Source organism: Mycobacterium kyorinense, from assembly GCF_001672775.1.
Lineage (GTDB): Bacteria > Actinomycetota > Actinomycetes > Mycobacteriales > Mycobacteriaceae > Mycobacterium > Mycobacterium kyorinense_A.
The window spans coordinates 1-55181 of sequence record NZ_LZKJ01000059.1; the positions used below are offsets into that span (position 1 = coordinate 1).

General features: G+C 66.7%; 59 protein-coding genes and 3 tRNA genes (1 of these 62 running past the window's edge). 27 read left to right on the plus strand and 35 right to left on the minus strand.

What is annotated here, in order from left to right:
• Positions 1-141: 141 nt before the first annotated feature.
• The 6 genes from A5707_RS05630 to A5707_RS05655 all read left to right on the plus strand — a co-directional run bounded on the left by A5707_RS05630 (position 142) and on the right by A5707_RS05655 (position 6486).
• On the plus strand, positions 142-1488 hold the full coding sequence (locus A5707_RS05630) for an ABC1 kinase family protein (protein ID WP_065013534.1): 1347 nt from the start codon (positions 142-144) through the stop codon (positions 1486-1488).
• Positions 1488-2393 carry an alpha/beta fold hydrolase gene (locus tag A5707_RS05635; protein ID WP_065013535.1) on the plus strand — a complete coding sequence of 302 codons (906 nt, stop codon included), beginning with the start codon at positions 1488-1490 and terminating at the stop codon, positions 2391-2393. The genes A5707_RS05630 and A5707_RS05635 overlap by 1 nt, the downstream gene beginning before the upstream one ends.
• Before the next feature lie 135 nt (positions 2394-2528).
• Positions 2529-3392, plus strand: coding sequence for a cyclopropane mycolic acid synthase MmaA2 (gene mmaA2, locus A5707_RS05640; protein ID WP_065013536.1), 864 nt, complete (start codon positions 2529-2531; stop codon positions 3390-3392).
• Positions 3393-3491: 99 nt separating this feature from the next.
• Positions 3492-4385, plus strand: a complete 894-nt coding sequence (gene mmaA4 / locus A5707_RS05645) for a hydroxymycolate synthase MmaA4 (protein ID WP_065013537.1) — start codon at positions 3492-3494, stop codon at positions 4383-4385.
• Positions 4386-4569: 184 nt separating this feature from the next.
• The gene (locus A5707_RS05650; RefSeq protein WP_065013616.1) at positions 4570-5268 is read left to right on the plus strand and encodes a YciI family protein; all 699 of its coding nucleotides are present in this window, start codon (positions 4570-4572) and stop codon (positions 5266-5268) included.
• A gap of 3 nt (positions 5269-5271) precedes the next feature.
• The gene (locus tag A5707_RS05655; RefSeq protein WP_065013538.1) at positions 5272-6486 is read left to right on the plus strand and encodes an RNA polymerase sigma factor; all 1215 of its coding nucleotides are present in this window, start codon (positions 5272-5274) and stop codon (positions 6484-6486) included.
• A 74-nt stretch (positions 6487-6560) separates the two neighbouring features.
• On the opposite strand, the gene rplA is transcribed toward A5707_RS05655, so the two are convergent.
• The 12 genes from rplA to A5707_RS05715 all read right to left on the minus strand — a co-directional run bounded on the left by rplA (position 6561) and on the right by A5707_RS05715 (position 11446).
• Positions 6561-7268, minus strand: coding sequence for a 50S ribosomal protein L1 (rplA, locus tag A5707_RS05660; RefSeq protein WP_065013539.1), 708 nt, complete (start codon positions 7266-7268; stop codon positions 6561-6563).
• Positions 7269-7340: 72 nt separating this feature from the next.
• Positions 7341-7769 (minus strand): 50S ribosomal protein L11, encoded by a 429-nt coding sequence (gene rplK / locus A5707_RS05665; RefSeq protein ID WP_065013540.1) that lies wholly within the window; start codon positions 7767-7769, stop codon positions 7341-7343.
• A gap of 23 nt (positions 7770-7792) precedes the next feature.
• A complete protein-coding gene (nusG, locus tag A5707_RS05670) occupies positions 7793-8548 on the minus strand; it encodes a transcription termination/antitermination protein NusG (protein WP_065013541.1) in 756 nt (251 codons plus the stop codon).
• A 39-nt stretch (positions 8549-8587) separates the two neighbouring features.
• Positions 8588-8971: a preprotein translocase subunit SecE gene (gene secE, locus A5707_RS05675; protein ID WP_065013542.1), complete on the minus strand. Its 384-nt coding sequence runs from the start codon at positions 8969-8971 to the stop codon at positions 8588-8590.
• Between the two features lie 73 nt (positions 8972-9044).
• A tRNA-Trp gene (locus A5707_RS05680) sits at positions 9045-9117 on the minus strand.
• Positions 9118-9257: 140 nt separating this feature from the next.
• On the minus strand, positions 9258-9758 hold the full coding sequence (gene hadC, locus A5707_RS05685; RefSeq protein ID WP_065013543.1) for a (3R)-hydroxyacyl-ACP dehydratase subunit HadC: 501 nt from the start codon (positions 9756-9758) through the stop codon (positions 9258-9260).
• 2 nt (positions 9759-9760) lie between these two features.
• On the minus strand, positions 9761-10189 hold the full coding sequence (hadB, locus tag A5707_RS05690; RefSeq protein ID WP_065013544.1) for a (3R)-hydroxyacyl-ACP dehydratase subunit HadB: 429 nt from the start codon (positions 10187-10189) through the stop codon (positions 9761-9763).
• Complete coding sequence (hadA, locus tag A5707_RS05695; RefSeq protein ID WP_065013545.1) at positions 10176-10652, minus strand: (3R)-hydroxyacyl-ACP dehydratase subunit HadA; 477 nt, start codon at positions 10650-10652, stop codon at positions 10176-10178. Before hadA ends, hadB begins: the two co-directional genes overlap by 14 nt.
• 49 nt (positions 10653-10701) lie before the next feature.
• Positions 10702-10869, minus strand: a complete 168-nt coding sequence (gene rpmG, locus A5707_RS05700; RefSeq protein ID WP_003898538.1) for a 50S ribosomal protein L33 — start codon at positions 10867-10869, stop codon at positions 10702-10704.
• Between the two features lie 36 nt (positions 10870-10905).
• Positions 10906-10979 (minus strand) — tRNA-Met (locus tag A5707_RS05705).
• A 35-nt stretch (positions 10980-11014) separates the two neighbouring features.
• Positions 11015-11087, minus strand: a tRNA-Thr gene (locus A5707_RS05710).
• 140 nt (positions 11088-11227) lie between these two features.
• On the minus strand, positions 11228-11446 hold the full coding sequence (locus A5707_RS05715; protein ID WP_065013546.1) for a type II toxin-antitoxin system VapB family antitoxin: 219 nt from the start codon (positions 11444-11446) through the stop codon (positions 11228-11230).
• A gap of 168 nt (positions 11447-11614) precedes the next feature.
• Between A5707_RS05715 and A5707_RS05720 the strand changes: the two genes are divergently transcribed.
• The 5 genes from A5707_RS05720 (at position 11615) to A5707_RS05740 (ending at position 16854) form a co-directional block, all read left to right on the plus strand.
• A complete protein-coding gene (locus A5707_RS05720; protein WP_232000640.1) occupies positions 11615-12265 on the plus strand; it encodes an MBL fold metallo-hydrolase in 651 nt (216 codons plus the stop codon).
• Positions 12266-12333: 68 nt separating this feature from the next.
• The gene (locus tag A5707_RS05725; protein WP_065013548.1) at positions 12334-13158 is read left to right on the plus strand and encodes a hypothetical protein; all 825 of its coding nucleotides are present in this window, start codon (positions 12334-12336) and stop codon (positions 13156-13158) included.
• Between the two features lie 27 nt (positions 13159-13185).
• A complete protein-coding gene (locus A5707_RS05730) occupies positions 13186-13881 on the plus strand; it encodes a crotonase/enoyl-CoA hydratase family protein (RefSeq protein ID WP_065013549.1) in 696 nt (231 codons plus the stop codon).
• A 49-nt stretch (positions 13882-13930) separates the two neighbouring features.
• Complete coding sequence (locus A5707_RS05735) at positions 13931-16375, plus strand: molybdopterin oxidoreductase family protein (RefSeq protein WP_065013617.1); 2445 nt, start codon at positions 13931-13933, stop codon at positions 16373-16375.
• Positions 16375-16854, plus strand: a complete 480-nt coding sequence (locus tag A5707_RS05740; RefSeq protein WP_065013550.1) for a hypothetical protein — start codon at positions 16375-16377, stop codon at positions 16852-16854. Before A5707_RS05735 ends, A5707_RS05740 begins: the two co-directional genes overlap by 1 nt.
• Positions 16855-16927: 73 nt before the next feature.
• On the opposite strand, the gene A5707_RS05745 is transcribed toward A5707_RS05740, so the two are convergent.
• From A5707_RS05745 to cynS, 3 genes are read right to left on the minus strand one after another with little or no spacing between them, the layout of a single operon-like run.
• A complete protein-coding gene (locus A5707_RS05745; RefSeq protein ID WP_065013551.1) occupies positions 16928-17941 on the minus strand; it encodes a patatin-like phospholipase family protein in 1014 nt (337 codons plus the stop codon).
• A gap of 9 nt (positions 17942-17950) precedes the next feature.
• Positions 17951-18955 carry a patatin-like phospholipase family protein gene (locus tag A5707_RS05750; protein ID WP_065013552.1) on the minus strand — a complete coding sequence of 335 codons (1005 nt, stop codon included), beginning with the start codon at positions 18953-18955 and terminating at the stop codon, positions 17951-17953.
• Positions 18952-19410 (minus strand): cyanase, encoded by a 459-nt coding sequence (gene cynS, locus A5707_RS05755; RefSeq protein ID WP_065013553.1) that lies wholly within the window; start codon positions 19408-19410, stop codon positions 18952-18954. The genes A5707_RS05750 and cynS overlap by 4 nt, the downstream gene beginning before the upstream one ends.
• A gap of 124 nt (positions 19411-19534) precedes the next feature.
• Between cynS and A5707_RS05760 the strand changes: the two genes are divergently transcribed.
• The gene (locus tag A5707_RS05760) at positions 19535-20032 is read left to right on the plus strand and encodes a protein disulfide oxidoreductase (protein WP_065013554.1); all 498 of its coding nucleotides are present in this window, start codon (positions 19535-19537) and stop codon (positions 20030-20032) included.
• On the plus strand, positions 20029-20898 hold the full coding sequence (locus A5707_RS05765; protein WP_065013555.1) for a cytochrome c biogenesis CcdA family protein: 870 nt from the start codon (positions 20029-20031) through the stop codon (positions 20896-20898). The genes A5707_RS05760 and A5707_RS05765 overlap by 4 nt, the downstream gene beginning before the upstream one ends.
• On the opposite strand, the gene A5707_RS05770 is transcribed toward A5707_RS05765, so the two are convergent.
• The 6 genes from A5707_RS05770 to A5707_RS05795 all read right to left on the minus strand — a co-directional run bounded on the left by A5707_RS05770 (position 20882) and on the right by A5707_RS05795 (position 24473).
• Positions 20882-21811 carry a M56 family metallopeptidase gene (locus A5707_RS05770; RefSeq protein ID WP_065013556.1) on the minus strand — a complete coding sequence of 310 codons (930 nt, stop codon included), beginning with the start codon at positions 21809-21811 and terminating at the stop codon, positions 20882-20884. The genes A5707_RS05765 and A5707_RS05770 overlap by 17 nt on opposite strands.
• Positions 21808-22182 carry a BlaI/MecI/CopY family transcriptional regulator gene (locus A5707_RS05775; protein WP_065013557.1) on the minus strand — a complete coding sequence of 125 codons (375 nt, stop codon included), beginning with the start codon at positions 22180-22182 and terminating at the stop codon, positions 21808-21810. Before A5707_RS05775 ends, A5707_RS05770 begins: the two co-directional genes overlap by 4 nt.
• A gap of 5 nt (positions 22183-22187) precedes the next feature.
• Entirely contained in the window at positions 22188-22946 is a 759-nt protein-coding gene (locus A5707_RS05780; protein WP_065013558.1) for a class I SAM-dependent methyltransferase, read from the minus strand.
• Between the two features lie 22 nt (positions 22947-22968).
• Positions 22969-23526, minus strand: coding sequence for a hypothetical protein (locus tag A5707_RS05785; RefSeq protein ID WP_156657596.1), 558 nt, complete (start codon positions 23524-23526; stop codon positions 22969-22971).
• Between the two features lie 70 nt (positions 23527-23596).
• Positions 23597-24112, minus strand: a complete 516-nt coding sequence (locus A5707_RS05790) for a nitroreductase family protein (protein WP_065013560.1) — start codon at positions 24110-24112, stop codon at positions 23597-23599.
• 25 nt (positions 24113-24137) lie between these two features.
• Positions 24138-24473, minus strand: coding sequence for a hypothetical protein (locus tag A5707_RS05795; RefSeq protein ID WP_082969270.1), 336 nt, complete (start codon positions 24471-24473; stop codon positions 24138-24140).
• An 87-nt stretch (positions 24474-24560) separates the two neighbouring features.
• Here A5707_RS05795 and recC point away from each other — a divergent pair, with 87 nt between their 5' ends.
• From recC to recD, 3 genes are read left to right on the plus strand one after another with little or no spacing between them, the layout of a single operon-like run.
• Positions 24561-27839 (plus strand): exodeoxyribonuclease V subunit gamma, encoded by a 3279-nt coding sequence (gene recC, locus A5707_RS05800; protein ID WP_065013561.1) that lies wholly within the window; start codon positions 24561-24563, stop codon positions 27837-27839.
• Positions 27839-31096 (plus strand): exodeoxyribonuclease V subunit beta, encoded by a 3258-nt coding sequence (recB, locus tag A5707_RS05805; protein ID WP_065013562.1) that lies wholly within the window; start codon positions 27839-27841, stop codon positions 31094-31096. The genes recC and recB overlap by 1 nt, the downstream gene beginning before the upstream one ends.
• Positions 31093-32811, plus strand: coding sequence for an exodeoxyribonuclease V subunit alpha (gene recD / locus A5707_RS05810; RefSeq protein ID WP_065013563.1), 1719 nt, complete (start codon positions 31093-31095; stop codon positions 32809-32811). Before recB ends, recD begins: the two co-directional genes overlap by 4 nt.
• Positions 32812-33472: 661 nt before the next feature.
• On the opposite strand, the gene A5707_RS24730 is transcribed toward recD, so the two are convergent.
• Complete coding sequence (locus A5707_RS24730; RefSeq protein WP_269455138.1) at positions 33473-33604, minus strand: hypothetical protein; 132 nt, start codon at positions 33602-33604, stop codon at positions 33473-33475.
• A gap of 25 nt (positions 33605-33629) precedes the next feature.
• Between A5707_RS24730 and A5707_RS05815 the strand changes: the two genes are divergently transcribed.
• Both A5707_RS05815 and A5707_RS05820 read left to right on the plus strand, forming a co-directional pair.
• Positions 33630-34010 carry a hypothetical protein gene (locus A5707_RS05815; protein WP_082969271.1) on the plus strand — a complete coding sequence of 127 codons (381 nt, stop codon included), beginning with the start codon at positions 33630-33632 and terminating at the stop codon, positions 34008-34010.
• 30 nt (positions 34011-34040) lie between these two features.
• Complete coding sequence (locus tag A5707_RS05820; protein ID WP_065013565.1) at positions 34041-34838, plus strand: SDR family NAD(P)-dependent oxidoreductase; 798 nt, start codon at positions 34041-34043, stop codon at positions 34836-34838.
• 135 nt (positions 34839-34973) lie between these two features.
• On the opposite strand, the gene A5707_RS05825 is transcribed toward A5707_RS05820, so the two are convergent.
• Complete coding sequence (locus tag A5707_RS05825) at positions 34974-35918, minus strand: class I SAM-dependent methyltransferase (protein ID WP_065013566.1); 945 nt, start codon at positions 35916-35918, stop codon at positions 34974-34976.
• A gap of 9 nt (positions 35919-35927) precedes the next feature.
• A complete protein-coding gene (locus A5707_RS05830; protein WP_082969272.1) occupies positions 35928-37256 on the minus strand; it encodes a serine hydrolase domain-containing protein in 1329 nt (442 codons plus the stop codon).
• Between A5707_RS05830 and A5707_RS05835 the strand changes: the two genes are divergently transcribed.
• Complete coding sequence (locus A5707_RS05835) at positions 37255-38022, plus strand: TVP38/TMEM64 family protein (RefSeq protein ID WP_082969273.1); 768 nt, start codon at positions 37255-37257, stop codon at positions 38020-38022. The genes A5707_RS05830 and A5707_RS05835 overlap by 2 nt on opposite strands.
• Here the strand turns inward: A5707_RS05835 and A5707_RS05840 are convergent.
• The 3 genes from A5707_RS05840 to A5707_RS05850 form a co-directional block, all read right to left on the minus strand.
• Positions 37961-39640, minus strand: coding sequence for a patatin-like phospholipase family protein (locus tag A5707_RS05840; RefSeq protein ID WP_065013567.1), 1680 nt, complete (start codon positions 39638-39640; stop codon positions 37961-37963). The genes A5707_RS05835 and A5707_RS05840 overlap by 62 nt on opposite strands.
• Positions 39641-39929: 289 nt before the next feature.
• The gene (locus A5707_RS05845) at positions 39930-40343 is read right to left on the minus strand and encodes a PIN domain-containing protein (RefSeq protein ID WP_065013568.1); all 414 of its coding nucleotides are present in this window, start codon (positions 40341-40343) and stop codon (positions 39930-39932) included.
• Positions 40344-40346: 3 nt separating this feature from the next.
• The gene (locus A5707_RS05850) at positions 40347-40589 is read right to left on the minus strand and encodes a type II toxin-antitoxin system Phd/YefM family antitoxin (protein ID WP_065013569.1); all 243 of its coding nucleotides are present in this window, start codon (positions 40587-40589) and stop codon (positions 40347-40349) included.
• Positions 40590-40648: 59 nt separating this feature from the next.
• Between A5707_RS05850 and A5707_RS05855 the strand changes: the two genes are divergently transcribed.
• Positions 40649-41800, plus strand: a complete 1152-nt coding sequence (locus A5707_RS05855) for an FIST signal transduction protein (protein WP_065013570.1) — start codon at positions 40649-40651, stop codon at positions 41798-41800.
• A 10-nt stretch (positions 41801-41810) separates the two neighbouring features.
• On the opposite strand, the gene lpdA is transcribed toward A5707_RS05855, so the two are convergent.
• Genes lpdA through pdhA form a run of 5 tightly spaced genes read right to left on the minus strand, consistent with a single transcriptional unit; the run spans position 41811 to position 46598 of the window.
• Positions 41811-43166: a dihydrolipoyl dehydrogenase gene (gene lpdA, locus A5707_RS05860; RefSeq protein ID WP_065013571.1), complete on the minus strand. Its 1356-nt coding sequence runs from the start codon at positions 43164-43166 to the stop codon at positions 41811-41813.
• On the minus strand, positions 43163-44317 hold the full coding sequence (locus A5707_RS05865) for a dihydrolipoamide acetyltransferase family protein (RefSeq protein ID WP_065013572.1): 1155 nt from the start codon (positions 44315-44317) through the stop codon (positions 43163-43165). The genes lpdA and A5707_RS05865 overlap by 4 nt, the downstream gene beginning before the upstream one ends.
• A complete protein-coding gene (locus tag A5707_RS23690; protein ID WP_156657599.1) occupies positions 44317-44466 on the minus strand; it encodes a hypothetical protein in 150 nt (49 codons plus the stop codon). The genes A5707_RS05865 and A5707_RS23690 overlap by 1 nt, the downstream gene beginning before the upstream one ends.
• Before the next feature lie 18 nt (positions 44467-44484).
• A complete protein-coding gene (locus A5707_RS05870; protein ID WP_065013573.1) occupies positions 44485-45477 on the minus strand; it encodes an alpha-ketoacid dehydrogenase subunit beta in 993 nt (330 codons plus the stop codon).
• Positions 45478-45482: 5 nt separating this feature from the next.
• Positions 45483-46598 carry a pyruvate dehydrogenase (acetyl-transferring) E1 component subunit alpha gene (gene pdhA / locus A5707_RS05875; RefSeq protein WP_065013620.1) on the minus strand — a complete coding sequence of 372 codons (1116 nt, stop codon included), beginning with the start codon at positions 46596-46598 and terminating at the stop codon, positions 45483-45485.
• 157 nt (positions 46599-46755) lie between these two features.
• Here pdhA and A5707_RS05880 point away from each other — a divergent pair, with 157 nt between their 5' ends.
• Positions 46756-47205 carry an Lrp/AsnC family transcriptional regulator gene (locus tag A5707_RS05880; protein ID WP_065013574.1) on the plus strand — a complete coding sequence of 150 codons (450 nt, stop codon included), beginning with the start codon at positions 46756-46758 and terminating at the stop codon, positions 47203-47205.
• On the opposite strand, the gene A5707_RS05885 is transcribed toward A5707_RS05880, so the two are convergent.
• The 3 genes from A5707_RS05885 to A5707_RS05895 form a co-directional block, all read right to left on the minus strand.
• Positions 47185-48249 (minus strand): Glu/Leu/Phe/Val dehydrogenase family protein, encoded by a 1065-nt coding sequence (locus tag A5707_RS05885; protein WP_065013575.1) that lies wholly within the window; start codon positions 48247-48249, stop codon positions 47185-47187. The genes A5707_RS05880 and A5707_RS05885 overlap by 21 nt on opposite strands.
• Before the next feature lie 66 nt (positions 48250-48315).
• The gene (locus tag A5707_RS05890) at positions 48316-49593 is read right to left on the minus strand and encodes a metal-dependent hydrolase family protein (RefSeq protein WP_065013576.1); all 1278 of its coding nucleotides are present in this window, start codon (positions 49591-49593) and stop codon (positions 48316-48318) included.
• On the minus strand, positions 49590-50219 hold the full coding sequence (locus A5707_RS05895) for a TetR/AcrR family transcriptional regulator (RefSeq protein WP_065013577.1): 630 nt from the start codon (positions 50217-50219) through the stop codon (positions 49590-49592). Before A5707_RS05895 ends, A5707_RS05890 begins: the two co-directional genes overlap by 4 nt.
• Before the next feature lie 119 nt (positions 50220-50338).
• Here A5707_RS05895 and A5707_RS05900 point away from each other — a divergent pair, with 119 nt between their 5' ends.
• The 6 genes in view from A5707_RS05900 to A5707_RS05925 are tightly spaced (at most 20 nt apart) and all read left to right on the plus strand, a layout consistent with a single transcriptional unit that may run on beyond the window.
• A complete protein-coding gene (locus tag A5707_RS05900; protein WP_065013578.1) occupies positions 50339-51337 on the plus strand; it encodes an LLM class flavin-dependent oxidoreductase in 999 nt (332 codons plus the stop codon).
• 20 nt (positions 51338-51357) lie between these two features.
• Positions 51358-51786, plus strand: a complete 429-nt coding sequence (locus A5707_RS05905; RefSeq protein ID WP_156657601.1) for a YybH family protein — start codon at positions 51358-51360, stop codon at positions 51784-51786.
• 5 nt (positions 51787-51791) lie between these two features.
• On the plus strand, positions 51792-52583 hold the full coding sequence (locus A5707_RS05910) for an alpha/beta fold hydrolase (protein WP_065013580.1): 792 nt from the start codon (positions 51792-51794) through the stop codon (positions 52581-52583).
• A 10-nt stretch (positions 52584-52593) separates the two neighbouring features.
• Positions 52594-53394: an FAD binding domain-containing protein gene (locus tag A5707_RS05915; protein ID WP_065013581.1), complete on the plus strand. Its 801-nt coding sequence runs from the start codon at positions 52594-52596 to the stop codon at positions 53392-53394.
• Positions 53391-53876, plus strand: coding sequence for a (2Fe-2S)-binding protein (locus tag A5707_RS05920; RefSeq protein WP_331713118.1), 486 nt, complete (start codon positions 53391-53393; stop codon positions 53874-53876). Before A5707_RS05915 ends, A5707_RS05920 begins: the two co-directional genes overlap by 4 nt.
• Positions 53873-55181, plus strand: partial view of a xanthine dehydrogenase family protein molybdopterin-binding subunit gene (locus tag A5707_RS05925; protein ID WP_065013583.1) — the 5' portion only. 1031 nt of this gene lie beyond the right edge of the window; only the first 1309 of its 2340 coding nucleotides appear in the window; it begins with the start codon at positions 53873-53875; the stop codon falls past the right edge of the window. Before A5707_RS05920 ends, A5707_RS05925 begins: the two co-directional genes overlap by 4 nt.

A 55181-nucleotide genomic window follows, 5' to 3' on the forward strand; every position in this document is an offset into this window, starting at 1 on the left:
GTTCAACGCTTACGCACCGACCACCAAACCAACCTTCAACCACCACGACACGCGGCCGCTTGACATAGGAGCAACACACTCGCGCCGAGAGGTGAGCTGCGCGATTCGATACCGACCTGCGCAATTTGGCAGACTGCACGGATGAGTTCCAACAATCATCGCGAGCTAGCGAAGCTTGACCGGGTGCCGTTGCCGGTCGAAGCGGTCCGCATCGGCGCGACCGGTTGGCAGCTCACCCGCACTGCTGCCCGCGTCGTCGCCACGCTGCCCGGCCGCGGCCCTTGGCAACAGAAGGTGATCAAGCAACTCCCCCAGACCTTCGCCGACCTGGGCCCCACCTACGTCAAGTTCGGGCAGATCATCGCGTCGAGCCCGGGCGCATTCGGCGAGCAGCTTTCCCGGGAATTTCGCGGTCTGCTCGACAGGGTGCCGCCCGCAGATCAGGACGACGTCCACAAACTCTTCGTCGACGAACTCGGCGCCGAACCGTCGCAGCTCTTCGCCAGCTTCGACGAGAAACCGTTCGCGTCGGCCTCCATCGCCCAAGTGCACTACGCGACGCTGAAAAGCGGCGAAGACGTCGTCGTCAAGATCCAGCGCCCGGGAATCCGTCGCCGCGTCGCCGCCGACCTGCAGATCCTCAAGCGCTTCGCCCAAGCCGTCGAACTGGCCAAGCTGGGGCGCCGGCTGTCCGCCCAGGACGTCGTCGCCGATTTCAGCGACAACCTGGCCGAGGAGTTGAACTTCCGCCTCGAGGCCCAGTCGATGGAGGCGTGGGTCTCCCACCTGCACGCCTCGCCGCTAGGCCGCAACATCCGGGTGCCGCAGGTGTACTGGGACTACACCAGCGATCGGGTGCTGACCATGGAACGGGTGCACGGCATCCGCATCGACAACGCCGCCGAAATCCGCAAAGCCGGATTCGACGGCGTCGAGCTGGTCAAGGCGCTGATCTTCAGCCTGTTCGAGGGCGGGCTGCGGCACGGCCTGTTCCACGGCGACCTACACGCCGGCAACCTCTACGTCGACGACCAGGGCCGCATCGTGTTCTTCGACTTCGGCATCATGGGCCGCATCGACCCGCGTACCCGCTGGCTGCTGCGCGAGCTGGTCTACGCGCTGCTGGTCAAAAAGGACCACGCGGCGGCCGGCAAGATCGTCGTGCTGATGGGCGCCGTCGGCACGGTCAAGCCCGAGGCGCAGGCCGCCAAGGACCTGGAAAAGTTCTCCACTCCGCTGACCATGCAGACGCTGGGTGAGATGTCGTACGCGGACATCGGCCGGCAGCTTTCCACGCTGGCCGACGCCTACGACGTCAAGCTGCCCCGCGAGCTGGTGCTGATCGGCAAGCAATTCCTCTATGTCGAGCGCTACATGAAGCTGCTGGCGCCGCGCTGGCAGATGATGTCGGATCCGCAGCTCACCGGCTACTTCGCCAACTTCATGGTGGAGGTCAGCCGCGAGCATCAAAGCGACGTGGAGGTGTAGTGCAGGTCCGCTCCGGGACGGCCCGATCGGGCGACGTCGACCTTTACTACGAAGACATGGGCGACCCCAACGACCCACCGGTGCTGCTGATCATGGGTCTGGGCGCGCAGCTGCTGCTGTGGCGCACCGCGTTCTGCGAAAAGCTGGTCGCCGGAGGGCTGCGCGTCATCCGCTACGACAACCGCGACGTCGGCTTGTCCAGCAAGACCGAACGCGGGCAATCCTCCGGCGGGCCGCTGGTCATGCGGATGCTTCGCTTTTGGCTGGGGCTGCCCGGCAAATCGGCCTACGCGCTAGAAGACATGGCCGATGACGCCGCCGCGGTGCTCGACCATCTCGGGATCGAGCGGGCGCATGTCGTCGGCGCCTCGATGGGCGGCATGATCGCCCAGATCGTGGCGGCGCGGTTCGCCGAGCGGACGCGGTCGCTGGTGGTGATCTTTTCCAGCAACAACCGCCGATTCCTGCCACCGCCGGGACCGCGGCAGCTGTTGGCGCTGCTGAAAGGACCGCCGCCGGGATCGCCGCGTGACGTCATCATCGACAACGCGGTGCGGGTCACCCGGATCATCGGCAGCCCTGCCTACCCGGCCCCTGAGCAGCGGATCCGCGAAGAGGCCATCGAGAGCTACGAGCGCAGCTACTACCCGTGGGGCATCCCCCGCCATTTCAGCGCAGTCCTGGCCAGCGGCAGCCTCGTCGACTACGACCGGCAGATCACCGCGCCGACCGTGGTCCTGCATGGTCTGGCCGACAAGCTGATGCGGCCCTCCGGCGGGCGCGCGGTGGCCCGGGCGATCCGCGGCGCGCGTTGGGTGACGTTCGACGGCATGGGCCACGAGTTACCCGAGCAGCTGTGGGATCGGGTGATCAGCGAGCTGACGGCCACGTTCGCCGAAGGCTGATCAGCAAGCGTCCCGTTTCGCAATTCGGTTCGTCACCCCTGATCGACTAGCATGTCGGGGGGGTTGGGGATAACGGGTGGGGGAGTCCCGCTCAGTCGAGGCGGAGACGTCGTTAACACCAGGAAGGCGCACACCATGGCGCAAAAACTGAAGCCTCATTTTGAGGATGTACAAGCTCATTACGATCTGTCCGACGACTTCTTCCGGCTCTTCCTCGACCCGACCCAGACCTACAGCTGCGCCTACTTCGAGCGTGACGACATGACGCTGGAAGAGGCGCAGATCGCCAAGATCGACCTGGCGCTGGGCAAGCTGGGCCTGCAGCCGGGGATGACGCTGTTGGATGTCGGCTGCGGCTGGGGCGCCACCATGCGACGCGCGGTCGAAAAGTACGACGTCAACGTCGTCGGCCTGACGCTGTCGAAAAACCAGGCCGCCCATGTGCAGAAGTCGCTCGACGAGATGGACAGCCCGCGCACCAAGCGGATCCTGTTGGAGGGCTGGGAGCAGTGGGACGAGCCGGTCGACCGGATCGTGTCGATTGGAGCGTTCGAGCACTTCGGCCATGACCGCTATGACGACTTTTTCAAGATGGCCTACGAGGCCCTGCCCGACGACGGGGTAATGCTGCTGCACACGATCACCGGCTTGACCGGACCGCAGATGGTCGAGCGGGGCATGCCGTTGACCTTCGAGCTGGCCCGCTTCTTCAAATTCATCGCCACCGAGATTTTCCCGGGCGGGCGGCTGCCGTCGATCGAGATGGTCGAAGACCGCTCGTCGACCGCAGGTTTCACGCTGACCCGTCGGCAGTCACTGCAGCCGCATTACGCCAAGACGCTCGACCATTGGGCGGCGGCGCTGGAGAGCAACAAGGACAAAGCCATCGAGATTCAGTCCCAAGAGGTTTACGACCGCTACATGCATTATTTGACCGGCTGCGCGAAGGGATTCCGGGTCGGCTACATCGACGTCAATCAGTTCACGCTGGAGAAGTAACGCCAGTCGGCGCCCCGCACTGGTGAAGGACAGGTATGGTGCTCTCACCAGTCGATGCCTTGTGCGGGAATAGTTCACCAGAAAGGCGACCAAGCATCAATGCCTGACAAGCCAGCCGCTCCGACAGAGATCCGGACGCGTCCCGAAGACATCCAGGCGCACTACGACCTGTCCGACGACTTCTTCGGCCTGTTCCAGGACCCGACTCGGACCTACAGCTGCGCCTACTTCGAGCGTGACGACATGACACTCGAAGAAGCCCAGATCGCCAAGGTCGACCTGAACCTCGACCAGCTCGACCTCAAGCCGGGCATGACGCTGCTGGACATCGGCTGCGGGTGGGGCACCACGATGAAGCGCGCCGTGGAGAAGTACGACGTCAACGTCATCGGGCTGACACTGTCGAAGAATCAGCGTGCCCGCGCTCAGCAGGTGCTGGACGACATCGACACCAATCGCTCACGACAAGTGCTGCTGCGCGGCTGGGAGGACTTCAGCGATCCCGTCGACCGGATCGTGTCCATCGAGGCGTTCGAGCACTTCGGTCACGAGAATTACGACCGCTTCTTCAAGAACTGTTTCAACATCATGCCCGACGACGGTCGGATGACCGTGCAGAGCAGCGTCAGCTATCACCCGTACAACCTGGCAGCGCGCGGCAAGAAGCTGACCTTCGAGACTGCACGCTTCATCAAGTTCATCGTCACCGAGATCTTCCCGGGCGGCCGGCTGCCCACCACCGACATGATGGTGGAGCACGGCGAGAAGGCCGGTTTCGTTGTGCCCGAACCGATTTCGTTGTGTCCGCACTACGTCAAGACGTTGCGGATCTGGGGGGACGCGCTGGAGGCCCACCACGACCAGGCCGTCGAGATCCAGTCCGAAGAGGTCTACCAGCGGTACATGAAATACCTGCGCGGCTGCGAGGCTTACTTCGCCGACGAGGCGCTGGACTGCAGTCTGGTCACCTACCTCAAGCCGGCGGCTGCATAGCGGCGGAGCGGGTCGCCAAGCACCGCCGCCAAGCACCGCGAGCAGACGCAGAAGCCCCCGACACGCCGAAGGGAAAGGGCCTTTTGCGTCTGGTGGGCGGGTGTTGTCGGATTCGCGTCGCCTCGTTCGTCGAACAGGTAGAGAGTGAAACACGGGGTTTCGCTCACTACCGGAGGTGATCACGATGCAGTACTTGGCTCTGTTGACCAGCCAGGAGCGGGACCGCACGCCCGACGAGCGGGCCGCGTTGATGGCGGAATTCGAAAGCTTCCAAGCCGGTGCCGCCTCGGCGCTGCGCAGTGGCGACGCGCTGACGCCCTCCGCGGCCGCGGTGCGGATTAGCGGCGGCCCGGACGCCCCTGTTGTCACCGACGGCCCGTTCGCCGAGTCCGCCGAAGTGGCCTGCGGCTACTACGTGTTCGAAGCGGAGAACCTCGACGAGGCGCTGACACTGGCCCGGGCCATCCCGGTCGCCAAGGTGGGGGCGATCGAAGTCAGGCCGATTTACCACGCGTTCGATCCCGAGTGGTCGCGCACCGGCGGCCAGTGGCTGGCGCTGCTGCTGGAGCCGGCAACGAACGTCCACGCCCCGGGCACACCGGAGTGGCAGCAGGAGGCGGCGCGTCACGGCGAATTCGCCGCTACCGCAGGGGATCACATCGTCGGTGGCGCTGCGCTGCATGACCCTGCGACGGCGACGACGGTGCGGGTGCGCGACGAGCAGGTGCTGCTGACCGACGGCCCGTATGTCGAGGGTGCGGAGATCGCCACCGGGTTCTACCTGCTCTCGGCCGCCGACCGTGACGAGGCCGTCAAACTGGCCGAGATGATTCCCGCCTCGGCTGTGCAGCTGCGCCAGTTGGCCGGCCTCTCCCACCTGTAGCGCATGGCCGACCTGGACGGCGTCTTCCGGAAGGAATGGGGCCCGGCGGTGGCCGCGCTGGCCCGCTGGTCGGGTGACCTGACCGTTGCCGAAGACGCCGTCCAGGAAGCTTTCGCTGAGGCGCTGCGGGTATGGCGGCGCGACGGCGTGCCAGATAACCCCGCCGCCTGGGTGCTGACGGTGGCGCGCAACCGCGCCCGCGATCGGCTGCGGCGCGAATCAGCGCGTCCCGGAAAGGAATTGGCGGCGGTGGTCGACGAGATCAGGGCGCGCACCGACCGGGCCGACGTCCACCCGGTCCATGACGACGAGTTGCGGATGATGTTCACCTGCGCCCATCCCGCTCTCGACCGGACGTCGCAGTTGGCGTTGACGCTGCGGCTGGTCTCCGGGCTGACCGTCGCGGAGATCGCTCGCGCGCTGCTGCAGACCGAGGCCGCGGTCGGCCAGCGAATCACCCGCGCCAAGAACAAGATCCGGCACGCCAACATCCCGCTGCGGGTGCCGCCTGCCGAGCTGCTATCCGAACGCACACCGCACGTGCTGGGTTGTGTCTACTCAGTGTTCACCGAGGGCTACTGGTCGACGGCGGGGCCGTCGGCGATCCGTGACGAGCTGTGCGACGAGGGTGTCCGGCTCGCCGGCGAGCTGTGCAGCCTGATGCCTGATGAGCGGGAAGCTCACGCATTGGCAGCGCTTGTGCTGCTGCATGATTCGCGGCGATCGACTCGGGTGGATGCCGCCGGGGCGCTGGTACCGCTCGACGAACAGGACCGCCGCCGGTGGGACCGCGGCCGCATCGCCCGCGGCCTGGATCGGCTGCGGCTGGCGCAAGGATCGGGCGGGCCGTATCTACCACAGGCGGTGATCGCCGCCGTGCACGCCACGGCGGCGCGTTGGCAGGACACCGATTGGGCGGCGATCTGCGCCGCCTATGACCGGTTGCTTGCCATCACTGAGTCGCCGGTAGCGCGGGCCAATCGTGCGCTGGCCGTGGGCTTTCGGGATGGCTACGCCGCCGGCTTGGCGGCGCTGGATGCGGTGCAGGACGATTCGCGCCTGGCCCGGACGGTCGCCCCGATCCGCGCGGACCTGCTGCGCCGCGACGGGCGGGCCGCCGAAGCGCTGCGGTATTACCGCCAAGCGTTGGAGCTCACCGGCTCCGAGCCGGCACGGGCGTTTCTGCGCCGCCGGATCGCCGAATGCTCAGGCGCCTAAGTCTGCCGAGCGTCGACTTGTCGAGCCCGATCCTGGGCAAGTCGCCCAACAAGTCGACGTTCGGCGCGAAAAAGTTACTCCGCGGCGAAGTTGCGGGTGATCGACGGGTCGACCGGAATGCCGGGGCCGGTGGTCGTCGAGACCGTGATCTTCTTCAGGTAGCGGCCCTTGGACGACGACGGCTTGTGCCGCAGCACCTCGTCGAGTGCGGCGCCGTAGTTCTCCGCCAGGTTCTTCTCGTCGAACGAAGCCTTGCCGATCACGAAGTGCAGGTTGGCCTGCTTGTCCACCCGGAAGTTGATCTTGCCGCCCTTGATGTCGGCGACGGCCTTGGCGACGTCGGGGGTGACGGTGCCGGTCTTGGGGTTGGGCATCAGCCCGCGCGGGCCCAGCACGCGAGCGATCCGACCGACCTTGGCCATCTGGTCAGGCGTGGCGATCGCCGCGTCGAAATCCAGGAACCCGCCCTGGATCTTCTCGATCAAGTCGTCGCTGCCGACGACGTCGGCGCCTGCGGCCACCGCCTGCTCGGCCTTCTCCCCCACCGCGAACACCGCGACCCGGGCGGTCTTACCCGTGCCGTGGGGCAGGTTGACCGTGCCGCGCACCATCTGGTCGGCCTTGCGCGGGTCGACACCGAGCCGGATCGCCACCTCGACGGTCGCGTCCTGCTTGGTCGACGATGTCTCCTTGGCCAGCTTGGCCGCCTCCAGCGGGGTATGCAGACGCGAACGGTCCACCTTCTCGGCGGCGGCGCGATATGCCTTGCTGTTCTTGCTCATTCGATATCCAATCTCGTGGTTGGTTGTGGTTGAAAAACGGGCCGGAGCTGGCCCTCCCACCGGTCAGAAAAACTATTCGACCGTGATGCCCATCGATCGTGCGGTGCCGGCGATGATCTTGGCGCCGGCCTCGATGTCGTTGGCGTTGAGGTCGGCCTTCTTGGTTTCGGCGATCTCGCGGACCTGATCCCAGGTCACCTTGGCGACCTTGGTCTTGTGCGGCTCGGCCGAACCCTTACCGACGCTAGCGGCCTTGAGCAGCAGCTTGGCGGCGGGCGGCGTCTTGAGCGCAAAGGTGAAGCTGCGGTCCTCGTAGACGGTGATCTCCACCGGAATGACGTTGCCGCGCTGGTTCTCGGTTGCGGCGTTGTACGCCTTGCAGAACTCCATGATGTTGACGCCGTGCTGGCCGAGCGCGGGACCGACCGGCGGCGCGGGGTTGGCCTGGCCGGCTTCGATCTGCAGCTTGATCAGCCCGACGACCTTCTTCTTCGGGGCCATGAGGTGTTGGTCTTCCTTTCGGGTTAGATCTTCGAGACCTGGTTAAAGGTCAGTTCCACAGGTGTTTCGCGACCGAAGATGGACACCAGCACCTTGAGCTTCTGTTGTTCGGCGTTGACCTCGCTGATGGAGGCGGGCAGCGTGGCGAACGGCCCGTCCATCACCGTGACCGACTCGCCGACCTCGTAGTCGACCTCGATCACCGGTCGTTCCAGCCCGCCCTCGCTGGCCGCGGCGGCGGTGGCGGCCGCGCCCTTGGCCGGCTTCTTCGCCGGCCCCTGCGGCAGCAGGAACTTCACCACGTCGTCCAGCGACAGCGCCGACGGGCGGGACGTCGCGCCGACGAACCCGGTGACACCCGGGGTGTTGCGCACCGCCGACCACGAGTCGTCGGTCAGGTCCATGCGAACCAGGATGTAGCCCGGCAGCACCTTGCGGTTGACCTGCTTGCGCTGACCGTTCTTGATTTCGGTGACCTCTTCGGTCGGCACTTCCACCTGGAAGATGTAGTCGCCGACGTCAAGGTTCTGCACACGGGTCTCAAGGTTGGCTTTGACCTTGTTCTCGTAGCCGGCGTAGGAGTGGATGACATACCAGTCGCCGGGTTTGGTGCGCAGCTCGGCCTTCAGCGCCACGGCCGGGTCGACCTCTTCGGCCGGCTCTTCGGGGGCGACGGTCTCGGCCGCCGCGTCCGGATCGGACTCGGCGGTGACCTCCTGCAAGGCCTCTTCGATGTCGACCGTCTCACCCACGGGCAGGTCGCCGTCGGAGGTAGTCACGGTTCTCTCAGTTCCTCTCTATAACCCGCTGTACGTTCGTCAGCCGAACACCAGCAGCACGAGCTTGGCCAGACCCAGATCGGCGAGGCCGATCAGCGCCACCATGAACACCAGGAAGGCCAGCACCACCGAGGTGTAGGTGATCATCTGCTTGCGGTTGGGCCAGATCACCTTGCGCAGTTCGGCGACGACCTGCTTCAGGTAGTTGTAGACGTACGCGAAGGGGTTGGGGCCCCGCGACGTCTTGGCCTTCTTGGCCTTCTTCTTCGTCTTGGCATCGGCGCCGGCTTCGCCGAGCTCGACCGCGGACGACTCGACGTCCTCCGCCCGCTGGCGGGACCGCTTGCCGCTGGGGCGCTGCGGTCGGGTCGCTACCGCCGTGCGGCCGTCGGCTGCGTCGGCACCGTCGCGCTCGTCGCTCACCGCATGCTCCTCTGTTTGCCTTTTTCGGGTGGTCACCTTCCAGTGTCCACCATCGCTGAAATCCAATGGTCAGCAGGGGCGACAGGACTTGAACCTGCAACCTGCGGTTTTGGAGACCGCTGCTCTGCCAGTTGAGCTACGCCCCTATGCCGGTTGGCAGGCCAACCTGCGCGCACGGGGCTTCACATGAGTACGCGCTCTCCGCTTGTTCGACTACCGGAAAGCGCGCTTGTGATGGGAAAACCCCGAGGTCCGAGTGTACAACGGCGCCGGTGTCAGGTACTAATCACGCAGTCCGGACGATCTGGCCGGCCTCCATGTCCCACTTGAGCGCAACCGAGTCGGTGCCCTCGTTCCCCATCATCGTGGTGTAGGCCTCCAGCACGACCTCGCCGGCGGCGTTGGTGCAGATGTTCCTGGTGACCACGATGTCGGCGCCGAACCGCTCGTTGACGGACTGGACCTCCATCTCGGCGTGCAACACGTCGCCGGCGACGATCGGCTTGTGGAAGATGAACTTCTGGTCGACCTGCACGATGTTCATCGTCTCGTAGCCGGTGTCGACGCTGCGCATGAAGTCGCTTTGGACCAGTTTGGCGAAGATCGTCGGGAACGTCAGCGGCGCGACGATGCTGTCATAGCCGAGCTCAGCGGCCGCCTTCTCGTCGAAAGACGCTGGATCGTCGCACTTGACGGCCTTGGCGAAACTGCGGATCTGCTCGCGGCCTACCTCGTAGGTGTCCGGGTAACGCCAGACCATCCCACGGATGTCCGTTTTGATCGCCATGCTTACGCCAACTTCGCCGACGCGACCGCCCGGCCAAAGATCTTCTTGCCGCCTGCGGTGGCGGTGATGGCGATGGTCACCGACTTGCTGTCCTCGTCGACGGACTTGACCCGACCGCTGAACACGATCTCGGCCCCCTTGCCGTCGTTGGGCACCGGCACCACCGCGGTGAATCGGACGTTGTACTCGGTCACCGCGCCCGGGTCGCCGACCCAGGAGGTGACGTAGCCGCCGCCGAGACCCATGGTCAACATGCCGTGCGCGATCGCGGTGTCCAGGCCGACCATCTTGGCGATCTCGTCGTCCCAGTGGATGGGGTTGAGGTCGCCCGAGACGCCGGCATAGTTCACCAGGTCCTGACGGGTCAGGGTGTAGACCTTCTCGGGAAGCTGGTCACCGGCTTTCACCGAACTGAACTCACGCCGTGGCATCGCTGAAACCCTCTTCTCCTTCACCGGCACGGCCCGCCAGGGTCGTGTAAGTCTCCATAACCAGCTCTCCAGTGTCGTTGGTGACGACGTTTTTGGTGACGATGATGTCGGTGCCGTGCGCTTGCCGCACCGAGTCCACGTAGACGTCGCAATAGAGCTTGTCGCCCGCTTGGATCGGCTTCAGATACTTGAGCACCTGGTCGACCTGGACGATCTGCTCGTCGTGAATCGCAATGTTGGCGTCGGCGAAAAACGCCGATTGAGCCTTGTAGCCGAATACCGACATAAACGTCAGCGGTGACAGCAGCCCGTCATAGCCGAGCTCGGCGGCGGCCTTCTCCTCGAAGAAAGCGGGGTCATCGTTTTTGACGGCCGCGGCGTACTCCCGGATCTTTTCCCGCTCGACCATGTAATGGTCGGGGTACCGATAGTGCCTACCGACGACGTTCTTGCCCAACGACACGGCTTCAGAACCTACCTATGCCCTCTGCTCAACTACTTGCGGTCGACGGCTAGCGCGTCTCGCGGTGTGCCTGATGCTTGCCGCAGTTGGGGCAGAACTTCTTCAGTTCGAGCCGATCGGGGTCATTGCGGCGATTCTTCTTGGTGATGTAGTTGCGGTGCTTGCACACCTCGCACGCCAAAGTGATCTTCGGCCGTACATCGGTACTGGAGGCCACGTCCGCTTCTCTTTCTCATGTCTTGTTGTTGTTCTGTAGCGATGGCCGGACTCGAACCGGCGACCTAACGATTATGAGTCGTTCGCTCTAACCGACTGAGCTACATCGCCTCGGTACGCGCCGCCTGCCTGCTCGGCGTCCGCCGAGCCCCCTAACGGAATCGAACCGTTGACCTTTTCCTTACCATGGAAACGCTCTGCCGACTGAGCTAAGGGGGCCTCACCCGAAGCGACCATTCGAGTCGGTCTCGGGCCTAAAAGAGGGTACAGCCTGGGCCGCAGGCCAGCCAAACCAGCCTGGCGGCGATAGCGGGCGCGCAGAAACCCGGCACTGACCCGGGCTACCCAGCCCGATCAGATCACACAGACTCGCTGGAGCGGTGCAGCCGCAGCGCGTCCAGGTTGCTGAATTCGTCGACCTCGTCGTCATCTAGCGAAGATTGGGAAGCGTCGGCATCGGCGACCAGAGTCCGCAGCGCGAGATTGACCGCCTCCCGCGTGCTGTGCATATGAAATCTGCGTATGACCTCGTCGACGAGGGCTTTGTCAACCTCGATCTCGACTTTGCGGAACGTCATGGAGAAACGATACCCGTTTGGCGAAACGTGAACCATCAAAATCCTGGCAAACATATGGACAGTGCAGCCGAGGCGCCACGGGCCGCGCCGTAGGCTGGACGGGTGCCTGACACGGACCGGCTGTATTTCCGTCAACTGCTCTCCGGGCGCGACTTCGCCGCCGGCGACATGTTCGCGACGCAGATGCGCAATTTCGCCTACCTGATCGGCGATCGTCAAAGCGGCGACGCCGTCGTCGTCGACCCGGCCTACGCCGCCGGGGATCTGCTCGACACGCTCGAAGCCGACGGCATGCGGCTCTCGGGGGTGCTGGTCACCCATCACCACCCCGACCACGTCGGCGGCTCGATGATGGGTTTCGAACTCAAGGGCCTCGCCGAGCTGTTGGAACGCACCAGCGTCCCCGTCCACGTGAATACCCATGAGACACAGTGGGTTTCGCGGGTCACCGGGATCAGCATGGCGGATCTGACCGCACATGAGCACGGTGACGTGGTCAGCGTCGGCGATATCGACATCGAGTTGCTGCACACGCCCGGCCACACGCCGGGTAGTCAGTGCTTTCTGCTCGACGGCCGGCTGGTCGCCGGGGACACGCTGTTTCTGGAGGGCTGCGGGCGCACCGACTTCCCCGGCGGCGACTCCGACGAGATGTATCGCAGCCTGCGCCAGCTCGCCGGGCTGGCCGGTGACCCGACGGTGTTTCCCGGGCACTGGTATTCGGCCGAACCGAGTGCATCGCTGTCGGAGGTCAAGCGGTCCAACTACGTCTACCGCCCCGCCAATCTTGATCAGTGGCGAATGATGATGGGCGGCTGAGCGCCCTTTAAGATCGCATCAGCGAATTTTCGGTCCCCGATTCACGGTGGCATACGCGGAGGTCTTCGATGGGCTGGTTCCATGACCGCTGGCATGAGGTGACCGGGGCGGGCTCCAACACCTGGGTGGCGCTGGGCAGCTGGGCGGTGCTGGCGGTCGGAGTGTTCGCCCTGCTGTGGGCCAACCAGCAGGTGCGGCGCAACCGTGAGGTGACAATCGAGCAGACCCGGCCGCACATCGGCATGTCGATGGAGCCGCACGGCGCCGACTGGCACGTGATCGAACTGGTCGTCCGTAACTTCGGCAAGACCGCGGCCTACAACATCCGCTTCTCGTTTCCGCGGCCGCCCACCGTCGCCGCCTACGAAAACACCTCGGACGGCTACACCGACGTCGTCGAGATGAAGCTGCCCGAGGAGCTGGCGACGCTGGCGCCCAACCAGGAGTGGCGGGTGGTGTGGGACTCGGTGCTCAACCGGGCCAAACTCGGCGACGACATCGAGCCGCGGTTCGCCGGCGCGGTGACCTATTACGACCGCCCCGAGGACCGGCCGGCGTGGAAGTTCTGGCAGCGCAAGCGGCGTCCGTTCGAGACCAAAGTGGTGCTCGACTGGGATGCGCTGCCGCCGGTGCGGCGAGTCGAACTGATGACGACGCACGACCTGGCCAGCCGCGAGAAGGAGAAGTTGGAACTGCTGCGCGGCCTGTTGACCTACTTCCACTACGCCAGCACCGAACCTCGCTCCGACGTGTTCCGCAGCGAGATCGAGCGCATCAATCGCGCGGCGGAAGAAACGCGCGACCGGTGGCGGGCCCGCCAACTCGACGATCCGACCGATGTGCATCTGCGGTGGGACCGGGCCACAGCGGAGGCCGGTAAGCATCGGAGCTAACGGGCGGGCGTGATTGAATCGACTCCCATGAGCGGCCCGGTCAGCTATCGCCACGACGAGTCCATCGCGATCATCACGATGGACGACGGCAAGGTCAACGCGCTCGGGCCTGCCATGCAGCAGGCGTTGCAGGAGGCGCTCGACAACGCCGACCGCGACGACGTCGGCGCGATAGTGATCACCGGCAACGACCGGGTGTTCAGCGGCGGCTTCGATCTGAAAGTTCTGACGTCGGGCGAGCCGCAGCCCGCGATCGACATGCTCAAGGGCGGCTTCGAGTTGTCGCATCGGCTGTTGTCCTATCCCAAGCCGGTGGTGATGGCCTGCACCGGCCACGCCATCGCGATGGGCGCGTTCCTGCTGTCCAGTGGTGACCATCGAGTGGCCGCGCCCGCGTACAACATTCAGGCCAACGAAGTCGCGATCGGGATGACGATTCCCTATGCGGCGCTGGAGATCATGAAGCTGCGCTTGACGCCGTCGGCCTATCAGCAGGCCGCCGGGCTGGCCAAGACGTTCTTCGGCGAAACCGCTGTGGCGGCGGGCTTTGTCGACGAGATCGTGCTGCCCGAGGTGGTGCGGGAGCGCGCCGTCGAGGCCGCGCGGGAGTTCGCCACATTGCACCAAAAAGCCCACGCCGCGACGAAGCTGCGGACCCGCGCCGACGCTTTGGACCGCATCCGCGGCGGAATCGACGGTATGGCAGCCGAGTTCGGGCTGTAGACGCAGGCGCGGGTTTCGGAATCCCCTGGTCGGGTACGCCTCGGCCATGGTGGCCATTGATCCGATCGCGGAACCGTGGGGCGTGCGAACGCCCTATGAACCCGGCCAGCCCTGGCCGCAGCGTGTCGACAACTATCTGGGCGAGGGCATCGACTCGGAGTCGGTGGACCGCTGGGTGCAGTCGGCGGCGGTATTGCACTCCAACGGCGACGGCCTGGACATCGCTGTCAAGGACGGGCGCATCGTGGGCGTCCGCGGCCGCGCCGTCGACCGGGTCAACCACGGGCGACTGGACCCCAAGGACATGTTCGGCTGGCAGGCCAACGCGTCGCCAGATCGGCTCACCACCCCGCTGATCCGCCGCGACGGCCGGCTGCAGCCGTGCGACTGGGACACTGCGATGGACGCGATCGTGGCCCGCAGCCGGGAACTGCTGGACGGCCACGGCCCCAGCGCAATCGGCTTCTACACCTCCGGGCAGTTGTTCCTCGAGGAGTACTACACCCAGGGCGTGATCGCGCACGGCGCGATCGGCACCAACCACGTCGACGGCAACACCCGGCTGTGCACGGCGACGGCCGCTGAGGCGCTGAAGGAATCGTTCGGCTGTGACGGCCAACCGGGGTCCTACACCGACGTCGACCACGCCGACGTGATTGCGTTGTTCGGGCACAACGTCGCCGAGACGCAGACCGTGCTGTGGGCGCGCATGCTGGACCGGTTGGTGGGCGGGTCGCCGCCGGCGATCGTGTGCGTCGACCCACGCAAGACGCCGGTGGCCTTGCATGCCACCGTGCATCTGGCGCCGCTGCCGGGCACCAACGTGGCGTTGATGAACGGCCTGCTGCACGAGATCATCGCCAACGACTGGGTCGACCACGACTACATCGACTCGCACACCATCGGTTTCGACGAGCTGCGCAAGCGGGTCGCCGAATTCCCGCCGCAACGTGCGGCCGAGATCTGCGGCGTCGACATCGACGACATCCGGGAGGCGGCGCGCCTGATCGGCACCGCCGAGCGATTGCTGTCCACGGTGCTGCAGGGTTTCTACCAGTCCCATCAGGCCACCGCGGCGTCGGTGCAGGTCAACAACATTCACCTGGTGCGCGGGATGCTCGGCAAGCCCGGCTGCGGTGTGCTGCAGATGAACGGACAGCCCACCGCCGAGAACACCCGCGAATGCGGCGCCGACGGCGATCTCGCCGGGTTCCGCAACTGGGCCAACGACAACCACATCGTCGACCTGGCTCGACTGTGGAACCTTGACCCGCAACAGATTCCGCACTACGCACCGCCGACGCACGCCATGCAGATGTTTCGCTTCGCCGAAGAGGGCACCCTGCAAATGCTCTGGGTAACCGCGACCAACCCGGCGGTGTCGCTGCCCGAGCTCGCCCGGATCCGCGACATCTTGTCGCAGCGAAAGCTGTTTTTGGTGGTCGAGGACATCTTCATGACCGAGACCGCCGAACTTGCCGACGTAGTGTTGCCGGCTGCGGCGTGGGGCGAGAAGACCGGCACCTTCACCAACGCCGACCGCACCGTGCACATCTCCGAAAAGGCTGTGGAGCCGCCGGGATCAGCGCGCTCGGATCTGGACATTTTCCTCGACTACGCGCGACGGATGGACTTCCGCGACAAGGACGGTCAGCCGTTCCCGCCGTGGACGGACCCCGAGTCGGCGTTCGAGGCGTGGAAGAAATGCAGCGCCGGCCGTCCCTGCGACTACACCGGGCTGAGCTACGCAAAGCTGCGCGGCGGCAGCGGAATCCAGTGGCCGTGCAACGACGAGAACCCTGACGGGACCGAACGCCTGTACGCCGACGGGAAGTTCTGGGCACACCCGGATTACTGTGAGGCATTCGGCAAGGACATGATCACCGGCGCGCCGCTGGAGCCAACCGAATACCGCGCGATGAACGCCTACGGCAAGGCGATCATCAAGGCCGCGGAATATGTTCCGCCGCACGAAATGCCCGGCTCCGGATACCCGTTCGCGTTGATCACCGGCCGCACCCTGTACCACTTCCACACTCGCACCAAAACCGCTCGGGCACCGCAACTCAACGCCGCCGCACCCGAGGTGTGGGTGGAGGTCTCAGCCGGTGACGCCCGTCGTCTCGGCATCGCAGAGGGCGACATGGTCGAGGTGAGCACCCCGCGCGGCAGCATCAGCTGCGCCGCCCGGATCAGCGCTATCCGCGACGGGGTGTTGTTCGTGCCGTTCCACTACGGCTATTTCGACGCCGACGGGTCCAAAAGGGCGGGCCACCACCGCGCCGGCAACGAGCTCACGCTCACCGATTGGGATCCGGTGTCCAAGCAGCCGATCTACAAGACGGCCGCCGCTGCGCTGCGCCGGAAGCAGGACGGCAACGGTCACGTCGCCGCTGCCCCGACGACGGCGGCCTCGGCCCCGGTCAACGGCCAAGTGCCTGCGACAGTGGGCGGCGCCGCGGCCACCGTATCCGAAGTCACGGTAGGTCAGTGATGAAAATCAAACTGGCGCTACGCGAATTGCACCGCTCCGAACGCAAATTGGCCCACGAGCTCAACGTGATGGCGTCGCGGCATCGCAGCGACCAGGACATCTACCACATCGCCCACGACCTGGCCGGCTGGTCGCAACACCATCTGCGTGACCTGGCCGACCATGGCCGTCATTACGGCCTGCGGTTGTCGGCCGAGCCGCGAACCCGGGCGCTCAGCGGGTTTCTGCAGTCGCGTCTCAGCGGACTGCTGCGCAAGCGTCCCGAGCCGGGGCTGCTGCTGCTGGCCGATCTGCGGCGCATTCATCGGATGGCCGCGGGGGCGTCGGTAGACTGGGAGTTGCTCGGCCAGGTCGCGCAGGCCACCAAAGACCAAGAGCTACTCGACCTGACCAAACGCTGCCACCCTGAGACGTTGCGCCAAATGCGTTGGGCCAACGGCATGCTCAAGGAATTGTCGCCGCAGGTGTTGACGAGCTAAGTTTGGCGGCGACCCGCCGCGCCCGGCTTCGCCGCGCTTGCGATCGCCGCGCTAGACGCCCGGCTTTGACGAGCTAGACGCCCTGGTATCGGCGGAAGCGCTTGAGGTACGCCGAAAAGTCCCACGTCGACAAGAACTCCTGGGCGGCCGCATAGCCGCGGTCGTATTGCTGCTCCAGACGGCCTCTCGAGATGCCGAAGTCCAAGGCGCTCACCTCGGTGGAGACCACCCGGATGGCCCGGGCGCTGACCCACGGCTCGTTCAGGTGGGTTTGGTCATGGCCGATCAGCATGGTGGTGATCAGGTGTTCCAGCAGCGACGGCGGTCCCATGAGACGCCGTAATGGCCTCAGCGCTGGGATCGCACTTTCGATGCCCTCGAAAAGCTTGGGAATCACCGTGATTCCGAAGGTCGGCCAGCGGGGCCGCTTGGCGTCGGGCCGGTCCAGCGAGTCGATCGGGAAGGTCGACAGCAGTCCGCCGTCGACCAGTGTGGATTTGCGCCCGGTGGCGCTGGTCAACGTGACCGGACGGTAGAAGAACGGGATGGCCATCGAGGCCCGGACCGCGTCGGCGACCGGCTGCTCGTCAGGATCTAGTCCGTAGACCCGCTTGTAGTCCCACGGCAACCGCACGAGCTGGCCGGTGGTCAGATCGGCGACGGTGACCACGGCCCGATAGCGCCGCTCCTCGAGCAAATTGTCGTCGTCGATGGCAAGATCACCAAAAGTGCTGACGCCCAAGTTCTTCAGCTCGCCGCGGATCCAGTCGTGGGCGAAGTCGCCGCGGTACAGGCCGGTGTCCCGCACCAGGCCCCACGCCGGGCCGAAGAACGGGATCGGCGCCGCGTCGCGCCATTGTCGCAGCGGCACGGACAATCCCAGGTCTCTGACTTCCGCGCTGGTCAGCTGATTGCCCTTGGACGCGGCCGCGATGATCGCCGCGACCACCGACCCGCCGGACACGCCGGAGGCTCGGGGGAACGAATATCCGGCGTCCATCAGCGCGACGATCGCGCCCACCAGACCGATGAATTTCACACCCCCGCCGGAGAGGATGAGATCCGCGTTCTTCGGGTCGTCAGCCATGAGACTCCTTCATCGCCGGAAGCGTTTGCGGTATTCGGCCCAACTCCAGGTGGACAGGAACGCCGCTGCCGCGTCGTAGCCCCGTTGGTAGAGCTCTTCTTTCTGTGGGTCGGAAATGTCGAAATCGAGGAAGCCGACGTCGGTCGAATCGACGCGGATTGCGCGGGCGCTGACCCATGGTTGGTTGAGGTAGGCCTGATCGCGGCCGACGATCATCGTGGTGATCAAGCTTTCCAGCAGAGTCGGCCCGCCGCCGAGCCAATGAAGCGGCGCCAGCGCGGGAATCACCTTGGCGTTGTCCTGAGGCAGGTTGGGCAGCAGCGTGATTCCGAAGGTGGGCCAGCGTGGCGGCTTGCCGTCTGGCCGGTCGAACGAGTCGATCGGGAAGTTCGACAGCACTCCCCCGTCGACGAGCGTGGAGGTCAGCCCCTCGGCGCTGGTGAGCTTGACGGTGTGGAAGAAGAACGGAATCGACATCGAGGCGCGCACCGCGTCGGCGACCGATTGTTCGTCGGGATCCAGCCCGTAGAGTCGGCGATAGTCCCAGGGCAGCCGCACCAACTGGCCGGTGGTGACGTCGGCGACGGTGACCACCAACCGGTAGCGCCGCTCCGGCGGTAAGGTGTCGTCGTCGAGGGCAAGATCACCGAAGGTGTTGACGCCCAAGTCTTTCAGCTGCCCGCGGATCCAGTCGTGGGCGAAATCGCCCTTGTAGACTCCTTCTTCGCTGAGCAGACCCCAGGCCGGTCCGAGGACCGGGATCTTTTCGATGGGTCCCGGATCCAGGAATTTGCGGTAGGGCAACGTCATCGCCAGGTTCTTGACGTCGGCGGGCGTCAGTTGGTCGGCGCCGGCGGCCAGGATCGCACCGACAACCGAGCCGGCCGACGTCCCCGATACCCGCGGCACCTGGTAACCGGCGTCCATCAGCGCGACGATGGCACCGGCCAACCCGATGCCCTTGACGCCGCCACCCGACAGGACCAGGTCGGCCTTCAAGCCGTCGTCGGTCACTGGCCCTCACCCGAAACCCAGTCGTAGGGCAGGAATTTCCCGTCGAAAGTCACCACCACACGATCACCGGACGGATGCGTTTTCTTTTGCACGTCGACGCTGAAGTTGATCGCGCTCATGATCCCGTCGCCGAACTGCTCGTGAATCAGTTCTTTGATCGCGGGCCCGTAGACCTGCAGGGCTTCGTAGAAGCGGTAGATGGTCGGGTCGGTGGGCACCGCGGTCGGCAACCCGCCGCGCATCGGCGGCGCGGCCAGCACCGCGACCGCCGATTCGTCGAGGCCCAGCATTGCGACGAGCACCTTGCCCAACTCGGCGGGGATCGGATGCTGGCCCAGTAGCGCCGACGTGGTCCATGCCGCCGGTCGATCGATGGCGTCGGCCAATTCCTGCCAGGTCAAGCCCTTCTCCAGGCGGGCGACGACGATCTGCTCGGTGATCTCGGTTCTGGTCATGTCCCCAGCATGCCCCCAGCTCGCAGGCTTCAGTCTGTCGGGCGCGATCAGCGCTCGCCCGCCTCATCATCTACTATCTACGTACGTAGGTAGTACTGTGAGCATTCGACCGGAGGGAACCGCGATGTCACATCGCCTGATCGCCATGCTGATCGCCGCCATGCTCGTCGTGGGCGCGTGCGGTTCCAAGCCGGCGTCCGGCCACGCCCACGGCGTGCCCGATCAGCTGCAGTTCAGCGCCACCACGCTGGACGGTCGGCAGTTCTCCGGCGAAACGCTGCTCGGTAAGCCCGCAGTGCTGTGGTTCTGGGCGCCCTGGTGTCCCAACTGCCAACGCGAGGCGCCGACGGTGGCCAAGGTCGCCGCGGCGAATCCGACAGTGACGTTCGTCGGAGTGGCCGCGCGCGCCGAAGAATCCGCCATGCGCGAGTTCGTCGACAAATACCACGTCGACGGGTTCACCCAGCTGGCCGATACCAAGTCGGCGGTGTGGACCAAATTCGGTGTGACCCAACAGCCCGCGTACGCGTTCGTCCAGCCGGACGGCAGCATCGACGTCGTCAAGGGCACGATGACCGAATCGCAGCTGTCCGAGCGAGTCAGCGCGCTGAGCAAGCGATGATCGACACCGCGGCGCTGGGCTTCGCGTTGGCCGCCGGACTGGTGGCGGCTCTCAACCCGTGCGGATTCGCTTTTCTGCCCGGCTATTTGGGCTTGGTGATCGCCGGCAGCCAGGAGACCTCGCGGTCGGCAGCGCTAGCCCGCGCCGGGCTGGCCACCGTGGCGATGTCCGCCGGCTTCCTGACCGTGTTCGGCGTGTTCGGCCTGGCGATCTCACCGGTGATCGCCTCGGCGGAAAAGTATCTGCCGTTCGGCACGGTGGTGATCGGCGTGCTGCTGATCGGCATCGCGATCTGGTTACTGGCCGGCAAAGACATCAGCGTGGTGTTGCCCAAGCTGGCGGGCGGCGCGCCGACGGCCCGGCTGGGTTCGATGTACGGCTATGGCCTCGGCTACGCCGTCGCCTCGTTATCCTGCACTATCGCACCGTTTCTCGCGGTCATCAGCACCACGTTCAAACAAGGCTCGATACTGTCCGGAGTGCTGGCCTTCGTCGCGTATGCGGCCGGGATGACCATCACGGTCGGGGTTGCCGCGCTCACGGTGGCGCTCGCCGGCTCGTCGGCCACCGCGGCGTTCCGCCGGGTGCTGCCCTACGTGAATCGCATCGTCGGCGTGATCGTGTTGCTCACCGGTCTCTATGTCGCCTACTACGGCTACTACGAGATCCGGTTGTACTTCACCGACGCCGGCCCCGACGACCCGATCATCAACACCGCCGCCGCCGTGCAGGGCTGGCTGGCCCACCAGGTCGAAACGCTGGGCGTGTGGCCGCTGTTGGGGGTGGGCGCCGTGCTGGTTGCCGCCGGGATCGCGGCGACGGTGTGGCGCGCGCGGCGCCGGGACTCCGTCACAGCTGGCAGGTGAGCATCACCGTCATCGGCGCAGCGGCCCAGAGGCCGATCACCGACGTCAGGACCAGGCGGTCGCGCCACCGGATGCGGCCAGGGGCCGGCAGCGCCAGGCGTTCGGCGCGGGCCACCACCGCCGAATCGGCGGCGCCGAGCGCGGCCGACGCCACCGGCGGCTGACCTACCAGCGCCAGCAGTCCGCCCAGCAGCGGCACTGTGCCGTGCCGGCGAACTGCGATGTCGTCGGCGCACATCTCCAGCAGACCCGCCACACCGTCTGCGGCGGCGGGAAACAGCGGTAGCCGCGGCAGGGCGGCGGCCAGCGCCCGCAACACCATCAGCACGTCGTGGTGGCGACCGCTTAGGTGGGCGGCTTCGTGGGCCAGGACCGCCGCAAGTTGCGGCTCGTCGAGCCGGTCGCGGGCCGCAGTGGTGACGACGACGGCAGGCGGGCGACCGGTCACACAGTAGGCGGCGGCTTCCTCGCCCGGGATGACGACCACACCCGGCCGGTCGGTGGCGTGGCCGATCATCCGCGCGGTCAGCGCGTGGCGGTGGCTGTGCGAGCGCATCCGCCGCAGCCGGCGCGTCACGTTGAGCGCGACGACCGGCGTGACGCCTAGGCCCGTAACGAGCAGACCCAGCGCCAACGCCGAGCCGATCGGCTGCGGCACCCCGATATGACCGGCAAAGCCAAGTACTTTGAGGCACAACGTCAATGCGGAGTTGCGCCACATGCTGGCTACCGCGTCGACGAGTAGGACAGCCAATGCGGCGAACCACGCCGCGACGGCGCCGCCGACCGCTGTCAGCCATGCCGCCACGCCGAGGCGCGGGTGAATTCCGCCGGCGGTGACCCGTCGCAGCAGCGGCGGCGCCAGCCAGGTCAGCGCGGCCGCATAAAGCAGGATCACCGTGGCGGCGTTCATTGCTGGCCCTCGTCGATGAGGCGACGCAGGGCGGCGCGCACCCGCGTCGACTCCTTCTCGTCCATCTGGTTGATGAAAGCCGCCAGCACCAGGTCGGAGTCGCCGCCGGTGTCGAACGCGTCGCGCATCAGTGCCGCCGAGTGTTCCTCGCGGGTCATCGTCGGCCAGTAACGGAACGCCTTGCCCGCGCGCTCACGCTGCAACCAGCCCTTGCGGTGCAGGTTGTCCATGGTCGACATCACGGTGGTGTAGGCGATCTCGCGGTTGCGCGCCAGGTCGTCGAAGATCTCGCGGACCGTGCTCTGCTGTCCGCGATTCCACACCCGGTCCATGACCGCGGCCTCGAGCTCACCGAATCGCCGAACGCGCATGGTGCCTATGGTATCGAGCCTGGCTTGGTCGCCGTCACCAAGCGCGTGGACACCCAGGGTCCGCCGTACCACATCCGCCATCCGACGTTGCGGTGTTGCACGTCCTGCCAGCCCAGTTCGCGGAGCTGCGCGGCGTGACGCCGGGTGTCCCAGAGGTCAGCGATCGCGAGACGGCCGCCGGACCGCAACACTCGTGTCGCCTCGCGCAGCGCCTGTCGCCGGCCCTCGCGGGTGGGGATGTTGTGAATCGCCAGGCTGCTCACGATCACGTCGAAACTGTTGTCGTCGAACGGCAATGCCGTCATGTCGGCGGTGCGCACCTCGATGCGGTCGCCGACGTTCTCCAGGTCGGCGTTTTTCAGCGTCGCCGACGGCGAGTTGTCGGTCTGGTCGGGACGCCACAGGTCGATGCCGATCGCCCGGCCGCGGGGCAGCCGCTTGGCGGTGGCCAGCAACACCGCGCCGCGGCCGCAGCCCATATCCAGCACTGTCTCGTCGCCGCGCAGCTGCAAGCTGTCCAGGATTCGCTCCCAGGCTTCGAACTTGCCGGAGCGCGTGGCGTAGAGGTAAAGCGCTGTGCTGGCGATGATTCCAGCACCGCCCGCCGCAGCCACCGCTGCTGTCGGCCGCTTGCCGCGTCGCCAGCTGATCGCCGCCAATCCCAGCAGTGCAGCGGCCTGGGCGCCGAGGCCGATCGCCTGTCCGCGCGCCGACACCGTCTTGAACGATCCGTCGATGCCGTAGTCGCCCTTGTGCTGGTGCATCGCACCCAGCCTATAGGCCGCGTTACGTGATGCCGGCCAGACAATAGGTCCGCGGCGGCGACGGATAGGTCCGCGCGGGCAGATAACCGTCCGACGAACACGCTTGAGCGTTGTCGGTTTCCAGTCGGCTGCTCACCTTGATCGTCGTCGGTCCGCGGTCGGCGCAGTTGCTCAAGTCCCACACGCCGACCGCAGTGCCCAAGCGGTAGCAGTGGCCCGCGACGAGGTTGGGCACCAGGCACAGTTTGGCGGTGGCTGCGTCGGCGATCGGCGGGCGGAACCGGTCGTATCCGTTAGCAGCGCAGTCGCCTGCCCGGTCGGCCAACTTGGCCACGGTGAAACTGGGGTCGGTATCGCAGCCGGTGCGGGTGGTGTGTAGCTCGCCGCCGGACGTCGGCTCCACGACCACGCAGTCACCGACGCGGTAGCCGTGCGCCTGATGGCTGCTGACCGCCGGGATCATCGCCCCGATGGCAACACCGACCAGCACACCGAGACCCGCAGCGACCAGCCATCGCCACGGGCGCGGCGGGCCGATAACAGGCATCCCATAGCCGGGTTGGGGTCCCCCGAAAGTCATCGTGCGAGGGTAACGGCTCGACGCGAGCAGTTAGCCAGGATTTAGAAGTCCCTCATACACCGTTCAAGGTTCACCAGCGTCCGTGGTGGACGACCTCAGAAAACGGTCGCCGATTCGGTTTGCGGATCGGCTTGAGCTCCCGATCGGCGGGATAGCCGACCCCCAGCAGGTAGGCCACCAGGTGTTCGTCGGGTACCCCGAGGATGGCCCGCGCCTTGCCCTGGTCCCCGACCGACGAATGGCCGGTGCCGATGCCCAGGGCGGTGGCCGCGATCATCATCGCCATCGTGGCCTGACCGACGTCGTATTGATCGGTCACCCTGCGGCGGTCATTCGGCGGGACCGGTATCACCAACGCGATGGCGGCCGCGGCCGACGCGATATGTCCGGCGCCCTGCCACACCGTGGAAAGCTCCTGCAGTTGAGCCCGATCGGTGACGATCACGAAGTCCCACGGCTGGCGGTTTTTCGCCGACGGTGCCCGCCAGCCGGCCTCGGCGATCCGGTTCAGATCGTCGTCGGACACCGGCTGCTGTGTGTACTGCCGCACATTGCGTCGAGCGCAGATCGCGTCCCAGGCTTCCATCGTGTGCCTTTCTCGTCGGGTGCGCCTAATGCAAAACCTTCAGCGCGAGGACGTACACCATCCCCAGCCCTAGGGCGCCAACCAATGGCCAGCCAACCACGATCTTGCGGCGGGCAGTACCGACAAACATGGCAACCGCCGTCAACGCCAAAACCACGGCCACCCCGATCCACATCGTGAGCATCGCCGGCCACACGTGATAGCTGGCGTCGCACGCCGCATCGTGACAGCCGTCGGTGGCCATGGCGAAGAAGGCCGCGAAGAATGCCTCAAAGAGGCCGAGCACAAATAGTGCTAGGTAGAGCAAATAGGCAGCGATGGTCCAAGCCGCCAGGGGCGCTTTCTTTGGGGCGGCGGGCACCCGAACAGCATCCCATAGCGTCGTCGTCCGTCCGGATGCGAAAACTCTCCGGCATATGTCGGTACGCCCGTCTATGGTGGCACCGCAATGGCGCTACATCTCCATCGTGCCGAACGCACCGACCTGCTTGCCGACGGGCTTGGTGCGCTCTTGGCAGACCCGCTGCCCGATCCCTTCGCCGAGGAACTGGTGTTGGTGCCGGCGCGTGGTGTGGAACGCTGGCTCAGTCAGCGGCTCTCGCACGTATTGGGCGCTGGCCGCGGCGACGACGGGGTGTGCGCGGGGGTTGCGTTTCGCAGCCCGGGCTCGCTGATCGCCGAGATCACCGGCACCGTCGACGACGATCCGTGGTCGCCGGAGGCCATGACGTGGCCGCTGCTCGAGGTCATCGACTGCTCGTTGGATGAGCCTTGGTGTCGCACATTGGCAACGCATTTGGGTCGCGGCCTGCCCGACGCCGAGGCAGAGTTGCGCCGCGGCCGGCGCTATGCGGTGGCGCGCCGGCTTGCTGGTTTGTTTGCGTCTTATGCCCGGCAGCGCCCGCAGCTGCTGATCGACTGGCTGGACGGCGACGCGACGGGCCTCGACGCCGACCTGGCCTGGCAGCCGGAGTTGTGGCGGGCGCTGGTCGCCTCGATCGACGCCGATCCCCCGCATATCCGGCATCGCGTGACGGTGGCCCGGCTGCGGGAAGGCCCGAGCGACCTGCCGCCGCGGCTGTCGCTGTTCGGGCACACCCGGCTGGCATGCACCGACATCGAACTGCTGCAGGCCGTGGCCACCCACCACGACCTGCACCTGTGGCTGCCGCACCCGAGCGACGAGTTGTGGCAGGCGCTCAGCGGTCTGCACGGCGCGGTGCCGCGTCGTGAGGACACCAGCCGCGACGCCGCCCACCACCCGCTGCTGGAAACCCTGGGCCGGGATCTGCGCGAGCTGCAGCGCGTGCTGCCGACCGGCCCGACTACCGACGAATACCTCACCAGCCCAACACAATCCGATAGCCTGCTGGGTTGGTTGCAGTACGACATCGCCGCCAATGCGGTACAGCCCGACGGCAGGGCACTGGCCGCCGACGACCGCTCGGTGCAGGTGCACAGCTGTCACGGCTCGGCCCGCCAGATCGACGTACTGCGTGAGGTGTTGCTAGGCCTGCTGCAGGACGATCCGACGCTGGAGCCACGCGACATCGTGGTGATGTGCCCGGACATCGAGACGTATGCGCCGTTGATCGTCGCCGGCTTCGGGCTGGGCGAGACGGCCGGTGACAGCCATCCCGCGCACCGGCTGCGCGTCCGGCTGGCCGACCGCGCCCTCACTCAGACCAACCCGCTCTTGGCGACCGCCGCGGAATTGCTCACCCTCGCCGGCACGCGAGCCACCGCCAGCCAGGTGCTCAACCTCGCCCAGGCCGCGCCGGTGCGGGCCCGGTTCGGGTTCACCGACGACGACCTCGACGCGATCACCGACTGGGTCCGTGAATCCAACATTTGCTGGGGGTTCGACCCACAGCATCGCCAGCTGTTCGGGCTGGACCACATCGTGCACAACACATGGCGGTTCGGGCTGGACCGCATTCTCACCGGCGTCGCAATGTCCGACGATTCCCGGGCCTGGTTGGGCACCGCGTTGCCGCTCGACGACGTCGGCAGCAACCAGATCGAGCTGGCCGGACGACTGGCCGAGTTCGTCGATCGGCTGCACCGCGTGATCGAAAGTCTCGGCGGCACACAGTCTTTGACCGACTGGCTGGCCGCGCTGACGGAGGGTGTCGCCCAGCTGACCCACTCCGATGAGGCGTGGCAGGACGCCCAGCTACAACGCGAGTTCGCCGACGTTATCGAGCAGGCCGGTGCTCACGCGTCCACGCTGCTGCAGCTGGCCGACGTGCGTGCGTTGCTGTCGACGCATCTAGCCGGCCGGCCGACGCGGGCCAACTTCCGCACCGGCACCCTGACTGTGTGCACGATGGTGCCGATGCGTTCGGTGCCGCATCGGGTGGTGTGCCTAGTCGGGCTCGACGACGGTGTGTTTCCGCGGATGAGTGTTCCCGACGGCGACGACGTACTGGCGCGTGCGCCGATGACCGGCGAGCGTGACATTCGTTCCGAGGACCGCCAATTGTTGCTCGACGCCGTCTGCGCGGCCACCGAGACGCTGGTGATCACCTACACCGGCGCCGACGAGCACTCCGGCCACCAGCGCCCACCCGCGGTACCGCTGGCCGAGTTGCTCGACGCGCTGGACCGCACCACCCCGCGGCCGGTCCGCGACCGCATCGTGACCACACATCCGTTACAGCCGTTCGACCGCCAGAACGTCATCCCGGGAGCGCTGGTATCTGGCGACCCGTTCACGTTCGATCCCACCGCGCTGGCCGCTGCCGAGGCTGCGGCCGGGAAACGCTATGCACCCCAACAGTTTTTCACCGATCCGCTGCCGGCACCCCCCGCAGCCGATGTGGTCTTGGCCGACCTGCTCGACTTCTTCAAGGACCCGGTCAAAGGGTTCTTCCGCCAACTCGACTACGCGCTGCCGTGGGACGTCGACGCAGTCAAGGACTCGATGCCGGTCCACATCGCCCCGTTGGAACAACGGGCGGTCGGGGACCGGATGCTGCAGGACATGCTGCGCGGCATCGACCTCGAAGTGGCCAAGGAGACCGAATGGCGGCGCGGCACCCTGCCACCCGGCCGGCTGGGTTGGCGCAAAGCCGACGAGATCAGCGGCGAAGCCGCCCAACTCGCGATCACCGCACTGCGCCATCAACGGGTGCGCGGCAAGGCTTATGATGTCGCCGTCGAGTTGGACGGCGGCCGCCGTGTCGCCGGTACGGTGAACCGGGTTTACGACAATCGGGTCGTCACGGTCAGCTACTCGCGGCTGGCCGCCAAACACAAACTGCAAGCGTGGATTTCGCTGATCGCTCTCGCCGCCGACAATCCCGACCGTGACTGGATCGCGATCTGCATCGGACGCGGGTCGCGTGACAGCGTCGAGGAGTGCTGCTTCCGTGCGCCGCCCGATGCCCGGGCAGTGCTCAGCGACCTTGTCATGTTGTTCGACGCCGGGCGTCGCGAGCCGCTGCCGTTGCCGCTGAAGACGTCGTACGCCTGGGCGGAAAAGCGGCACCGCGGACGGGACCCGGTGAAATACGCCCGCACCAAGTGGGAAAGCAGCAACTATTACGAGGGCGACGACCGGGCAAAGGCGCATATCGAGGTGTGGGGGCTTCATCCGCGCTTCGATGTGCTGCTCGATCCACCCCGCCCGGGTGAGGAAATGCCCGGCGAGGAGACCCGCCTGGGTGCGCTCGCCGCACGATTATGGCTGCCGCTGCTGGCCGCCGAAGGAACACCAGGCTGATGGAGCGCTTCGATGTGCTGGGCCCACTGCCCCGCGACGGCTCGACAACGGTGCTGGAGGCCAGCGCCGGCACCGGTAAGACGTTCACACTGGCCGGACTGGTCACCCGCTTCCTGGCCGAGACCGACATGCCGCTCGACCAGATGCTGCTGATCACCTTCAACCGCAGCGCCAGCCGCGAACTACGGGAACGGGTCCGCGCTCAGATCGTGCAAGCGCTGGCCGCGCTCGACGGTCTTGTGCCGCCCTGCAGCGCGCTGGTCGAGCATCTGCTGTCCGGGGGCGACGAGGATCGACTCGTTCGCCGGCAGCGGCTGCGTGATGCACTGGCCAACTTCGACGCGGCCACCATCGCCACTACGCACGAATTCTGCGGGCGGGTGCTCAAATCACTTGGAGTGGCCGGTGATACCGCGGCCGACGTCAAGCTGCAGGAGAGCCTCGAGGATCTCGTCACCGAGATCGTCGACGACCTCTATCTGGCCCACTTCGGGCGTCAGGAACACGACCCGGTACTGAGCTACCAGCAGGCGCTCGACCTCGCCCGCGCCGTCGTGGAGGATCCGTGCGCGCAATGGCGGCCGCTTGACGCTGACCCCGACAGCGAAGCGGATGTCCGACTGCGCTTCGCCGACGCTGTGACGGCCGAACTCGAACGCCGCAAACGCCGGCTGCGCATCCTCGGCTACAACGACCTACTGACTCGGCTCGCGAAAGCCCTTGAGGCAGCAGATTCTCCGGCCCGTGACCGGATGCGTCAGCGCTGGCGGCTGGTGCTCGTCGACGAATTTCAAGACACCGACCCCATCCAATGGCGGGTGCTGCAATGCGCGTTCAGCGGGCACTCGACGCTGATCCTGATCGGCGACCCCAAGCAGGCCATCTACGGATTTCGCGGCGGCGACATCCACACTTACTTGGCGGCGGCCCGCACCGCCGATGCCCGCTACACGCTGGGCGTGAATTGGCGCAGCGACCGGGTGCTCGTCGACAGCCTGCAGACCGTGCTGGGTGGCGCGGCGCTGGGCCACCCCGAGATCATCGTGCACGATATTCGCGCTCACCATGACGGGCATCGCCTAGCCGGTGCGCCGCACAACGCACCATTTCGGCTGCGGGTGGTCAAACGACCACCTCTCGGCTATGCCGACACCGGCAACGTCCCGATCGATGTGCTGCGCCGCCATATCCCCACCGATCTGGCCGCCGACATCGCGGCGCTGCTGACCAGTGGCGCCAGCTACGACGGCCGTCACGTGGCCGCCGGCGACATCGCGGTCATCGTCGAGCAACACCGAGATGCCCGGGCCTGCCGGGATGCGTTGGCAGCCGCGGGTATTCCTGCCATCTATACCGGCGACACCGACGTGTTCGAATCGCCGGCCGCCAAGGACTGGCTGTGCCTACTGGAGGCGTTCGACGCCCCGCATCGCAGCGGGCTGGTCCGCGCCGCGGCGTGCACGATGTTTTTTGGCGAGACCGCGGACACCCTTGCCGCCGGCGGTGATGGGCTGACCGATCGGGTCGCGACCACGTTGCGCGAGTGGGCCAACCACGCCCGGCTGCGCGGGGTGGCCGCAGTGTACGAAGCCGCACAGCTACGCGGGATGGGTCGCCGGGTGCTGGCCCAGCATGGCGGCGAACGGCACATGACCGACCTGGCGCACATCGCTCAGCTGCTGCATGAGGTCGCGCATCGGGAGCGTTACAGTCCACCGGCACTGCGCGATTGGCTGCGACGGCAATGCGACACCCGCACCCGCATCAGCGAACACAACCGCCGCCTGGACAGCGATGCCGCCGCGGTGCAGATCATGACCGTGTTCGTCGCCAAAGGATTGCAGTTCCCGATCGTGTATCTGCCGTTTGCGTTCAACCGGTTCGTCCGCACCGGCGACATCCTGCTCTACCACGACGAGACCGACACCCGCTGCCTCTACATCGGCGGCGAGCAGCCTAACGGCGAACGCAAAGCGGTCGAAGGGCTCAACCGCATCGAGGCCGCCCGCGACAACCTCCGGGTCACCTACGTTGCGCTGACCCGCGCGCAGTCGCAGGTGGTGGCCTGGTGGGCGCCGACGCGAGACGAGGTCAGTGGTGGGCTGTCGCGGCTATTGCGCGGCCGGCGTGCTGGCGAGACCGAGGTCGTGGACAAGTGCACACCCCACATCACCGACGACGACGCATGGACGTTGTTTAAGCAGTGGGAGTCCGCGGGCGGCCCGTCGGTCGAGGAATCGGTGCCCGTATCTCCCACGACGGTGGAACAGCCTTCGTGGGAGGGCGATTTCGCGGTCCGGCACTTTCACCGTGCCGTCGACACCACGTGGCGGCGGACGTCGTATTCCGCGCTGGTGCGAGGCGTCGAATCCGCGGGCGTAGAAAGCGAACCCGAAATCACCACCCGCGACGACGAGGTGGACACCGTTGTCGTCACCGCCGCTGAAGCTGCCGTCGACGTCACGTCGCCAATGGCGGGTCTGCCAGCGGGGGCCGGGTTTGGGTCGCTGGTGCACGCGGTGCTGGAGACGGCAGACCCCTCGGCTCCGGATCTGTCGACCGAACTCACCGAGCAGGTTCGGCGGCACTTGTCCTGGTGGCCGGTTGAAGTCGCCGCGAAGGAACTGGGCGCCGCGATGGTGCCGATGCACGACACCCCGTTGGGGCCGCTGGCTTTCGGGGCCACACTGCGGCAGATCGGGTTGCGAGACCGTCTGCGGGAGTTGGCTTTCGAGATCCCGCTGGCAGGTGGCGATCTGCGAGGGTCTGCACCGGATGTGTCGCTTGGCGATGTGGGCGAGCTGTTGGGGGTGCACGTGCCGTCGGGCGATCCGTTGGCGACGTACGCGGACCGACTGAGATCCGCAGCTTTGGGCGCGCAGTCGTTGCGTGGATACCTGACCGGCTCGGTTGATGTGGTGTTACGTGTTGCCGACCGGTACCTGGTGGTCGACTACAAGACCAATTATCTAGGCGACACCGCGTCCGATTACACGCAACCCCGCTTGGCGGAAGCCATGCTGCACTCGGATTATCCGCTGCAAGCATTGTTGTATGTGGTTGTGCTGCATCGCTTCCTGCGTTGGCGGCAACCCGACTATGACCCGGCTGTCCATCTCGGCGGGGTGCTGTATCTGTTCGTCCGCGGCATGTGCGGCTCCACCACACCGGGCGGCGGAGTGTTCAGCTGGCAGCCGCCGGCGGGTTTGGTTGTGGCGTTGTCGGACCTGCTCGACGAGGGTAGGCAGGTCGCATGACGGCCACCGATGTCGAGGTCGCCATCAGTGCGCGCGGCGTGCTGCACGCCTTCAATGCGGCCGGCGTGCTGGATATCTCCGATGTGCAAGTGGCGGGCCGGATTTGCGTGCTGGGCAAGGAATCCGACGAGCAGGTGGCGTTGGCCGTGGCGCTGCTGGTACGGGCGCTACGGGGCGGTTCGGTGTGTGTGGATCTGCGGGACGTCGAGGCGCAGGCCGGGATTGCCGGCCTGGCGTGGCCTGAACCCGCAGCCTGGATGACGGCGGTGCGGGCGTCGCCGCTCTGCGGAGAGCCGCCGGTGCTACGGCTGTTGGGCGATCTGCTCTACTTGGATCGCTACTGGCTCGAGGAAAAGCAGGTATGCGACGACCTGCTCGCGTTGCTGCAGTCCAAGCCGACGGTCACCGTGCCCTCCTTCGAGCGGCTTTTCCCCGAGGGGTTCGAGGAGCAGCGCGCGGCCGCGCACCTCGCGCTGACGCAAGCGGTCACCGTGCTGACCGGCGGTCCGGGCACCGGGAAGACGACCACCGTGGCCCGATTGCTTGCGCTGGTGGCCGAGCAGTCCGAGGTCGCCGGCGCGTCGCGGCCCCGGATCGCGTTGGCTGCGCCGACGGGCAAGGCCGCTGCACGACTGCAGGAAGCCGTCGCGCATGAAGTAGCCAAGCTGAACGAGTCCGATCGCGTGCGGCTGGGTGACCTGCAGGCGATGACACTGCATCGTTTGTTGGGCAGCCGGCCCGACACGTCGTCGAGGTTCAAGCACGATCGCGGAAATCGGCTGCCGCACGACGTGATTGTGGTCGACGAGACGTCGATGGTGTCGCTGACCATGATGGCGCGGCTGCTGGAGGCGGTGCGCCCCGGCGCCCGGCTGGTTCTGGTGGGCGACGCCGACCAGTTGGCGTCGGTGGAGGCCGGCGCCGTGCTGGCCGACCTGGTGGATGGTCTGTCGGCGCGCGCCGACGTGCGGGTGGCCTCGTTGCAGACGTCACACCGATTCGGTGAGTCGATCGGTGCGTTGGCCGCGGCGACCCGTGTCGGTGACGCCGATCGGGTAATCGCGCTGCTTCGGGCGGGTGGTGAGCACATCGAGTGGATCGAAGCTGAGGATGCGACGGCGCGGTTGCGTGGTGTGCTGGTTCCCTACGCGCTGCGCACGCGAGAGGCCGCCCTATTGGGTGCCTCGGAGGTGGCACTGGCCACGCTCGATGAGCATCGACTGCTGTGCGCGCACCGCCGCGGACCGTATGGCGTGTCGCAGTGGAACCACCAGGTGGAAACGTGGCTGTCGGAGGAGACCGGCCTGCCGCCGTGGTCCGAGTGGTACGCGGGGCGCCCATTGCTGGTGACCGCCAACGACTACGGGCTGCGTGTCTACAACGGAGAAATTGGTGTGGCCGTCGCCGGCGCTGATGGCCTGCGCGCTGTGATCGCCAGTGCCACAGGGCCACAGGACTTTTCGACCAGTCGGCTTTCCGACGTCGAGACCATGCACGCGATGACCATCCACAAATCCCAGGGCAGCCAGGCCGACGAGGTGACGGTGCTCATGCCGTCGGAGGAGTCGCGGTTGTTGACTCGGGAGCTGTTCTACACCGCGGTGACTCGCGCGATGCGAAAGGTCCGGGTGGTCGGGACCGAGGCTTCGGTGCGCGCTGCAATCGAGCGGCGAGCGATCCGAGCGACGGGTTTGCGACGGCGGTTGCAGACGTAACATCTGTCACACGGGCCACGGCGCGGGAGGTATCGACGATGTGCCCGCCTCGTAGCGACAAGCCGGCGTTGTGCCTGGTCGCGTCTAACGCGGAGTTGCCACTTGTGACTCTTGTGGCACTGGCGTCTTACCAGTCACAGCGGTTACGGCAAATGCCGCTGTTTCAGCGTGCCCGGCTATCAGCGACAAAATCGAAGGTCCCAACGGATTGTCGCTACGAGGCGGGCACAACGGATGCCCCGAGTTCTAGGTACGCCTGTGACTGATGTGACCAGCCGCCGTCGCACCGGGATCGGACTTGGGAACAGACCACCGCTCCCAAACTCATTCGCCCAGAGAGCTTTTCATGTTGCGCTTACCGCGGGTGTGGTCGAAACCCGGTGGAAGCGGCGCGGCGCCGACTGCTCGTGATCGCAACAACTCCACGGTGGCGCCACAGGCATGGCCGGTTATTGAACATACGAGGATTACCCGCCGAAGGAGTGGGTACGCACAGCACGAGGTCGTAGATCCTGCACGTTGCTGAGCCATATGCACCCGGCGATCGAGCCTCGGTCGCCAGGGCAAGTCTTCGGCCCCTGGACCAAACAGCAGCCGGAAATCTAGGGAAGCCAGCCATGGCCACAGCCAGTCTTCACTCCGCCAGTAGGTATCACCGCGATCAACAGATTGCGACGGCGGGCAGCGTCGTGTTCTTAATAGTCGTCGTCGCGGTGTCGACGTGGATGTTGTACAGATGGACGACGGGCCAACCTGTTTCAACCGAAAGCGCTGCGATCCCGCTGTCGAGCACATCGGCTCCTTCGGTCCGCAAGACGATGGGCGCATGGCTCGCCGAATCCGAGCGGTCGATCAACGATCTCGTCGCCGCGCGAAACAACATCGCCGCGGCCGCAGCCGAACACGACATCGCCGGCACCGGCGCGGCCTGCCAAAACGCCGTTGGCGCAGTGGCGAATTTGCACCGACAGCTGCCGAGCCCGGAACCGGTATTGACCAACGCGCTGCAACGGGCAGCTGTCAACTACGACCTTGGGCTTCCCTATTGCATCTCGGCAACGCAATCCCATGACGGTCCAGACTTGGCGCGAGCGGCGAGTTATATCAGTCAGGGCGACGCCGCCATGCGGACGGCGTTCCACATTCTCGGACAAGATTCTGGCACCGCACCCCGCAACCTGCGCATGCTGATTGTGTAACTCGGAGCCGGCACGCTCTAGGCTCCCTTCATGACGCTTCCCCCACCATCGCCAGGGTCGGTCGCCGTGGTCACCGGCGCATCCTCCGGTATCGGCGAACAATTCGCTCGACAACTCGTGGCGCGCGGCTACCGCGTCGTCGTCACCGCCCGCCGGGTAGACCGGCTACAAACGTTGTGCACCGAACTCGGCGGCGACGAGCACGCCGTCGCGGTGGGCACTGATCTCGCGGTGCCGGAGGACCGGGACCGGCTCGCCGCACGGATCGACGAGCTCGGTGCGCAGGTCGATGTCCTGGTGAACAATGCCGGCCTGGGCATCTACACGAAGTTCGGCGCTGAAGGGCGCGACAAGGAATTGCAGATGCTGCGCGTCGATGTCGAGGCGGTGGCCGACCTGATGCTGCGCTACCTGCCGGGCATGGTCGAGCGCGGCCGCGGCGCGATCATCAACCTCTCGTCGGTCTCGGGATTTCAGCCGGCGCCGTACAACGCGGGCTATGCCGCCGCGAAAGCCTACGTCCTTTGGCTCTCGGAGGCGGTCAACTCCGAAGTCGCCGACAGCGGTGTCAGCGTCACCGCAGTCTGCCCCGGCCCGGTGCCGACTGAGTTTCAGGCGACCAACGACGCCGAGCATCTTGTTGCCCGGCTGCCGGGCTTCACCCAGGTTTCGGCCGAGCGGGTGGTCGCCGACGCGTTGAAGGCCGCCGACCGGGGCCGCGCCTCGGTAGTCCCGGGTGGGCCGCAAGTACGCGTGGCGCTCGGGTCCACTCGGTTCATGCCGACGCCGTTGGTGTTGCCGGTTATGGGGCGAATGTTGAAGCGGTAGCGCAACTTTGGGCGGCCCGCGCCCGCAGTGATATCACATACGCCATCGACTTTGAGAAGGATGTCATGGTCGGGCGACGGTGCTGATGTGACTGATGTGGCGAAGCTGTGCCGAGGTGTGCGGCCGCGCCGTCGTTCACGAGGCCCGGACCGCGGACACGAACAGATTCCACGGGGCGGCCTGCTCGAGGTCCTGCGCAGGTGCGCGGCCATAGCCGGCCAGCAGCTCCTCGGTCGGCGTGACCGTCACGTGCCAGCCGTGGCGGCGCAACCAGTCGCCAACATCTTCGCGGTCCTCGAAGTACCACAGCTTGTCGCTGCGCGGGACTTCACGCTGCGGATCCGCCTTGGCCATCAACGCCTGGACGCGTTCCATCCGCTCACGCCGTTGCGCAACGGCCTCCGGGTCGGCGAAGTTGGGTGCAAGCGCCTCGACCCCGATCCGACTGCCCGCGGCGGTGAGCTCTTGAATGCGGGTGAACAGCAGGTCTTGCGCCGCCGCTGGCAGGTACATCAAGAGCCCCTCAACCGACCAGGCGCTCGGCGCCGATGCATCAAAACCAGCCTGCTGCAACGCCGTTGGCCAATCCTGCCGCAGATCCACCGCGACACCGACCCGCTCACAGGTCGGCTGCGCGCCGTGCCCCGCCAGCGTCGACGCTTTGAACTCCAGCACCCTGGGCTGGTCGAGCTCGTAGACGGTCGTGCCGTCGGGCCACGGCAACCGCCAAGCCCGCGAATCCAGGCCGGCCGCCAGGATCACCGCTTGGCGGATGCCCGCATCGGCGGCCTCGAGGAAGAACGTGTCGAAAAACTTGGTCCGCGAAGCGAAATAGTCGACCAACCCCTGCTGCCGTAGCGGCAGCTCAGGTTCGGCTTCTACGACCTCGGCGGGCAACTCGGGCGCGGAGTACCAGTTCCACACGCCGTCGCCGACTGTGTCGAGGAAAACCCGCGCGAACGGATCGCTGATCAGCGGGTCGTCGCTCTCGGTTTCCGCCGCGCGCGCCGCCGCCACGCCCAGCGCCGTCGCGCCCACGCTCTCCGTGATCTCCCAGGTGTCGTTATCGGTTCTGGCCACGCTCCGACCCTACGTCAGGCCCAGCCCCTTGGCAGCCGCTGTCGCCAGCTCACCGCGTAGATCCGAGATCGGTGTGCTGCCGCGCAGATGGATCGCATTGGAGAGCAGAACGACGTACGTATCTGAGCCCGGATCGATCCACAGCGACGTTCCGGTAAAGCCGGTATTGCCGAAGCTGCCGATAGGAAAGATCGTGCCGCGCGGCATGGAGTAGGCCGTGTCGATGTCCCAGCCAAAGCCAAACAGGTTCTGCCCCTTGATCGCCGGATAGTTGACAGCGACTCGGACCGCCTCGTTGGCTGCGTCGAGTTGTCGGGCGGTGTGTCCGGGCTGCTGCGGAGTCGTCATCGCCTGCAGAGTCGCCTGCTTCAGCGGAAAAGCGCTGGGGCGGTTCGCACGTCGATCTAGTAGAGCTTGCGCGTAGACGCTGACGTCGTGGGCCGTCGAGAACACCCCGGCGTTGCCGGCCACCCCGCCCATGCGGCGCGCCGTCGGGTCATGCACGCTGCCCCGCAGCAGATGGTCGCCGTCCATCGCCGTGGGCGCAATGCGCGGCAACAGACCGGCGGGCGGGCGATAGCGCGTCTCCGCCATGCCCAGTGGCCCAAACACGTTGTGCTGGACGTAAACATCCTCCGGCTCGCCGGTGAGCTGCTCGAGCAGCGCGCCCAGCAGGATGAAATTGATGTCCGAGTAGCGGAAGACCTCACCGGGATCCGACTGCAGTGGAGTCGTAAGCGCACGACGAATGCCTTCGGCTTTATCCGCTCGGTCCAGTCCCCATGGATCTATGAGGTTGACGTCAATCGGCTCGCCTGATGTATGGGTCAGCAACATGCGAAGCGTCACCTGCGCCCGTCGCGGATCGTTCGCCGTGTTGAAGTCGGGCAGATACTTCTGCACGGGATCGTCGAACTGGACCTTGCCGCGTTCGTGCAGTTGCATGACCGCAGTCGCCGTTGCCAGGGGCTTGGTCAGCGAGGCGATGTCAAAGATCGTGTCTTCGGTCATCGGCTCGGCAGGTGCGGGCAATCCGTCCAGCCCCGCTTCGCCGGCAAGCTTGCGTGAGCCAAAAGCCCGGTGGAAGACGCGCTGGCCGGCGTGTCCGATCACCACCACCGCACCGGGTAGTCGCTCAGCCGCAATCGCGTCGTTCATCAGCTTGACGACTGCCGGGAAGTCGCGAGTGGGAGCCGTGTTCGGCGCCTGCGTTGCGTGCGTGCTGCTGACCGTCGGGTGCGCGGCACAGCCCGAGCACGCCGTGGCGAGGGTGAGCAGGACAGTTGCGACGGCTTTGCGCGCTCGCGAACGTCGATGCGGAAGAATTACGGTCATCATGGACGACACCTCCGCCCTGACATCGCGACGACCCTACATCGTGCGTCTCGCCGTGTTCGCGGTCTTCCTCCTTGTGCTGTTCTACCTCGTTGCCGTCAGGCGAGTCGTCGATGTCGAGGAGATGCGGCGCGCGGTCGCGGCGACGGGGCCGGCGGCGCCGCTGACCTACGTGCTGGCATCGGCGGTCCTGGGCGCGTTGTTCGTGCCCGGCCCGGTGCTGGCCGCGGGCAGCGGGGTGCTGTTCGGTCCTGTGGTCGGTGTGTTCGTGACGCTGGGTGCGACGGTCGGGACCGCGATCGTCGCGAGCCTCGTCGGTCGCCGGGCCGGCCGAGACAGCGCGCGGGCTCTGCTGGGAACGACACGCGCCGACCGCGTCGACGCGCTGATCGAACGACGCGGACTGTGGGCGGTCGTCGGCCAGCGCTTCATCCCCGGGATCTCGGACGCGCTCGCCTCCTATGCGTTCGGAGCGTTCGGAGTTCCGTTGTGGCAGATGGCCGTCGGGGCATTTATCGGGTCGGTGCCGCGGGCGTTCGTCTATACCGCGCTGGGGGCGTCGATTGCCGATCGGTCGGCGCCGTTGGCCTATGCGGCGATCGCGGTGTGGTGCGTGACCGCCGTCGTCGGCGCGTTCGCTGCGCGGCGTGGCTGGCGGAAGTGGCGTGAGCACGCCGGGCGTGATGCCCCGAGACGGCGCCAGGACTTCACGTCAGGCGGTCTCGCCAGCGGGCAAAGCGACTCGTCGGAGCCTGAATCGCAGCCATGACCGCGCTCATCGGCGACGCCACCGACTTCGCGCGTACCGCGGTCCCTGCAGCCGGCGGGCCGTCGCCTTCCCACCACGTCGGCTTCAACAACGCCGACGTCACCGGGATCGCTGCCTCGACGCTCTTGCGTCCCCACCGGCACGCCCGGTCGATGGCCGCGGCAGAGGGCGCCAGGTTCGCCGGCGACAGGGTCGGCGAGAATCGGACGATGTGATCGGCGTAGGGCACCGTGCGCACCATCTGCAACTGGATCGCCTGAGTGATCGGCACCAGCCACAGATGTCGCGGATCCCATTGCGGGTGAAAGCAATCGAACGCCAAGTAGCACGCGTTGCGGGTGCCCAGCTTCCCGTCGCGCACCCGCTTCCACGCCATTTCGACCGGGACATTGCTGGCCGTGCCGCCGTCGACCAGCGCCGCGACATCCTTTTCCTCGCAGAGCGCGTCGAGGATCGGGATCATCCGCGGATTGCTCGTTTCATGGTGCAGCACACCGGGAATCGCCGACGAGAACGACGCCGCGTCGAGCACGTCGAAGTCACGCTCCGGCTCGTCGGCGCCGATGATGATCGGCTTGACCACACGCAAATCGATGAACGCCGCCACCTGCCACATCCGCGCACCCACTTGCGCGCCGATGCCGATCGGGCGAAACGGCAATGACCGCAACTGTAGAGCGGACAACTCGGGGCGGCGAAACCGCGCCGGCAGCGCCGAATACGGCTGGCGGCGCACCCCGGCGATCACGACGTCGAACGGAATCGCCAAGTCCGACATGCGCATCCGCTCACCATCTTCGCGGGTGAGCATGGCGTGGGCGAACTGGTCGAAGCGCAACGCGAACATGCCGGCCAGGCCGTGGCGGCGGCGCAGCCGTTCCGGTCCAAGGATGGCGCGGTAGGACACCGTTTTCCCCCAGGCGATGTACTCCTCGATCGGCACCGGTAGCTCGCGGCTCACCAGGCTGCCCAGGATCGACCCGAACGATGCGCCGATCATGTAGTCGGGCACTTGGCCGGCCTTCAGCAGCCGCTCCATGCCGCCGATGTAGACGAAACCCGCACCCCCGCCGCCGCCGAGCACCGTGACGAGCTTCTTGTAGCCGACTTCGGCGTCCAATTCCGCGGCGGAGAAGTCATTGCCGTGCCGTTCGATCAGCACGCATCGCTGATCGTCTTGGTCGGCGGCCAGCGCCGCCAGCGCCTCGCGGGCCGCCTTCAGCGCCGTGATCGGGTCCGGCTCTTCGCGCAGCGGCCCGTACAGCGTGTCGGCGACCCGAGACAGCCACGGCCCGACTTCGGCGCCCACCGAGACGTCGCCGCGCCCGCGGCTGCCGCCCGGGCCCGCGGCCCCCGGTTCGAAATCGGCGAGCCGCGCGAAGTTGAGGATGTAGCGCAGTCGGCGCAGCTCCTCGGTGCTCAACACGTCCGGGTTGGCCAGGTGGTGGCGGATGAGCCGGTTTTCCATCCGTTGCAGCAGCAGCGCCGGCTCGGCCGACAGCAGGTCAGCGGCGTCGGGGGTCTCGACGGCCTCGTCCTCGATCTCCTCGATTTGCTCGAGCCCGGCGTCGCGGCGGCCCAGCCGGTTGAGCACCGCGCCGGCGAACGGGATCTGCATGAGGACCAGTCTGGCCGTCGCTCGGGCGGCCCATTGGGGAGGGGGTGGGGCGGCTAGCCTTTGATGCTGTGCCGGTGTGAGTCGCTCACGGCCGGCAAAGACCGCATCACGATCACGATCACGCCCATCCGCGACACTCCGCCCTGGACTGTCAGCCGCTACCGCATAGACGCACTCACGGGGTGACTTTAGCCACGTCTGTCACACCAGTCACGCCGCCGGACCACTAGGCGAAATGCCCGCCTCTGAGCGACTTTCAGCGGCACGGTCGGGCGAGCACGGGTGGTGGTTACTCGTCAGCTTCCGGCTCAGGCGGCCGAACCTCCGATGGCCGGCGAACGTCAACAAGATCAGCGATGATCCGAAAGTCACCGCTGTCATGGCTGAGCAGCGGAACGCCGTAAATGTTTGCCGTAGCAGCGATTACCAGATCCACTGCGCGGCGCCGCGGCTGACCGCCCCGGTTACTCACGGCCGCTGATAGCCGGGCCCATTCTCGAGCGATCTCAACGGTGACCGGAAGGGGATCAAATGCGGACTCGATTGCGCCCAGCCGCGCGGTACGCGCCGCACGTTCGTCGTCGTCGCGGGCGACAACAACGCCAAAGTGCAGTTCGGCAATCGACGCAACGCTGATCGCGGCCTCCACGTGCGATGGCGGATCTTGACCGATAAGGACCGAAGTATCAACGACTGCGCGCATCGGCTACTCGAACGGATCAGCAACCGACGCGGGGAACCGCTCGAGGTCTTCGCTCAGTGTTCTCGGCGCCGGGGTGCGCCAGACCGCGCGCAACGCCGGACCACCGACCCATCGCTTCTGCATAGCCGGGCCAAGCCGTGCCACCGGCCGGCCCGCGACGGTGATCGTGATCTCTTCGCCCGCTTCTGCCCGGCGCAATACCTCCCCGACGTTGTTGCGGAGTTCCTTTTGGGGAATGGTCACCATAGCCCGACGGTAGCAGAAGTGCTACCAGCGCTTAGCCGCGGGCGGCGCATCATGGGAGGGTGCGAATCGGAGTCGGGGTGTCCACCGTGCCCGACGGGCGGCGGGCCGCAGTGGAAGCCGCCACGCAGGCGCGCGACGAGCTGGCCGGTGAGGCGCCGTCGCTGGCCGTGCTGCTCGCATCGCAGTCGCACACCGACAAAGCTGCCGATGTCTTGGCCGCGGTGCAACAGACCCTGGATCCGCCCGCGCTGATCGGGTGTGTCGCCCACACGGTGGTCGCCGGCCGTCGCGAGATGGAGGGCCAGCCCGCGGTGGCGGTGTGGCTGGCGTCTGACCTGCCCGCCGAGACCTTCCAGCTGGACTTCGTGCGCACCGGCTCCGGCGCACTGCTCGCCGGATACCAATTCGACCGTGCAGCAACGGATTTGCATCTTTTGCTGCCCGACCCCTACACGTTCCCCGCACATCTGCTCATCGAGCACCTCAACGCCGACCTGCCCGGCACGTCCGTGGTGGGCGGCGTGGTCAGCGGCGGGCGTGGACCCGGCGAGACCCGCCTGTTCCGCGACCACGACGTGCTGACCTCCGGGCTCGTCGGGGTGCGACTGCCCGGCGCACAGGCGGTCCCGATCGTGTCGCAAGGCTGCCGGCCGATCGGTCACCCCTACATCGTCACCGGCGCCCAAGACGACGTCATCACGGAGTTGGGCGGCCGCACACCCATGCAACGGCTGCGCGAAATCGTCGAAGGCATGCCGCGCGACGAGCAAGAACTGGTTACCACCGGCCTGCACATCGGCATCGTCGGCGACGAGCACCTGGCCAACCCCGGCCAGGGCGACTTCCTGATCCGCGCACTACTCGGCGCCGACCCGGCCAGCGGCGCGATCGAAGTCGGCGAGCTGGTCGAGGTGGGCGCGACCGTGCAGTTTCAGGTTCGCGACGCAGCCGGGGCCACCGCGGATCTGCACCACAGCGTCGAGCGGGCGGTGGCGCAGCTGCCCGGGCGCCCGGTGGGCGGATTGCTGTTCACCTGCACCGGGCGCGGGCGGCGGATGTTCGGGGTCCCCGATCACGATGCGTCGACGATCGCCGACCTCCTGGGCGGGATTCCGCTGGCGGGGTTCTTCGCCGGTGGGGAGATCGGCCCGATCGCGGGACGTAATGCGTTGCATACGTTTACGGCATCGATGGCGCTGTTTGCCGAATGAGTCGCTCGGGTTAGGCATGCAGCGGCGAGCCAGCCAATGCCAGCATCGCCTCGCCCAGCGCCTCGTTCTGGGTGGGGTGCGCATGCACTAGCGGCGCGACATCCGTCGGCAATGCTTCCCAACCCACCATCAGCTGCGCCTCTCCGATCAGCTCGCCGACCCGATCCCCCACCGTGTGCACCCCGACGACGGGACCGCCACCGCGTCGAATTACCTTGACGCCGCCCGACGTTCGCAGGATCTGGCTCTTGCCGTTGCCGCCGAGATCATAGACCAGCGTGGTGACGTCCCCGTACTGCTCGCGCGCCGCGGCTTCGGTGAGCCCAACCGATGCGACCTGCGGGTGCGAGTACGTCACCCGCGGAATTAGATAATCCGGTGTCAGCACCGGGTTTTGGCCGGCGAGCTGTTCGGCGACGTAGCTGCCGTGGGCGAATCCGCGGTGGGCCAACTGGAGCCCGGCCACCAGGTCGCCGACCGCGTAGACGCCGGCATGGTTGGTCGCCAGCCGATCGTCGACCGTGACACACCCGCGGTCCATCTCGATGCCGGCCTCGACGAGGCCTGCCGATCTGGGCCCGCGGCCGACGGCGACCAACAGCATCTCGGCCTCGATGACCTCGCCGTCGGCCAATTCCACTGCTACCCCGACGCTGTTCTGCGTTGCCGCGGTGACCGTGGCGCCGGTCTTCGCGGTGATACCCCGCCGCTGCAGGGCCCGGCCGAGCATCTTGGAGGTCCATTCATCTTCCCCCGGCAGCAGCCTCGGCATGGCCTCGAGGACGGTCACCGTGGTGCCGAACGATGCCCACATGCTGGCGAATTCGACGCCAATCACGCCGCCGCCGAGCACGATTGCGGTCCGCGGGATCTCGGACAGCTGCAAGGCATGATCACTGTCGATGATCCGGTCACCGATCGGGATGTTCGCAATGCCTCGGGGAGCCGAACCGGTGGCAAGCACCACCGCATCGCCAGTGTAGGAAATGCCGTCGACGACGACGGTGTGGTTTCCGACGTAGCGGCCCATACCCGAAACGACGGAGATACCGCGGCGGTCGATCAACCCAGTCAGTCCGGTATGGAGCCGGTCGACCACCGACTGCTTGTAGGCGTGTACCGCCATCATATCGATGCCGGCCAAAGTGGCTCGCACGCCGAAGCATTCGGCTGCCCGGGTCACGTCGGCGATTTCAGCGGCGTGCAGCAGCGCTTTGGTGGGGATGCAGCCGCGGTGCAAACAGGTGCCGCCCACCTGGTCAGCCTCGATCAACGTTACGGAGAGCCCCAGTTGACTGGCCCGCAACGCGCACGCGTAACCGGCCGACCCGCCCCCGAGGATCAGCACGTCGGAAACAGCCGTCATAACCGCGCCAGCGCCGCGATCGGGTTCTCGATGAAATCGGCGAACAGCCGCAGGAACCCGCCGGCCGTGCCGCCGTCGCACACCCGGTGATCGAAGCTCAGCGAGACCTGCGTCATTTTCCGCGCGGTCACTTCACCGTCGACCACCCATGGCCGGTCGATGATGCGGCCGACACCCAGGATCGCCGCTTCGGGATGGTTGATGATCGGGGTGGACCCGTCGACACCGAAGACGCCATAGTTGTTCAGGGTGAAGGTTCCCCCGGTCAGCCGGGCGGGCGGCAGTGTGCCGTCTCGGGCCGACGCCGTTGCTTCGGTCAGGACATCCGAAAGCCGAAGTAGGTCAAGCTGGTCGGCGTTGTCGATGACGGGCACCATCAGTCCGCGCGGGGTTTGTGCCGCGATTCCGAGGTTGACGTGACGGTACCGAATGACTTCCGAGCGCGCGGTGTCGACCGACGAGTTCAGCTCGGGGAACTGCCGCAGCGCCGCGACGGTAAACCTGGCCAGCAGGGCCAGCAGGCTGACCTTGCGCGCGGTCGCGTCCTGGATGCACCGTCTGGCGTCCAGCAACGCAGTGGCGTCAACGTCGACCCACGTGGTGGCATCGGGAATCTCGCGGCGACTGGTCGACAGTTTGTCCGCGATTGCCTTGCGCACGCCGGTGATTGCGGTGCGGTCTTGGCTGCTGGTGTCGGGTTGGGTCAGTGAGCGTTCGACGTCGGCTCGAGTGATGACGCCGCCGAAGCCGGTGGCCGGCAGGCTGGCGACGTCAACACCGTTGTCGCGGGCCAACTTACGGACCACCGGTGAGATCACCTTCGTCGCACCCACCGGTGTGCGACGGCGACGAGGACGATCCGGTTCGCCGGTCCCATAGCCGATCAGCACATTGCCGGAGCCGGCCTGTTCCTCGGCGCGCACGGTGATCAACGGGGTGCCCACGGCTAGCGTTGAACCGACCTCGCCGTGTAGTTCAATCACCGTGCCCGCGAACGGCACCGGGACTTCCACGGCTGCCTTGGCGGTTTCGACCTCGACGATCACCTGGTCGACCGTCACGGTGTCGCCGACCTGCACCCGCCACTCCGCGATGACGGCATCCGTCAGGCCCTCGCCGAGGTCGGGAAGCAGAAACGTCTGGTCGGTCACTAAGACGCCGTTTCGGCCGCGGGACTGATCTGGGGTTCGCGAACGCGCACCGAGCCGACGGCGTGCCCGATGGACACGAGCGCGGGGATGAGTAGCGGGAACAGCACCAGCACTAGCATCAACGCTAACGATCCGATTGCAGTGAGCACAGCTTCACTCCCTTTCCTTCAGGCGACGATGTGGATGCGGTCATCCCACTGCAACCGGTCGAGCGCGTCGAGAATCCGATCACAACCGGGCAGGTGAAACCGTTCGAGTTTTGGTGGCGGATAAGGGATGTCGAATCCGCAGATGCGCAGCACCGGTGCCTCCAGGTAATGGAAGCAGCGTTCCTGCACGCGGGCCACAATCTCGGCTCCCACGCCGGCGAATCCTTGGGACTCGTGCACCACGATGCACCGTCCGGTCTTGCGGACCGACGCCGTGACGGTGTCGTCGTCGAACGGAACGATGGATCGTAAGTCGACGACTTCGATGTCGCGGCCGTCGGCGGCGGCCGCGTCTGCGGCCTGCAGCGCCCGATCGACCGCCGGGCCGTAGGCGATCAGCGTGGCGTCATGACCGGGCCGCAAGATTCGCGCTTGCCCGATCGGGTCTCCGCGCTGCAGCTCGACGTCGGCGCGGGAGAAGTACAGCCGCTTGGGTTCGAGGAACACCACCGGGTCGGGATCGTCGATGGCCTGCCGCAACAGCCCGTAGGCGTCCGCGACCGATGCCGGGGCAACGACTTTGAGGCCCGGGGTATGCGCGTAGTACGCCTCGCTGGAATCGCAGTGGTGCTCGACCCCGCCGATGCCGCCGGCGAACGGGATGCGGATCACGATCGGAGCCGACAGCGCTCCCCTGGTGCGGTTACGCAGCTTGGCCACATGGGACACGATCTGCTCGAACGCCGGGTAGGCGAACGCGTCGAACTGCATCTCGACCACCGGCCGAAAGCCGGCCATCGCCATGCCGATCGCAAACCCGATGATCCCCGATTCGGCCAGCGGGGTGTCGAAGCACCGGTCGCTGCCAAACGTTTTCGCCAGACCGTCGGTAACCCGAAACACGCCGCCGAGCTCGCCGACATCCTCGCCGAACACCACCACCGACTCGTCCTCGGCAAGGGCATCACGCAGGGCGGTGTTGAGGGCCTGCGCCATCGTGAGCATGGTCATGTCCGTCAGCCCTCCCGCGCCTCGGCGGCCAATTCCGCGTGTAGTTGGCGTTGTTGGTCGCGCAGTTGACTGCTCGGTTCGGCGAACACGTAGCGGAACAGGTCGTCGGGGTCGGTTGGCCGTTCGGCGTTCATCCCGGTCCGGAGCACCGCGGCGCGGTCCTCGGCCTCGGCAGCGATGGCGCTGACATGGGCGTCGTCGATCAGGCCCTCGAAACGCAGGTAGGTTTCCAGCCGGGCGATGGGGTCTTTGGTGCGCCAATGCGCCACTTCGTCATTGGTGCGATACCGGGTCGGGTCATCGGCGTTGGTGTGGCCCTCGACCCGGTAGGTGTGCGCTTCGACGATGACAGGGCCGTTGCCCTGCCGCACGTAGTTACGCGCTTCGTCCATCACGGCCAGCATCGCCATCGGATCGTTGCCGTCGACCTGCTCACTGCCGATGCCGTATCCGACTCCCTTGTGCGCCAACGACGGCGCTGCCGTCTGCCGCGCTAGCGGCACACTGATGGCAAACCCGTTGTTCTGCACCAGGAAGATCACCGGCGCGTCGAAGACCGCCGCGAAGTTCAGCGCTTCGTGAAAGTCGCCTTCGCTGGTCGCGCCGTCGCCGCAGAGCGCCAGCACCACCGCGTCGGCACCCTTGCGGGCCTGGGCATGCGCCAACCCGGCCGCGTGCAGCAGTTGGGTGGCCAGCGGTGTGCACTGCGGCGCGCAGCGGTGATGTGCCGGGTCGTAGCCGCAGTGCCAATCACCGGCCAGCATGCTGAGGATTTCGAGCGGATCCACGCCGCGGGTGACCAACGCCATCGAATCGCGGTATGTCGGAAACAGCCAATCCTCGGGCCGCAGCGACATCGCGGCGGCGACCTGACAGGCTTCCTGTCCACGTGCGGACGGATAGACCGCCAGCCGGCCCTGCTTGGTCAGCGCGGTGGCCTGCTCGTCAAACCGCCGTCCAAGAACCATGCTTCGGTACATGTCGATCAGTCGTTGCTCGGATGACCGTGGGTATCTCGCGGGGCTGTCGGTCAGCTGACCTGTCGGGTCGAGGTACTGCACGGGCACGTCGGCGGGAAGAAAATTCGCGTATGTCGCGCCGATCTGCTCGACCACCGTCACCGCTGCCTCCACGTTGTCTACTTGCTTGTCAATGTTCAACATCGACGGCCATCGATGCACTACCAAGCTGCGGTCTGGAGATGTATTGATTTCTAATAGCGGCATTCACATGCATACTGTTCACAGGACCGGCGGAAGTACACGAGGTGGCGAACACATGGATCTGGATGATCTGGACCGGCGGCTGATCCGGGAATTGGTCAAGGACGGTCGAGTCTCGATGCTGGAGTTGGCCAAACGGACTCACATCTCGCGGACGCATGTGTACTCGCGGATCGAACGGCTCGAGCAGCGCGGGATCATCGAGGGATTCACCGCACGAATCAACCTGGAGCGAACGGGCTTTGCGACGTCGGCGCTGATCGCGCTGTCCATTCAGCAGGATGCCTGGCGTGGCCTGTCCGAGCAGTTGAAGACGTTGCAGTTCGTCGAGCGGTTCACCCTTGTCGGCGGCGACTTCGACGTGCTCGTCGTGGTCCGCGCCCCGGATAACGCGACGCTGCGTACCGTCGTGCTGGAACGACTGCACGGCATGGCCGGCATCCGGTCGACCCGCACCTGGCTGGTGTTCGAGGAGTGGAACGGCTTACCCGCCGACTGGTTGTGAATGAGCGGCCCGGCGGCGGGCCAGTATCCGGGCGGCGGCGTCGGTGGTGATGTCCTCGGCCTCGCTGATCGCGTAGACCTCGATCAGGGTGTCGCCGATTCGATTGGTGTGCTGGGCAACCGTGTCGTCGTCCCATCCGAGCACTTCGCGCCCGACAAGGTGGAAAGCGCCGCCAGCATTGGCGACGAAGTCGGGCGCATACAGAATGCCGCGCTGACGCAGGATGTCACCGGCCCGCTCATCCGCGAGGATGTTGTTCGCCGCGCCGACGATCGCCGAGGTGGTCAGCCGCGCGGCGGTGGCGCTGTCGATGACGCCGCCCACCGCGCAGGGAGCAAAGATATCGCAGGGCGTCGTCGACACCGCGTCGGGCTCGACGATCGTGCAACCGAATTCCCGAGCCCACGACAGTCGTTGAAAGTCCGTGTCCGAAACCAGCAGTCGGGCGCCGGCTTCCGCGGCCAACGTGGCCAGGCGCCCGCCGACGGCACCGAGGCCCTGGATCAGAATGCTGAGTCCGTCGAGCGATCCCAGTCCGGCATGGGAGGCGGTGGCCTTCATCGCTTCGAACACCCCGAGCGCGGTGTTGACGGCGCTGGACCCGGCGCCGCCGCGATCTGCCGAGCGGCCGAAGACGAATTCCGTTGTCTCGTTGAGGACATCCATGTCAGCGGAGTCGGTGTTGACGTCGGGCCCCGTCCAGTAGGTGCCGTTGAGCCGGTCGATGTTCTCGGCATGCAGCTGCAGGATCCGCTGCCATCTCTCCGGGGCGATGTCTTTGCGCGGCGCCGGAAGCGCGATCACGGATTTGCCACCACCCATCGGCAGGCCGCTCACCGCCATCTTCAACGTCATTGCCCCGGCGAGTTTTCCGGCATCCTCGAGAGCACCGGCCAGCGACGGATACTGCGCAGCGCGGGTGCCGCCGGCGGCCTGGCCCAATCGCGTGGAGTCCACCCGGATGACAAACGACGCCCCGGTCTCAGGGTCGTGTCGGGTGACCGTCAACTCGCCGTCCCAGCGCAAGACATCGTCCAAACTCATGTCCACAGATGCTAGGCGTTGGAGCCGTCTCTGCAGCTGGCACGCGCGATAACCGCTACATATTGCCTAATCGGCCCCGACTAGTGATGCACCATGTCCAATCTGGTTGCGGCACGACCGCGCCTCCGCGGGCACTTTGCGGCAGATGGCGCCGCGGTGGATGACTGCGCGTACCCGCTCGGACAGCCCGCGTACGTCGACGTCGGTGCCGTCCAACAACACCAGGTCTGCCCGCTTGCCGGGGGTCAGTTCGCCGATATCATCAGCGGTGTCCAGCAATTCGGCCGCCGACGTCGTCGCCGCGCGCAGCGCCTCGACCGCCGAGAGTCCCTGATGCTGCAGCAGTTCGAGCTCGGCCAGGTTGTCACCATGGCGGGCGATTCCGGCGTCGGTGCCCATCGCGATGCGCACACCCGCCGCGTGGGCAAGCCGCAACGACCTGTCGTGCGCCTCGACTACATCGGCCACCTTGGCCCGGGTGGCGTCTGTGACCCCGGCTCCGGTCTGCACCATCTGCAGCAGCGCGCGCGGCGCCGATAGCGTTGGCACCAACCAGGTTCCGTGCTCCACCATCATCGCGACGGCTTCCTCGTCGAGATACACCCCGTGCTCGACGGAGCGAACACCGCAGCGCACTGCATTCTTGACGCCGTCGGTGCCGTGCGCGTGCGCCATCACGTGCACTCGGGCGGCTCGGGCCTCAGCCATCATCACCTCAAGTTCGTCGACGGCCAGATGCGCACGGCGCGGGTCACTGCGTGCGCTGATAACCCCGCCGGTCGTCGCGACTTTGATGACATCGGCACCGGCGCGGACCAATTCGCGGACCTTGCGGCGCATCTCGTGGGCGCCGTCGACGATCGTCGACGGGCTGCCGGGATAGGGCGGCCACAGGGCGTGCACGCATTCCCCCGATGGCATCCATTCGTCGGCGTGGCCGCCGGTCTGGCTGAGCATTCCGATCGCGATCTGCATGTCGGGGCCGTCGATCAGGCCGGTGGCCACCGCTTGTTTGACGCCGAGGTCCGCCCCGGCCGCGTCGCGGATCGTGGTCACGCCGGCGTGCAGTGTCAGCCGCAGGTTGCGGACGGCGTGAAAGAACCTGAGCGAGAACGGAGTTTGGATCAGCCGCAGGACGTCGACGTCGTCGAGCATGACATGGACGTGACAATCGATGAAGCCCGGCACCACGAGGTGCCCGGTGGCGTCCAGTGCGGTGTCACCGTCCAGGCCCGGCCCCACGTCGACGACATGCTCACCCTCGATGACGACATCGGCAGCGGCTGCCGTGCCGGAGACCGGATCAAAGACACAGCCGCCGTGCACCAGCAGCCGTGGGCTCACGATCCCTCCACCGATTGGCGGTACAGCGTGTTGATCCAAATCGTGGTCAGCGCCTCGGTGGCCGCGGCCGGATCGGCGAACGGCCGCTGCCCGAACGACGCCAGCAGGTAGCGCTCGTTCATCCACGTCAGCGCCCGCGCCACTTCGTGAGGCTGCGCTATCTGGCTGCGGCCCTCCGCGATGTCGGCCTCGATCCGGCGCGCAGTGGCCGTGACCAGACCTTCGGCCAGCGCGGCATACAGCTCGCTGATCTCCGGGTCGTATCGCGCGGTATCCGAGATCGCCTGGATGAGCCGACCGTGTTCGACGAAGATCGCGGTCAAGTCGGCCAGGCTGTGCCGAAGCTCGGCGGCGGGATCGTCGCTATCGGCCATCCACTCGTCGGCGACATGCCCCAGCTCCAGACCGACGTCGTCGAGCATCGCCATCAGCAGATGCTGCCGATCCTCGAAATGGCGGTAGAACGCGGTCCGGGCCACCTCGGCCGCGGAAGTGATGTCGTCCAGCGAGATTTCGGCCCACGGCTGGTTTTCCAGCAGGCGATGGGCGGCGTCCAGGAGCCGCCGTCGGGCATTACGCCGATGCTCGCGCCGCCGCGCCTGCAGATCGCTCTGTCGCGTCGTCACGTCACCGAGTCTCGCACGATATGGACGCTATGTACAACATTAATGTTGACACTATGTCACAGATGGAGTTACGTTGGGCGCAACCGCCGGCCTTTGCCGGGCGAAGCGCGCAGTGAGAGATGGGGTCGGACGTGCGAGTCAGCCTGTCGTTTACCGGATTCGGCTCGATCCTGGCCGACCTGCCGACCGTGCGCGCCGCCGACGCGTGCGGGTTCGACGGCCTCTGGTACGCCGAACACATCTGCGCCCATGACGCGGTCGTTCCCGCGACCGTCTACCTGCGGGAGACCGAGCGGCTCGAAGTGGTCCTGATGGGCATCAGCGCGGCCGGACGTCACCCCGGCGTGGCCGCGATGGAACTGGCGTCGCTGGCCGAAATCGCACCGGGCCGGGTCCGGGCCGCGATCGGCACCGGGGTGCCGGACATGATCGCCAAGCTCGGCCGGTCGGTGGACAAGCCGATCGGGTCGACGATCGCGCTGCACCAAGCACTGACGTCCGCGCTGTCCGGTGACGAATTGACCGCCGACTACCCCGGCTTCCGGTTCGAGCAATACACGTTGAACCCGTTGGCGGCGCCGCCCCCGCTGGACATCATGGCCGTGCGCCCGAAGATGGTGGAAACCGCCGCCCGCTACGCCGACGGGGTCTGCCTCAGCGCCGGCGCGTCACGCACCTATCTGGCCGACACCGTGCAGCGGGTGGAGGCGACGCTCGCCGAGGCCGGCCGCCCGCGCGACGGGTTCCGGATTTCGGCTGTGGTCACCGCATTCATCACCGACGACGTCGAGGCAGCCCGCATTCAAGTGGCCGAGCTGTTGTCGGCGTTCGACCCGGCCACCACCGAATACCTTGCCGCCGGGGCAATTCCGGACGGCGCGCTGGTGAACGCCATCGCGAGAGGCGAGCCTGGCGAGGCCGCCAAGGTGCTTACCCCCGAGGTCATCGATGCGGTGGCGATGGTCGGCCCGCCGGAGACCATTGGTGATTCGTTGGCGGCCTACGCCGAGACGGGGATCGACGAGATCGCGATCGTGCCGTTCGCGCCGCCCGACCAGCTACCCGACCTGATCGCCTCGATCGCCGAGTGCCGGCCGATGCTCGCCGCCCAACCCTGACCGAAGAACGGACCACGCCCATGACCGACACCCTGCTCGACGGCGACACCCGCGAGATCATGCGCCTGCACCGCGAATTCGTCGACGCCAACGGACCACTCGACTCAAGCTATCTGCGACGACGGGTGACCGCGATACCTGACGAACTGGTCTGGTACAACCTCAACCTCGCGGTCTACGTCGGGCAGGATCAGATCGCGCAGCTGTGGGACATGCTGTCGTCGGCCATGACCGGCGACGCGATCAGCAGCGAGCTTCGCGACGAGCGCATCGAGGTGGTCGGTGATGTCGCGTGGGTGACCTACCTCAACCACTATCGGGCCGACTTCGGTGATCTGGGCAGCTATAACGCCGGCATGCGCAGCACCGAGATCTGGCGGCGCCGCGACGGCACATGGGCGTTGGTGCACGCGCACTTCTCCGCCCACGCGCCCACCGAGGCCGGGTAGCGGCCATGGAACGGTACGCGGTGTCGGGACCGGTCGGTGTGATCGGGGGTGTGCGACGAGTCTGCGACGGCACCGACGCGCCGGTCGTGTTCGTCCATCACATCAACGGCGCCGCCGAACAGTGGTGGCCGGTGATGGAGCACCTCGCCGACCGCAGCTCGATTGCCGTCGACCTACGGGGACACGGTCTTTCCGAGCCGGGCGGAAGTTACGGCGCCGCGGACTACGCCGCCGATATCGCCGCAGTGATGGACACTCTCGGCATTCCGCGGGCCCATCTGGTAGGCGCCTCGTTCGGCGGTAGCGCGAGCATCGTGCTGGCGGCTACTCAGCCGGCGCGCATCGAGTCGGTGACGGTGATCGGTAGCGCGCTGCGGGTCGTCGGGGTGGACAGCGCCGCTGTGGTCGACGAGTTACACCGGCTCGGGCCGACGCTGTTCTTCGAGAAGTTCGCGGCGGCGAGCTTTGCACCCGGTACCGACGACGCGCTGCTGGCCGACTCGGTACACCGGGCCGCCCGGAACGACAGCAGCACGATAGAGCAGATCATCCGCGCAGCATTCTCCGCCGACATCTCCTCTGCCGCAGCACAAGTCGCATCGCCAGCGCTGGTGCTGACGGGCGAGCACGATCAAACGTGCCCGCCGGCGCTGGGCGCCGAGCTCGCGGCGGCATTGGGGGCGGAGTGCCGGGTGCTGGCCGGGCGCGGGCACCTGGCCCACATCGAAGCTCCGGCGTTGGTCGCGCACTTGATCGACGAGCGGCTGCAGCACATCGGCAGCGTGCCGACCGGCTGAGGTTTATGCGATGCATCCGGCGCCGTTCGACTACCTGGCAGCTGCCTCCGTCACCGAAGCCTGCGTTGCTTTAGCGGGCGATCCCAGCGGCACACGGGTTCTCGCCGGCGGGCAGAGTCTGATGCCACTGTTGGTCCGCAGGCTGGAGCGGCCGCGCCGACTGGTCGACATCACCCGGATCGCGGAACTGCACGACCTGTCCGCCACTGGCGAGGGATTGCGCATCGGCGCCGCCACCACCCAACGCGCCGCCGAGTTCTCCCCCGCCCTCGCCGGTTTTCATGTTCTCGCGCAGGCGCTTCCGCGGGTGGGCAAGGTGACCACCCGCAACCGCGGCACGATTTGCGGCAGCATCGCCCACGCTAACCCGGCCGCCGAACTCGGTGTCTGCCTGGTCGCCCTCGGCGGTGAGGTCACCGCCGTGTCGAAGACGGGGTTCCGGTCTATTGCAGCCGAGGACTTTTTCCGGACGCCGTTTCAGACCGCCCTGCACCCCGGCGAGTTGGTGCACAGCGTCACGTTCCATCGGCCGAAGACCGAATCCGTCGGGTACTTCGACGAAGTCACACTGCGCGGCGCCGGCGACACGCCGCTGATCAGTGCCGCGGTCACCGGAAGCATTGTCGACGGCGAGGTCACCGATGTGCGCATCGTGGTCGGTGGTGCGGGGCAAGTACCGGTGCTCACCGACGCGTTTGCGGCGGGTCTCAGCTTCACCGGCGACGCGCATGGCTCCGGGGAGCATCGCCGGCGGTTGGCGGTGCGCATGGTCGCGCGCCTGCTGCGTCGATTACGGAAGGGCCTGCCGTGACCATCGAACTACGGGTGAACGGGCGCCCGACCCGCGCGGACGTGCCCGCGCGGATGTCGTTGGCCGACTTTCTGCGTGAGCGGCTCGGCCTGACCGGAACCCATATCGGCTGCGGTGAAGGGTTGTGCGGCAGCTGCAACGTGCTACTCGATTCCCGTTCGGTGCGAGCATGTTTGACGCTGGCGGTGCAGGCCGAGGGGTCGGATGTCGTCACGATCGAGGGCCTGAGCCAGCCAGCGGAGCCCTCCCCGGTCCAGGACTGCCTGATCCGGCACCGGGCGCTGCAGTGCGGCTTCTGCACACCCGGATTCGTGGTGTTGATCGAAGAGCTGCTGGCCGAGGTCGACGCGGGCGCTCGGCCCACCCCGGCGGAATTGCGGGACCGACTGGCCGCATCGTTGTGCCGCTGTACCGGATACGCGCCGATCGTGGCGGCCGCGGAGGAACTCGTCGCCGCCAAGATTGTCGAGCAGAGCCGATGAGCCACGTTGGTCAGGGCCCGCCGGGGTTGCACTTCGCGCGGTTGGCCGCGGGTGGCGGACGCTATCTGGCCGACGAATACGCCGCCGGCGAACTGCATCTGGTGATCGTGCGCTCCCGCGAACCGCACGCCCTCATCACCGTGGACCCGCTGCGGGCCCGCGCCGCGCCCGGCGTGCACGCGGTGCTCGTCGGCGCGGACATCCGCGACTGCACCGAGCCGATGGGGATGATGTGGAACGCGCAGATCCAAGCCGACGCGCCCACCTGGTGCCTGGCCACCGACAAGGTCCGCTACGTCGGTGAGCCGATCGCCGCCGTAGTCGCCGACGACGCGTATCTAGCGGAGGACGCCGCCGAACTCGTCGACGTCCACTACCAGAAGCTACCCGCCGTCGTCGACGCGACCCCGGACAGCCAACCGCTGCTCTACGACGAGTGGCCGGATAACGTGTTCGGCCGCAATCGGTTCGAGGCAGGAGATGCCACCGCGGCGCTCGGCGACGCGGCGGTGGTCGTCAGCGGCCGCTATACCAGTAGCCGGGTCGCGGGGCTGTCGTTGGAGGCCCGCGGGGTGCGCGCCGTCTGGGACATCACCGGCGAGTCGGTCACGGTGTGGACCTCGACGCAGTCACCGCATCAGGTGCGCAGCTCGCTGAGTGCGACACTGCGGGTCCCGGAGAGTCGCGTGCGGGTCCTGTGCCCAGACATGGGCGGCGCGTTCGGCAACAAGGCCTGCGCCTACATCGAGGAGACGTTGGTCGCGTTCGCGGCTCGCGTCGTGCGCCGGCCGGTCCGCTGGATCGAGAGCCGCTCGGAGGCGTTTGTCGCCACGGTTCACGGGCGCGGCACCGCGGTCGACCTCGAAGTCGGATTCACCGCGGGCGGAGCGATATCAGGGTTGCGGGCGACCGTGTTTCTCGACTGCGGCGCGACGCCGTACATGGTGGGCTGTGGGACCGGGATGGTCACCGCCGCCACGGTGCTCGGCCCGTACCGGATTCCCGACGCTTTGAGCGAGCTGGTGGCCGTGGTGACGAACAAGACGCCGATTGGGGCCTACCGCGGATTCGGCATGCCCGAAGCCACGTTCGCGATCGAACGCGCGATGGATGAGGGTGCGCGGCGGCTCGGGATCGACCCGATCGAGATTCGGCACCGCAACCTGCTGCGTCCCGACGAGCTGCCCTATTGGACCGCGGCGATGATGTGTTTGGACAGCGGACGCTACAGCGAGATGCTGGATCTCGTTGCAGGCCATCTTGATTGGCATCGCGCTCAGCGCGAGTCTGCGGAAGCCCGCGCCG

What these genes read in the sequence shown, in the direction of transcription:
- A5707_RS05775 (WP_065013557.1), bottom strand. Translation starts at nt 22,182, where the DNA reads ATGCGCGTTCGGCGATTCGGTGAGCTCGAGGCCGCGGTCATGGACCGG.
- A5707_RS05725 (WP_065013548.1), top strand. Translation starts at nt 12,334, where the DNA reads ATGGGCTGGTTCCATGACCGCTGGCATGAGGTGACCGGGGCGGGCTCC.
- recC (WP_065013561.1), top strand. Translation starts at nt 24,561, where the DNA reads ATGGCGCTACATCTCCATCGTGCCGAACGCACCGACCTGCTTGCCGAC.
- A5707_RS05655 (WP_065013538.1), top strand. Translation starts at nt 5,272, where the DNA reads ATGGCCGACCTGGACGGCGTCTTCCGGAAGGAATGGGGCCCGGCGGTG.
- A5707_RS05870 (WP_065013573.1), bottom strand. Translation starts at nt 45,477, where the DNA reads ATGACCATGCTCACGATGGCGCAGGCCCTCAACACCGCCCTGCGTGAT.
- A5707_RS05770 (WP_065013556.1), bottom strand. Translation starts at nt 21,811, where the DNA reads ATGAACGCCGCCACGGTGATCCTGCTTTATGCGGCCGCGCTGACCTGG.
- A5707_RS05720 (WP_232000640.1), top strand. Translation starts at nt 11,615, where the DNA reads ATGTTCGCGACGCAGATGCGCAATTTCGCCTACCTGATCGGCGATCGT.
- rplA (WP_065013539.1), bottom strand. Translation starts at nt 7,268, where the DNA reads ATGAGCAAGAACAGCAAGGCATATCGCGCCGCCGCCGAGAAGGTGGAC.
- mmaA4 (WP_065013537.1), top strand. Translation starts at nt 3,492, where the DNA reads ATGCCTGACAAGCCAGCCGCTCCGACAGAGATCCGGACGCGTCCCGAA.
- A5707_RS05900 (WP_065013578.1), top strand. Translation starts at nt 50,339, where the DNA reads ATGGGGTCGGACGTGCGAGTCAGCCTGTCGTTTACCGGATTCGGCTCG.
- A5707_RS05785 (WP_156657596.1), bottom strand. Translation starts at nt 23,526, where the DNA reads ATGACTTTCGGGGGACCCCAACCCGGCTATGGGATGCCTGTTATCGGC.
- A5707_RS05885 (WP_065013575.1), bottom strand. Translation starts at nt 48,249, where the DNA reads ATGAGTTTGGACGATGTCTTGCGCTGGGACGGCGAGTTGACGGTCACC.
- rplK (WP_065013540.1), bottom strand. Translation starts at nt 7,769, where the DNA reads ATGGCCCCGAAGAAGAAGGTCGTCGGGCTGATCAAGCTGCAGATCGAA.
- A5707_RS05850 (WP_065013569.1), bottom strand. Translation starts at nt 40,589, where the DNA reads ATGGTGACCATTCCCCAAAAGGAACTCCGCAACAACGTCGGGGAGGTA.
- cynS (WP_065013553.1), bottom strand. Translation starts at nt 19,410, where the DNA reads ATGACCAGAACCGAGATCACCGAGCAGATCGTCGTCGCCCGCCTGGAG.
- A5707_RS05790 (WP_065013560.1), bottom strand. Translation starts at nt 24,112, where the DNA reads ATGGAAGCCTGGGACGCGATCTGCGCTCGACGCAATGTGCGGCAGTAC.
- A5707_RS05715 (WP_065013546.1), bottom strand. Translation starts at nt 11,446, where the DNA reads ATGACGTTCCGCAAAGTCGAGATCGAGGTTGACAAAGCCCTCGTCGAC.
- A5707_RS05630 (WP_065013534.1), top strand. Translation starts at nt 142, where the DNA reads ATGAGTTCCAACAATCATCGCGAGCTAGCGAAGCTTGACCGGGTGCCG.
- A5707_RS05765 (WP_065013555.1), top strand. Translation starts at nt 20,029, where the DNA reads ATGATCGACACCGCGGCGCTGGGCTTCGCGTTGGCCGCCGGACTGGTG.
- hadC (WP_065013543.1), bottom strand. Translation starts at nt 9,758, where the DNA reads ATGGCGATCAAAACGGACATCCGTGGGATGGTCTGGCGTTACCCGGAC.
- A5707_RS05820 (WP_065013565.1), top strand. Translation starts at nt 34,041, where the DNA reads ATGACGCTTCCCCCACCATCGCCAGGGTCGGTCGCCGTGGTCACCGGC.
- A5707_RS05835 (WP_082969273.1), top strand. Translation starts at nt 37,255, where the DNA reads ATGGACGACACCTCCGCCCTGACATCGCGACGACCCTACATCGTGCGT.
- hadB (WP_065013544.1), bottom strand. Translation starts at nt 10,189, where the DNA reads ATGCCACGGCGTGAGTTCAGTTCGGTGAAAGCCGGTGACCAGCTTCCC.
- A5707_RS05815 (WP_082969271.1), top strand. Translation starts at nt 33,630, where the DNA reads ATGGGCGCATGGCTCGCCGAATCCGAGCGGTCGATCAACGATCTCGTC.
- A5707_RS05650 (WP_065013616.1), top strand. Translation starts at nt 4,570, where the DNA reads ATGCAGTACTTGGCTCTGTTGACCAGCCAGGAGCGGGACCGCACGCCC.
- lpdA (WP_065013571.1), bottom strand. Translation starts at nt 43,166, where the DNA reads ATGACGGCTGTTTCCGACGTGCTGATCCTCGGGGGCGGGTCGGCCGGT.
- A5707_RS05830 (WP_082969272.1), bottom strand. Translation starts at nt 37,256, where the DNA reads ATGATGACCGTAATTCTTCCGCATCGACGTTCGCGAGCGCGCAAAGCC.
- A5707_RS05730 (WP_065013549.1), top strand. Translation starts at nt 13,186, where the DNA reads ATGAGCGGCCCGGTCAGCTATCGCCACGACGAGTCCATCGCGATCATC.
- A5707_RS05740 (WP_065013550.1), top strand. Translation starts at nt 16,375, where the DNA reads ATGAAAATCAAACTGGCGCTACGCGAATTGCACCGCTCCGAACGCAAA.
- A5707_RS05840 (WP_065013567.1), bottom strand. Translation starts at nt 39,640, where the DNA reads ATGCAGATCCCGTTCGCCGGCGCGGTGCTCAACCGGCTGGGCCGCCGC.
- recD (WP_065013563.1), top strand. Translation starts at nt 31,093, where the DNA reads ATGACGGCCACCGATGTCGAGGTCGCCATCAGTGCGCGCGGCGTGCTG.
- A5707_RS05780 (WP_065013558.1), bottom strand. Translation starts at nt 22,946, where the DNA reads ATGCACCAGCACAAGGGCGACTACGGCATCGACGGATCGTTCAAGACG.
- mmaA2 (WP_065013536.1), top strand. Translation starts at nt 2,529, where the DNA reads ATGGCGCAAAAACTGAAGCCTCATTTTGAGGATGTACAAGCTCATTAC.
- A5707_RS05845 (WP_065013568.1), bottom strand. Translation starts at nt 40,343, where the DNA reads ATGCGCGCAGTCGTTGATACTTCGGTCCTTATCGGTCAAGATCCGCCA.
- A5707_RS05745 (WP_065013551.1), bottom strand. Translation starts at nt 17,941, where the DNA reads ATGGCTGACGACCCGAAGAACGCGGATCTCATCCTCTCCGGCGGGGGT.
- A5707_RS05905 (WP_156657601.1), top strand. Translation starts at nt 51,358, where the DNA reads ATGACCGACACCCTGCTCGACGGCGACACCCGCGAGATCATGCGCCTG.
- A5707_RS05915 (WP_065013581.1), top strand. Translation starts at nt 52,594, where the DNA reads ATGCATCCGGCGCCGTTCGACTACCTGGCAGCTGCCTCCGTCACCGAA.
- A5707_RS05910 (WP_065013580.1), top strand. Translation starts at nt 51,792, where the DNA reads ATGGAACGGTACGCGGTGTCGGGACCGGTCGGTGTGATCGGGGGTGTG.
- recB (WP_065013562.1), top strand. Translation starts at nt 27,839, where the DNA reads ATGGAGCGCTTCGATGTGCTGGGCCCACTGCCCCGCGACGGCTCGACA.
- A5707_RS05760 (WP_065013554.1), top strand. Translation starts at nt 19,535, where the DNA reads ATGTCACATCGCCTGATCGCCATGCTGATCGCCGCCATGCTCGTCGTG.
- A5707_RS05880 (WP_065013574.1), top strand. Translation starts at nt 46,756, where the DNA reads ATGGATCTGGATGATCTGGACCGGCGGCTGATCCGGGAATTGGTCAAG.